This is a genomic window from Marinobacterium ramblicola (assembly GCF_019084545.1).
GTDB lineage: Bacteria > Pseudomonadota > Gammaproteobacteria > Pseudomonadales > Balneatricaceae > Marinobacterium_D > Marinobacterium_D ramblicola.
The window spans coordinates 1-56,380 of sequence record NZ_JAHREP010000006.1 but is presented as its reverse complement, the minus strand read 5'-3'; the positions used below and the strand labels follow the sequence as shown (position 1 = coordinate 56,380).

The following is a 56,380-nucleotide window of genomic DNA, read 5'->3' as shown; positions in this document are numbered from 1 at the left end:
CTATCAGTGCCATACCGTTGTTTAAATGGGCATCTTCCTACAACAACTTCCTACAACAAGAACTAGCGGAGATTCCCGATGTTGGACTTTCTCAACGACATACTCTGGGGCAAAGTGCTGATCGCACTGCTGATTACCGTGGGTGTCGGCTTTACCCTGACCTCCCGATTCGTGCAGTTCCGGTATTTCGGCCGGATGTTTCGGATTCTCAGCGCCAGTCAGGCGTTCAAGAAAGACAAACACGGGCATCTGAGCTCGTTTCAAGCGCTGCTGCTCTCGGTTGCCGGTCGTGTCGGTGGCGGTAACATCGCCGGTGTCGCGGTGGCAATTACCTTGGGTGGCCCGGGGGCGGTGTTCTGGATGTGGGTGGTCGGCCTGATGGGGATGGCGACCAGCTTCCTGGAGTGCACCCTGGCGCAGGCGTACAAGCAGGCGGAGCCCGACGGCACCTACCGCGGTGGCCCGGCGCACTACATCGCCCGTGGTATGGGCAGCAAGTGGAAGTGGCTGGCCGGTGTCTATTCGGTGTTGCTGCTGGTCACTTTCGGTTTCGGTTTTACGGCGCTGCAGTCCTACGCGGTGGCAACCTCTTTCGGTGATGCCTTCGGTGTGCCGGTTTTCTACACCGGTATCGGTCTGGCGATGATCGTCGGCCTGATCATCTTCGGTGGCGTCAAGCGTATCGCCAAGGTTGCCGAGGTGTTGGTGCCGGTGATGGCGCTGGGCTATATCCTGGTCGCGGCAGGTGTACTGGCGTTGAACATCGAGCGTATCCCCGATGTGGTGATGCTGATCGTCAACAGCGCTTTCGGTCTTGAGCCTGTCGTCGGTGGCGGTATCGGCGCGGCGATCCTGATGGGTGTGAAGCGCGGCCTGTTCTCCAACGAAGCGGGTCTGGGCAGTGCGCCGAACGTGGCGGCGGTGGCCTATGTACCGCACCCGGCCAATCAGGGCGTGGTGCAGTCCTTCTCGGTGTTCATCGATACCCTGATCATCTGTTCCGCTACCGCATTCATCATCCTGCTCAGCGGCGTGTATGACCCGGCCGGTGCCAACGATATCGGCGGTGTGGCGCTGACCCAGGCTGCCCTGGCCGAGCATGTGGGCGAGTGGGGACGCAGCTTCGTCAGCATCGCGCTGCTGCTGTTCGGTTTCAGCACCGTGCTCTACAACTACTATCTGGGCGAGAACAGCATCAACTTCTTCAGCACCGAAAACCAGAACCTGTTCAATGGCTTCCGTGTCGCCATTATCGGTCTGGTGTGCTGGGGCGCGACCACCGATCTGGGTACCGTGTTCGCCTTCGCCGACGTGACCATGGGCTTCCTGGCGCTGGTCAACCTGATCGCGCTGATCGCACTGGTCAAGCCGGGCCTGCGCATCATGCGCGACTTCGACGAGCAGATCGCCGACGGCATTGAGCAGCCGGTGTTCGATGTCTCCCGCTTTGCGGACATGAACATCGACGCCGCGGCCTGGGAGATCGAGCCGGAGGATCTGGAGCGGATCAACCAGCGTCGCAGCGCGCCGGTTCCGGCCAGCGACGAAGCCTCTATCCGATCCACTGACTGAACCAAACCCGGCCCGACGTCCGTCGGGCCTCTCATCGACAACGCTCTCTCTTGTTATTCAGCAAGGTGAAACTCACTATGAACACCCGCATCGAGCATGATCTTCTTGGCGACCTCGCTGTTCCGGCCGAGGCCTGGTATGGCGTGCAGACTCAGCGTGCACTGGACAACTTCTCCATCACCGGGGTGCCGATCAGCCACTTCCCGGCGTTCATCAAGGCGCTGGCGATGGTCAAATCGGCGGCGGCCAGGGCCAACCGTGATCTGGGTGCTCTGGATGCGCGCAAGGCGGAGGCGATCATCGCCGCCTGCGACGATATCATCGGCGGGGAGCTGCACGATCAGTTCGTGGTCGACCTGATCCAGGGCGGGGCCGGTACCTCCACCAACATGAACGCCAACGAGGTGATCGCCAACCTGGCGCTGGCCAAGCTCGGCCACGCCAAGGGCGAGTACCAGTACCTGCATCCGAATGACGATGTGAACCGCTCCCAGTCCACCAACGATGCCTATCCCACCGCGGTCTGCCTGGCGATCCAGTTCGCCGCCGAGCCGCTGGAGCAGGCGATCATCAGTCTCAAGGAGAGTCTTGAAGCCAAGGGGCGGGAGTTCGCCGATATCGTCAAGATGGGCCGTACCCAGATGCAGGATGCGGTGCCGATGACGCTGGGCCAGGAGTTCGAGGCGTTCGCGGTCAACCTGGGCGAGGATATCGATCGCCTGCACGAGGCCAGCAAGCTGTTGTGTGAAGTGAACCTGGGCGGTACTGCGATCGGTACCGGCATCAACACCCACTCCCGCTACCGGGCGCTGGCGGTGAACTACCTGGCGGAGATCTCCGGCAAGCCGATCGTGTCGGCCAGCAACCTGGTGGAGGCGACCTCGGACATGGGCGCCTTCGTGCTCTTCTCCGGCATTCTCAAGCGCTTCGCGATCAAGCTGGGCAAGATGTGCAACGACCTGCGCCTGCTCTCCAGCGGCCCGCGCACCGGCTTTGCCGAGATCATGCTGCCGCCGATGCAGCCGGGTTCGTCGATCATGCCGGGCAAGGTCAACCCGGTGATTCCGGAGGTGGTCAACCAGACCGCCTACCAGGTGATCGCCGGCGACCTGGCGGTAACGCTGGCCGCCGAAGCGGGGCAGTTGCAGCTCAACGCCATGGAGCCGCTGATCGTCTACAACCTGCTCAACTCGATGAAGATGCTGGGCTCTGCCTGCCGCACGCTGGACACGCGCTGCATCCAGGGGATCCGCGCCAACGAGGAGCAGTGTGCCCGCCATGTCGACAACAGCATCGGTATCATCACCGCGCTGGTGCCGCATATCGGTTACTCCAACTCCACCCGCATCGCCGCGCAGGCGCTGAACTCCGGCTCCACCGTACGTGAGCTGGTGCTGGCCGAGGGACTGCTCACCGAGGAGCAGCTGGACCGCCTGCTCAGCCCGCGCTCGATGCTGGCCCCGTTTACGGAAGGGTAAAGGCATGAAGATTCTGGTTGTCTACACCGGCGGCACCATCGGTATGCTGCCCTCCGAGCATGGCTATGTGCCGGTAGCGGGCTTCGCCGAACGCCTGCAGGCGCAGCTTGGCGAGTCTGCCGGGCAGCTGCCGCAGTTCGACCTGGTCGAGCTGGAGCGGCTGATCGACAGCTCCAACGTGCTGCCGGAGGATTGGCGCCAGATCGCGCTGTTGCTTGAGCGGCAGTGGTCGAAATACGATGGTTTTGTCGTGCTACACGGCACCGACACCATGGCCTATACAGCCTCGGCGCTGTCGTTCATGCTGCAGGGCTGCGACAAGCCGGTGATCCTGACCGGCTCGCAGATCCCGCTGGCGGAGTTGCGTAATGACGCACTGGACAATCTGATCACCTCGCTGCTGCTGGCCGCCAGCGGCGAGGTACATGAGGTGTGCGTCTACTTCAACGGCCGCCTGCTACGCGGCAATCGCACACGCAAGGTACGCAGCACCGGCTTCGACGCTTTCGACTCACCCAACTGCCCCTGGTTGGGGCAGGTGGGGATCGATATCGATCTGCGCCGCGATCTGCTGCTGGCGGCCGGAACTCCGTGCTTTCAGATACCGCAGTTCGATCCGGCGGCGGTGGTGTCTCTGTTCGTCTATCCCGGCATGCCGGCGCGGTTGATCGAGGCCGCGCTCGACGATCCGCGCGTGCGCGGGCTGGTGTTGCACACCTACGGTGTCGGCAACCCGCCGGATGCCGACACCGCGCTGATCGACGCACTGGAGCGCGCCTGCGCACGGGGCGTCACGGTGCTCAATATCACCCAGTGTCATCAGGGCGCGGTCAGTCAGGGCGCCTATGCCACGGGCGCCACGCTCAACCGCATCGGGGTGATTCCCGGCAGCGATCTGACCCCGGAGGCGGCGTTTACCAAGCTGCATCTGTTGTTGGCGCTGGATCTGCGCGGCGATCGGTTGCAAAAGGCACTGATTGAGCCGATCTGTGGGGAGTGTACCGCCTAAGCGCTGCCTCAGATCGGCTGATGCGCCCGCACCCGCTCGCGGAACTCGGAGGGGGTCAGCCCCGTCTGCTTGCGGAAAAATCGCGAGAAGTAGGCGGCATCGTCGTAACCCAGCGAGTAGGCCACCTGCTGGATGCTCATGGTGGAGTAGGCGATGTCCCGCTGCGCGGCGTGGATGATTCGCGCGTTGATGATGTGCAGCGGCGACTGACCCAGCACCTCCTGACAGATGCGGCGCAGCTGCCCCGCGGTGATGCCCAGCTGTTCCGCGTACTCATCGACCGTTTTCAGCGATCCCAGGTTGTTGTTCACCATTGAGCGGAAGCGCTCCACCTGTTCCGCCTTGCGTGAGCCCTGCGCGGGATTGAGCGTATGCTGCGACTGGTCGATACGGCGGATCTGCAGCAGCAGCGAGACCAGTAGCATATTGGCAGCATTCAGCTCGGTTGCGCCGGTCAGCAGCGTTTCCTGTTCGACCAGCTTGAACAGCGTCGCCAGCGTTTTATGTAGCCTGGCCGTTTCCGGCAGCGCCAGCACCATCGGTTTGTCGAAGATATCGGCCAGTGCCGGCACCGCTGTCGCGATTACCGATTCCAGTGGCCGCTGGGCGGCAGTGACCACCGAGCCATCTATACCCGCCCCCATATCGAAGCCATGTACCGTTTGCGCGGGGATCAGGATAAAGCAGGGCGCCTTGAACTCGACGCTGCTGCCGTCGAGATGCACCACGCCGCGCTCCTTCTGCACATAGAGCATCTGCACCAGTCCTTCATGCTGGTGCGGATCGATCTTCCATTCGTAGTGTTTCGCGCGCCTTGAGATCGGTTCGTAATGGATCGATTCGAACCAGCGCTGTTCCGGTGTTTCGCCATAGAGGGCGTAGTTGGGGATGCTGCTCATAGCGCTGTCTTGCAAGAGGTCGATGCACGAAATGTCCTATCAGTCGCCTGTTTTGTCAATTCGGATCCGTGTCTGTTTTGATTATTGTGGATATCAAGGTCGGACAGGTTATTAAACCGGGTGCCGATTAAATTTAAGCCTAATATAAATCTATAATAAGTAAAGGTATTGAAATGAATAATAAAACCCGCCTGCTGTCTTTTGTAGCCGCCGCAGGTTTTTCCATTTCGACACTGGCAAATGCCGCTGAGGTCGATCTCCGTTTTGCTCATTTCTGGCCGGCCAATTCAGGTATTGCCAAAACCCTGGCGACCTGGGGCGAAACCGTTGAGGCCGAGTCCAACGGTCGTATCAATGTGGAGATCTACCCCTCGCAAACCCTGGCCAAGGCGACCCAGACCTACGACTCGGTTGTGCGTGGCATTGCCGATGTAGGGGCGATCATCCAGGGGTATACCGCCAACCGCTTCCCGTTGTCGCAGATCGTCGAGCTGCCCGGCATCGTGCACACCGGCGAACAGGGCTCCTGCGTGTTGCAGAAACTCTATGACGAGGGCGAGCTGGACAGCGAGTATCAGGATGCACATGTGCTGTTCATGTTTACCCACGGCCCCGGCCATATCCACACCAAGGGCAAGGCGGTGGCCAAGCCTGAAGACCTGGCCGGACTGATGATCCGCCGACCCACGGTGGTGGTGGGTGAGCTGCTCGAGGGCTTGGGCGGCGAGCCGGTCGGCCTGCCGGCGCCGGATATGTACAGTGCCATGCAGCGCGGCACCATCAACGGCGTGACCCTGCCCTGGGAGGCGATGGCGTCTTTCCGGCTCAATGAGTTGGCCGATCAGCACACCCAGGTCGGGCTGTACTCGCTGGCGTTCGTGGTGACGATGAACAAGGGCACCTACGCGCGGATGCCGGAAGAGCTGAAGAAGGTGATCGACGACAACACCGGCATGCGCTGGGCGGAGACGCTCGGCAAGGCGTATGACGAGCTGGATCTGGTCGGCGTCAAACAGGCGAAGGAGATGGGTCACACCATCACCGTCATCGAAAACGGTGCCGACAATACGGCCTGGAAGCCGACGTTGGACCGTGTCACCGAACAGTATGTCAGTGGGCTGTCGGCACAGGGGCTGCCCGCCGGTCAGGTGTACGAGCGTGCGCAGGCGTTGTCCAAGGCCTGTGGTGCCTGATCGGGTTCTGATCCAGTTTCAGGTTCGGGTTTGTCTTTCGGCTCTGTGGGGCTGAGCTATCACCTTTGCCGGTAATCGATCTATCGCAGAAATCTTGGATTACCGGCTTTTTTAATTCTGTTTTTATTTCGGCTTTCTATATAAGTCCGGGAAACTTTTGTCTCTAAAAAAACAAATGGGCTTTTAAATATATAAGCGTTTTTTTGAGACGCTATTTAAAGAGGTAAATAGGTATGTCGGTGGAAAATAGGGGCAATGACTGGCTCGGAATGTCGGGCCGCAAATATGTAGTCACCGGCGCCGGTAGTGGAATTGGCTACGCAATCGCCGAAACGTTGATCGATCTGGGGGCCCGGGTGGCGATGCTGGATCGCAACACCGCCGGTTGTGAGGCGCTGGCGGCCCGGCACAGCGGCGGCGTGGCTCAGCACCTGGTGCTGGCGTGCGATATCGGCAACGAAGCCAGCGTCGAACAGGCCGCGACGACGGTGCGCGAGAGCTTCGGTCCCATCGATGGCCTGGTCAACTGCGCCGGCATGTTGCGTGCGGCACCGATCAAAACGGTGACGCTGGAGGATTGGGACGCGGTGCTGCGTACCAATCTGACCGGTTACATGCTGTGCAGCCGCCATTTTGCCCGCCATATGGAGGGGGAAGGCGCCATGGTGCATATCGCCTCGGTGGCGGCACACCATCCGCAAACCTACAGCGGCGCCTACAGCGCCAGTAAGGCGGGGATTACGCTGCTGTCCCGGCAGATCGCCGCAGAGTACGGCACAGAGGGCATACGTAGCAATGTGATCTGCCCGGGCATGATTCGCACTGCACTTTCGGAACCCTTCTATCAGCAGCCCGGCATCAAGGAGCGTCGCGAGGCGATGACCGCCAGCCGTCGTATCGGTGCACCCCAGGATATCGCCAATGCCGCGACCTTCCTGCTTAGCCCGCGCGCCTCCTACATCAACGGTGCCGAGTTCAGTGTCGATGGCGGTATGGAATCGATGCTGATGGATCTGATTCCGCGGCCGGGCTTCACCGCCGCCAACAGTACCGAACCGCAAAGTGCCTGATCTGAATCGGGCAGGGGAGTTATCTATGTCTACAGAAACGTCTACTGAAACGCTGAGCTGCGATCTGCTGGTCGTCGGCTCCGGCGCCGGTGGTTTGTCCACTGCGGTGACCGCGAAAAAGAACGGTCTCGATGTGATCGTGATCGAAAAGGATCAGGTGTTTGGCGGCACCACCGCCTTCTCCGGTGGCGTGCTCTGGATCCCGGGCAACCATCACGGCCGAAAGCAGAATCCTCAGGATACGCGTGATGCGGCCATCGAGTATATCCGTAACGAGACCGGCGATTTCTTCGACGAGGAGGGCGCCAACGCCTTCCTCGACAAGGGGCCGGAGATGGTCGATTTCTTCGAACGGGAAACGACGGTCAAGTTCATACCCACCCTGTATCCCGATTACCATCCGACCCTGGGCGGTGGTGTCGATATCGGCCGCTCGATCCTGGCAGCACCCTTCGACATCCGCCAGTTGGGCAGGGATATCAAACGGATGCGCCCGCCGCTGAAGACGATCACCTTCATCGGCATGATGTTCAACTCATCCAACGCCGACCTGAAGCACTTCTTTAACGCCACCAAGTCGCTGACCTCGTTTCTGTACGTGTGCAAGCGGCTGGCGGTCCATATGAAGGAGCTGGCGCTGTATCGCCGCGGCGTCAATGTCACCAGCGGTAATGCCCTGGCCGCCCGCCTGGCCAAGAGCGCGCTGGACCTGAATATCCCGATCCATACCTCGGCACCGGCCAAGGAACTGGTGCAGAAGAATGGCCGCGTCACCGGTGTACGCACGGTAATCGATGGCTGTGAAGTGGTGATCGAAGCGCGCAAGGGGGTGGTGTTGGCCTGTGGCGGCTTTGCCCAGGACGTGAAACGGATCGCCGAGGCCTATCCGCATGTGCGGCGCGGCGGCGAGCACCACTCGCCGGTACCGCAGAGCAATACCGGCGATGGCCTGGCGATGGTGGAGCGGATCGGCGTGCCGGTGACCTGCGAGTTCGCGGATACCTCGGCCTGGATGCCCACCTCGCTGGTGCCGAACAAGGATGGCAGCTTCGGCAAGTTTCCCCATCTGCTGGACCGCTACAAACCCGGCGTGATCGGCATCAACCCGATGGGCAAGCGGTTCTGTAACGAGTCGGAGTCTTACCACGATGTGGGCGCGGCGATGATTCGCACCTGCGAGACCAGCAAGAAGACCTACATGTGGTTGATCTGCGACCAGACCTGCCTGAGCAAGTATGGCCTGGGTTACGTGAAGCCCTCGCCGATGCCGATCGGTGGCTTCCTGCGCAACGGCTACCTCAAGCGTGGCAAGACGCTGGAGGAGTTGGCCACGGTCATCGGTGTCGATGCCTACCAGCTCAAGAGGACGGTGGCCGAGTATAACGAGGGTGCCGTGCATGGAGAGGACCGTCAGTTCGGCCGCGGCAGCACCGCCTTCAACCGCTACCTGGCCGATCCGGAGAACAAGCCCAACCCCTGCGTGGCGCCACTGCAGAAAGGGCCGTTCTACGCGGTCAAGGTGTTCATGGGGGATCTGGGCACCTTCGATGGCATCAAGACCGACGTCTACGGCCAGGTGCTGGATGCCGAGGGTGTCGGCGTGGACGGTCTCTATGCCGTGGGCAATGACCGTCGCAGCATCATGGGCGGCAACTACCCCGGCGCCGGTATCACCCTGGGGCCGATCATGACCTTCGGCTATATCACTGCACGCCGCATCGCCGGTGTCGACGATGCGCTGGAGCTGAAACGACAGCCGCGAGCGCAACTGAAGGAGGTGAGCGGTGGCCGTCAAGCAGCTGGTTGATTACCGGGTCTACACCATCACCCCGCGCAGGATGGGCGAGTTCATCGAGGTGTTCAATCGCCTGGCGATGCCGATTCTGAAGGAGACCCTGGGTACGCCGCTGGGTTTCTACACCACCCTGGTGGGCAGGCAGAACCAGTTCGTTCATCTCTGGGGTTACGACTCGCTGGAGGATTACGAACGGCGCAGTGCTGCACGGGATGCTCATCCGGAGTTTCCCAAGTATCTGGCCGCTTCCGCCCATCTGATCGTGGCGCAGGAGACCAGCCTGGTACGCGGCATCGATCTGCTCAACGAGTGGGTGGACGCATGATCGCGCTGGTAACCGGCGGTGCCCGAGGCATAGGGCTCGCCGTCTGCCAGGCGTTTGCCGCCGAGGGCTATCGGGTGGTGATCGCCGATATGGATGGCACAACCGCGCGGGTGGAGGCCGAGGCGCTCGGCGAGGGGCACTGGGGTTTGCCGCTGGATGTGAGCTGCGAGCCGGCGGTTGCAGAGTTGGTCTCGTTGGTCGAGGAGGCGGTCGGCCCGATCTCGGTGTTGGTCAATAACGCCGGCATTGGCGATCAGTCAGTGGCCACGCTGGAGCAGTCGGCGGATCAGTTCAGCCGACTTCTGGATGTGCATCTGCGCGGCACCTTCCTGCTCAGCCAGGCCTGTGCCGAACCCATGATCGCCAGGGGGCGGGGGGCCATCTTGAACCTGAGTTCGATCGCCGCCTTTGCCGGTATACCGGGACGCAACGCCTATGGCGCGGCCAAGGCCGGGATCAGCGCGATGACCCGCTCCATGGCCTGTGAATGGGCGCGCTTGGGTGTTCGGGTCAATGCAGTGGCGCCGGGCTATGTGGAAACCGCGCTGATTAAATCGCTCGCCGACAAGGGCACGCTGGATACCTGCGCACTGCGCGATCGCACCCCTATGGGACGGCTGGCGCGAGCGGATGAGATCGCCCAGGCGGTGCTGTTTCTGGCCTCGGACAGGGCCAGTTACATCACCGGCATCACGCTGCAGGTGGATGGCGGCTGGCTGGCGCTCGGCGCGCCGGAACAGGTGTTGAGCGGCACTCGGTAATACCGGCTCAAATTCAAAAACAACCTCTGGATAACAATAAGTAAGAGGACACTCTATGCTTGGAATAAGTATCTTCAACGGTCTCGTCTACGGCTCGCTGCTGATTATCTGCGCGTCTGGTCTGGCGATGATCTACGGTTTGCGTCGGGTGGTGAACTTCGCCCATGGCGCGCTCTATATGCTGGGCGCCTATATCGGCTACAGCCTCAGCCTCCACCTCAACTTCTGGTTCGCACTGCTGCTGGCGCCGCTGGTGATGCTGCTGCTCGGCATGCTGCTGGACAAGCTGGTGTTCCACCCGCTGCAGGAGCGCGATCCGCTGTCGGTGCTGCTGGTAACCTTCGGTTTGCTGCTGGTGCTCGAGGATCTGGTGCGCGCCACCTGGGGCCGCGCCAGCCTGTCGATCGAGGTGCCCGAACTGCTGGCCGGCAGTGTCGATCTGTTCGGCAATCCGACCCCGCTCTACCGCCTGGCGGTGATCGGCCTGGGGGTCGGCTCCATGGTCGCGCTCTGGGCCTGGCTGCGCTTCGCCCGCACCGGACTCTACGTGCGTGCCGCCAGCACCGATCCGCTGACCACGGCGATGATGGGGGTCAATACCGAACGGGTGAATGCACTGGTGGTCGGCATCGGCACCGCACTGGCGGGCTTGGCCGGGGTCGCGGCGGCGCCGTTGCTGTCGCTGGCGCCGAGCATGGGCGCGGATGTGCTGGTGGACTCCTTCGTGGTGGTGGTGATCGGCGGCCTCGGCAGCCTGGGTGGCGCATTGATCTCCGCGTTCCTGCTCGGCCAGGTGCAGTCGTTCGGCACCATCTATCTGCCGTCGCTGTCGGCGGTGCTGCCCTTCCTGATGATGATCGCCATCCTGATCTGGCGCCCCTCCGGGCTGGCCGGTAACCGGGTTTGAGCTGAGGAGTCGACGATGGTCCATTTCAAATATCTGCTTTGGCTGGCGGCGGGTGTTCTGCTGCCACAATTACTGGGCTCGGCAACGCTGATGTCGCTGCTGACTCAGGCGGTGATCTACGCCCTGTTTGCCCTCGGCGTCGGTATCCTGCTGCGCCAGTGCGGGCTGGTCAGCTTCGGCCATGCCGCGTTTTTCGGCGGTGCCGGGTATCTGGTGGCGTTGCTGATGCGCGATCTGGAGCTGGCGGCCGGTGGTGCGATCCTGCTCACGCTGCTGGCGCTGGCGCTGGTCGGCTTCCTGCTCGGGCTGGTGGTGTCGCGCATCCCCGGTATCGCCTTCGGCATGCTGACGCTGGCGATCGGCCAGACCGTCTACCTGTCGGCGCTCAAGTCGCGGGGGCTGCTCGGGGGGGCCGATGGCCTCAATATCCACTGGCCTGCCGGTATCTTCGGCCTGGACGTGAAGCTGTTCTACGACCCGGCGAGCATGTTCGTGATCAGCTGGGTGGTGATGCTGGTGGTGATCTACCTGCTCGATCGGCTTTTCCGCACCCGCTTCGGCAGCATCACCTGCGCGATCCGCGACAACGAGGAGCGTGCCCGCTTCATCGGTCTGCACGTGACGCTGCCCAAGGCCACGGTCTACGCGATCTCGGCGGTGGTATCCGGCCTCGCCGGGATACTGTCGGCGATCTATACCGGCTTTATCTCGCCGGAAACCCTGCACTGGAGTGTCTCCGGCATGGCGCTGATCATGACCATACTCGGCGGTGTGCGCGCGCTCTGGGGGCCGATCCTCGGCGCCATCTTCTACTTCTTCGTCAAGGAGTATGTCGGCGAACTGACCGACTACTGGATGGCGATGCTCGGTGCCGTGGTGATCGTCATCGTGGTGTTCGCACCCAACGGCATCTCCGGCCTGATCGAGCCCCTGTTAAGCAGAAAACAAGAGTTAAGCCGAAAACAAGAGCTAAGCAGAAAAAAAGAGCTAAGCAGAAAACAGAAGCCGAGACAGAGCGTTATCGTCAACCGCGTGGAGGTGCGTTCATGAGCCAACCATTCTTTACGGTCAAGGATCTGGTGGTCGACTACGGCGGTGTCCGCGCCATCGGCGGGGTGCAGCTCGAACTGCAAAAAGGCGAGATCCGCGGCCTGATCGGCCCCAACGGCGCCGGTAAATCCACCTTCATCGACGCGGTGACCGGTCGGCGCATCCCCACTGCCGGTCAGGTCACACTCGGCGGCGAGGATATCACCCGCCTGCCGGTGGTGGCGCGACGAATGCGCGGGCTCTCGCGCTCCTTCCAGCGCACCAGCATCTTTGCCGAGATGCCGGTGCTGGAGCAGGTGTTTCTTGCCTCGCATCAGGCACAGGCCAGGGATCCGGAGGCGGATGCCCTGGCCATTCTCGACGAGTTGGATCTGGCGCAGTACGTCGATTGGCGCGCCGGTGAGCTGGGCTATGGCCAGCAGCGTCGTCTCGATCTGGCGCTGGCGCTGGTCGGTTCCCCGTCGGTGTTGCTGCTCGACGAGCCGATGGCGGGGCTGACGGTCACCGAATCCCGCGAACTGGCCGACCACCTGACCCGGCTGGCCCGCGAACGGGCTGTCACGGTGCTGCTGGTCGAGCACGACATGGAGATCGTGTTCGGCATCAGCGATGCCGTCACCGTGCTGGAACTGGGCCGTCTGCTGGCAGAGGGCACGCCCGATCAGGTGCGCGCCAATCCGAAGGTCCGCGAAGCCTACCTGGGGAGTGCCGCATGAACGCACAAGTCAATTCAGTTCTGAGTTTTGACCAGGTCAACGCCTATTACGGCAACGCCCACATCCTGCACAACTTCTCGCTGTCGATCAGCGAAGGGGAGAGCCTGGCGCTGATCGGCCGCAACGGTGTCGGCAAGACCACCTTCGTCAACGCTCTGTTGGGGCAGGCCAGGGTGCGTAGTGGCCAAATCACGGTGGCGGGTAAAACCCGCTCCCTCTGGCGCCCCTACCAGCCGGCCAAGGAGGGGGTGATGGTGGTGCCCCAGGGGCGGCGGATCATCGCCAACCTGACGGTGGAGGAGAACCTGCTGCTGGGTAATGCCGTGCACCGCAAGGGGCCGTGGAACGTGGAGCGGATCTACCAACTGTTCCCGATTCTGCGAGAGCGCGCCCACACCCCCGGTGCCGCGCTGTCGGGCGGTCAGCAGCAGATGCTGGCGATCGGCCGGGCGCTGATGGGCAACCCGCGGCTGATGATCCTGGATGAGCCCACCGAGGGGCTGGCGCCGGTGATCGTCGACCAGCTCGGCGACATCATCCGCCAGGTCAACGAGCAGGGTACCACGATCCTGCTGATCGAGCAGAACCTGCACCTGGTGGCCCGCGTATCGCGCCGCTACCTGGCGGTGGAGAAGGGCAGTGTGATCGCCGAGGGCGAGGTCGACCCCGGGCGGATCGAGCAGTTGCAACAGTTTGTCGTGGTCTGAGAGCGCCGGACTTAATCCCCGATTTAGTTAAGGCGCAGCGGCAGGCGCATGTTCCTGACTGCCGCAGACAATAAATCTAACAAGTGAGGTTGGAATGAAAAAACGTGAACTACTCAAGGCGATCGCAGCGACAGCCGCCATCGGCCTGTTGTCACCGCTGGTTCAGGCGAGCGAAAAAGAGCCGGTTCGCATCGGTGCCGTCTCATCCCTCTCCGGGGTGTTCGAGCAGCAGGGTCAGGAGGTGCTGCGGGCGATCGAGTTCGCGGTGGAGGAGGCGAATGCCAACGGCGGTGTCGACGGACGCAAGGTCGAGCTTGAGATCGCCGATGATGAGAGTACCCCGGACGGTGCCCGCCGCTCCGCGGAGAAGCTGGCGCGCGAGGGCCACAACCTGCTGATCGGGCCGATCTCCTCCTCGATCTCGATGACGCTGTCGCAGAACCTGGATCGCTGGGATGCGATGTATGTGGTGGTGGCCAGCAAGATGGATGCGCTGACCGGCAAATCCTGCCACGCCCGGATGTTCCGCACCAACCACAACGACGTGATGGATCTGGCGATGATGAAGGAGTGGTTGAAGACGGTGAAGGAGAAGAGGTTCGGTATCATCGCTGCGGACTACACCTGGGGCCACAGCTCGGCGGAGTTCTTCGAGAAGACGGCGGCCGAGTTGGGCAAAGAGGTTAAGGTTTCGCTGTTCGCCCCGCTGGGCACCAAGGACTTTGCGCCCTATGTGGCCCAGCTGCGTGATGCGGATATCGATGCTGTTTGGGTCGCCATGGTCGGCCGTGATGCGATCTCGTTCGTCAAGCAGGCCGACAGCTTCGGTTTGAATGACAGCAAGCGACTCATTGGTCACGCGCTGATATTCCAGTACCTGATCGACGCCACCGGCGATGCCACCCGGAATGTGTGGGGCAATATCGGCTACGGCGCCGATATCGATAATGCAAGGAACCGCCGATTCGTTGCCGGCTGGATGGATAAGTTCGGACGCGTGCCGACCGAAAACGAGGGCCAGGCCTATAACGGTATTCAGGCGATCTTCCAGGGGGTTCGGCTGGCCGGCAGCACCGAGCCGGGTGCGGTCTCCAAGGCGTTGGAAAATGCCGAGTATGAAACCATCTACGGTCCGGCGCTGATGCGCGGTGCCGATCACCAACTGCAGATACCGGACTACATCGGCCAGGTGACCAAGGTGGATGGCAAGCTGCGCCCGGTTATCGAGCGCGCGTACCCGGTTGAGCTGTACGCCAACCCCTCACAGGAGTGCGCGCTGTAAGCTGCCCTGCCATGTAATGCGGAGCTGATCCGCTAATCGGTCAAGTTAGTTTGGCGACCTGGGCCTTGCGGTTCAGGTCGTTTTCTATCCGATTTACCGTTATAACGGCTCTCATTGATAACCTGAACCGTACAGGTCAGCTTGGGTTATCGCTTCAACCGCTATTTCCGCTATTATCAGTACCTGGTTGCATACAGTTTTATAGGCGCGCTTGACCGTCATACGTGCCGAAAGCGCTCCAAGTCTGCCGTCAATGGTGGCAGTCTCCTGAGCCACAGATCAGGTAATCGGCCCAGAATGAAAAACAAGACAGCTGAACAACAGCTCTCGCGGCCGCCTGCCGATTCGGTTGGCTGGTCCGGAGCGGCACTCAGGATCTCGTTGATCTACGGCTTCTTTTCCCTGCTCTGGATCTTCCTGTCCGACGCTCTGCTCGAGATGCTGGTCACGGATGTAAAGCTTCTAAGTTTCCTGCAAACGATCAAGGGCTTTGGCTTCGTTGCTATCTCCACGCTGCTGATTTTCGGTTTGGTCAGCTACTACGCGAAACGGATGCTGGCGGCGCAGCACCATCTACGCGCTTTGATCGATACCCTGCCCGATCTGGTCTGGCTCAAGGATGAAAGGGGGATTTACCTCAGTTGTAACCGCAAGTTCGAACGCCTTTTCGGTGCCAGGGAAAGCGAGATCATCGGCAAGAGCGACTATGATTTTGTGGATGCCGAGCTGGCCGACTTTTTCCGCAAGCATGACCTGATCGCCATGCACGCCGACCGTTCGAGTATCAACGAGGAGCAGCTTACTTTTGCCGATGACGGCCATACCGAGATACTGGAAACGATCAAAACGCCTATGAAAGATGAGGCCGGCAAGTTGATCGGCATTCTCGGGGTCGGGCGTGACATAACAAAGCGCAAGCAGCGGGAAACCGAGATCAAGGTGCTGACCCAGGCGGTGGAGCAGAGTCCGGTGGCGGTGATTCTGGCCGATCCGTCGCGACAGGTCACCTTCGTCAATCGGGCGTTTGAGCGGATCTGTGGTTACGGCTCCGCTGAGGTGGTGGGACAGAGGTTCGAACCGGTCGACAGCGAGCTGAACTCTGGGGAGCTGGTGGCTGAGATCTGGCGCAGTATCAGTATTGGCGAACCCTGGCAGGGCGAGTTGAGGAGTCGGCGCAAAGGCGGGGAGCAGTATTGGGAGTATGCCTATCTGTCCCCGGTGCTCGGCAACTCAGGTGAGGTCAGTCACTATTTGGCACTGAAAGAGGATATCAGCCTGCGCAAGCAGCATGAGGAGCGGTTGCACTATCAGGCATATTACGATTCCTTGACGGCTCTGCCGAACAGGGTGTTGATCATGGACCGGCTGCAGCAGTTGATCCGTGAGGCCAGGCGTAACGACGAGTACGTCGCGGTGATGTTTCTCGATCTGGATGACTTCAAGAAGGTCAACGACAGCCTGGGGCATGATGTGGGAGATCAGGCGCTGGTACAGGCGGCATCGCGTCTGGTTGGCTCCGTGCGTGAAGGCGACAGTGTCGGTCGCCTGGGTGGTGATGAGTTTATCGTTCTGGCCGGTCATTTCAGTCGGAAAGAGTCGGTTCAGGTCGTGGCGGAAAATATTCTCGAAAGCTTTTGGGATACCTTCGACCTGGGGTCGAGACAGATCATGCTCACTGTCAGTATCGGTATCGCGATCTACCCGTTTGATGGCGAAAGCCTGAGCGAACTGTTGAAAAACGCCGATACCGCGATGTATCTGTCCAAGGCCCAGGGGCGCAATCGCTACTCCTTCTTTACGGAAGAGCTGAATCTGTGTATCAGCCGGCGACTGCAGATCGAGGAGCATCTGCGTGCAGCTATCGACAACGGCGAGCTGTCGCTTGACTACCAGCCCCAGTATGACGTGAAGAGCCGGCGGATCAGCGGTGTCGAGGCGCTGCTGCGCTGGAACAGTACCGCCCTTGGTCAGGTCGGGCCGGACGAGTTTATTCCCATCGCCGAGCAGACCGGGTTGATTGTGCCGATTGGGCGTTTCGTCCTGCGGCAGGCGTTGTCGCAAGCCGTGCGCTGGGTAGCGCAGGAGCCGTTATTTAAACTGGCGGTGAACATCTCGCCGGCGCAGTTCCGTGATGAGGGGTTGGCCGAGTTTGTGCGTCTGGAGTTGGATAGCAGCGGTTTCCCGGCATCCAGGCTTGAGCTGGAGATCACCGAGGGTATTTTGATGCGCGGGGGCCCTCTTGTGGAGGGGACGTTGGCCAAGCTGCATGAGATGGGCGTGTGCCTGTCGATGGATGATTTCGGTACCGGGTACTCGTCACTCAGTTATCTGCGCCGCTATCCGGTCGACGAACTGAAGATCGATCGCAGCTTTGTACAGGAGATGACCGTTGACCAGGCCGATATGGAGCTGGTCAGTGCCGCCATCTCCCTAGCCCGCGGGCTTGGACTTCGCGTGGTGGCCGAAGGGGTAGAAACCCAGGAGCAGCTGGATGCCCTGAACGAGATGGAGTGCGGTGTGGTGCAGGGGTTCCTGCTGAGCAAGCCGGTCAGCGCCGATGATATCGATGCCCTGTTAATGCGGCAGGAGAGTACGACTGCCTAACCCCTCTGTTCTAAAAGTACAAGTCAAGCGGACTATACTCCATTCATAAAGCAACCTCAGTGTTAGACGATTACCAGCGTTAAGTAACAGTCTGAAATTAGAGAGACGTTTTATGAAAACTATAAAAACCCAAGTAGCCATTATCGGTGCCGGTCCCTCCGGCCTCCTGCTCGGACAACTGCTGCACAAGCAGGGTATCGATAACATCATCGTCGAGCGTGTCACCGGTGATTATGTGCTGGGCCGCATCCGTGCCGGCATTCTGGAACAGGGCTTTGTCGATCTGGTGCGTGAGGCGGGTGTTGCCGAGCGTATGGATGCCGAGGGCCATGTCCACGAAGGTGTGGTGATCTCCGTGAACGGGCAGGATCATCGCATCAACCTGAAAGAGCTGACCGGTGGCGACGTAGTCGTGTGCTACGGCCAGGTCGAGATCACCCATGACCTGATGGATGCACGTGCTGCGGCAGGGCTGGAAACCCTGTACGAAGCCAGCGATGTACAGCCGCATGACGTCAAGTCCGACAGCCCCTACCTGACCTTCAGTCATGGTGGTGAACAGTATCGTCTGGAGTGCGACTATATCGCCGGTTGCGACGGCTTCCACGGTGTGTCCCGCCAGACCATCCCGGCCGAGGTGCGTACAGAGCATGAGCGTGTCTACCCCTTTGGCTGGCTCGGCCTGCTGGCCGATACCCCGCCATGCCATGAAGAGCTGATCTATGCCAAGAGCGAGCGCGGCTTCGCCCTGGCCAGCCAGCGCTCGGCAACCCGCTCCCGTTACTACATCCAGGTGCCGTTGACCGACAAGGTGGAAGATTGGTCGGACGAGGCGTTCTGGGATGAGCTTAAGGCCCGCCTGCCGGCTAAGGTGGCGGCAAATATGGTCACCGGGCCGAGCCTGGAGAAGAGCATCGCACCGCTGCGCTCCTTCGTCTGCGAACCGATGCAGTACGGCAACCTGTTCCTGGTCGGCGATGCCGCGCATATCGTACCGCCTACCGGTGCCAAGGGACTCAACCTGGCAGCATCCGATGTGGCGACGCTGTACAAGATTCTGACCCGTGTCTACAAGGACGGCGACAAGGATTGCATCAGCCAGTACTCCGAGATCGCCCTGCGTCGCGTATGGCACGGTGAGCGCTTCTCCTGGTGGATGACCAATATGCTGCACGATTTCGGCGACGAGATCGGTGGCAACGGCCTGGGTGGGCCGACCTTCCACCGTTTCATGGAGTCCGAACTGGATTACTTCCTCAACCATGAAAACGGTCGTCGCGTCATCGCTGAGCAGTATGTAGGCCTTCCCTACGAAGATCCGAAGTAAGCCCGCAGTAGCGGAATAGCGTAAGAGAGCACCCCAAAATACCCGCCGCCGTGCGGGTATTTTCGTCTCTGCCGGCATCCCTTGGCCATCGACAGCAGACTTTCACCGACAGTCAGGCTAAGCTGGACGCGTTTCCACTGAATGCGATGGACCGATGCTTGAACTCCAGACTTTCCTGACCCAAAACTGGCTTAACCTTGTTGCACTGATCTGGTTCTTGATCTGCTTCAAGGGCTACATGCTGTATGCCGAGCGCAAGGCACGCACCACCGCCTGTCTGTCGAGCATCATGCACCTGTATCGGACCGAGTGGATGCGACGGATGCTGGATCGGGATATGCGCATGGCCGATACCGCGGCCATCGCCAACCTGGAGCGCAGCGTCTCCTTCTTCGCGTCGACCACGATCCTGGTGCTGGCCGGCCTGATGACCCTGCTTAGCTACACCGAGAGGGCGATCACCCTGGTGGAGCACCTGCCGCTGGTGCGCCCGGCCACACCGCTGGAGTGGGAGCTTAAGCTGCTGGTGCTGCTGACGCTGTTCATCTACGCCTTTTTCAAGTTCACCTGGAGCCTGCGTCAGTATGGCTTTGTGTCGGTGATGGTCGGCTCCTCGCCGGGGCCTGCCGATGGTCTGGATGAAAAACACCTGCAGGCGCATGCCGCCCGCATCGCCAGGATGAGCTCCATCGCCGCGAACAACTCCAACCTGGGGCTGCGTACCTACTACTTCAGCCTGGCGGTGCTGGCCTGGTTGATCAACCCCTGGTTGTTCATGGCGATGTCGGCGGGAATCGTCTACGTGCTCTATCAGCGCGAGTTTACTTCACCGACGCTGAAGACGCTGCTGATGAGCACCGAGATATAAAACCTGCTCGCCAGCCTTGAAATGGATCTCGTTGACCCCATCTTTGCTTGGGACAATAAACCTAAGCGGAGTTGGGTAAACGAGCTATGAGCACCGAAACACAGAAAGAGACCCTTGGCTTTCAGACGGAAGTGAAACAGCTGCTGAAGCTGATGATTCACTCTCTCTACTCCAACAAGGAGATCTTCCTGCGCGAGCTGATCTCGAACGCATCCGATGCGTCGGAGAAGCTGCGCTTCGAGGCGCTGTCCAATGCGGACCTGTACGAGAACGACGGCGATCTGAAGATTCGCGTCGAATTCGACGAAGAGGCCAAGACCGTTTCTATCATCGATAACGGTATCGGCATGAGCCGCCAGGATGTGATCGACCACCTGGGCACCATCGCCAAATCCGGCACTGCCAGCTTCCTCTCCAGCCTGACCGGCGACCAGGCGAAGGACAGCCAACTGATCGGTCAGTTCGGCGTCGGCTTCTATTCCGCCTTTATCGTTGCCGACCAGGTGGATGTCTTTACCCGCCGTGCCGGTCTCTCCTCCGAGGAGGGCGTGCACTGGTCCTCGAAGGGCGAGGGCGAGTTCAGCATCGAAAATGTCGAACTGCCAAAGCGTGGTACTCGTATCGTGCTGAAGCTGAAAGAGGGTGAAGAGGAGTTCGCCAACGCCTACCGTCTGCGTACGCTGGTGCGCAAGTACTCCGATCATATCGCCATCCCCGTGCTGATGGCGAAGCAGGAGATCCCCTCAGACGAGGAGGAGGGCGAGGAGAAAAAGGCGGACAAGGCACCCGAGTTCGAAACCGTCAACGCCGCCACCGCACTCTGGTCGCGCAGCAAGAGCGAGATCACCGACGAGGAGTACAAGGAGTTCTACAAGCACGTCTCCCACGACTTCGCCGAGCCGCTGGCCTGGGCGCACAACCAGGTTGAGGGCAATCTGGAGTACACCAGCCTGCTTTACCTGCCGGAGCGCGCACCCTTCGATCTGTGGAACCGCGAGGCGCCGAAGGGGCTGAAACTGTACATCCAGCGCGTATTTATCATGGACCAGGCGGATGAGTTCCTGCCGCTCTACCTGCGCTTCATCAAGGGGGTGGTCGATTCCAAGAACCTGTCGCTGAACGTCTCCCGCGAGATCCTGCAGAAGGATCCCAACGTGGACAAGCTGCGCACCGCGCTGACCAAGCGCGCGCTGGATATGCTGGCGAAACTGGCCAAGAACGAGCCGGAGAAGTACAACAGCTTCTGGAAAGAGTTCGGCCAGGTGCTGAAAGAGGGCCCGGCGGAGGATTACGCCAACCGCGAGAAGGTGCTCAAGCTGCTGCGCTTCGCCTCTACCCATAACGACAATGCCGAGCAGACAGTGGGTCTGGATGACTACGTCAGCCGCATGAAAGAGGGGCAGGAGAAGATCTACTACGTGGTGGCCGACTCCTACAATGCGGCCAAGAGCAGTCCGCACCTGGAGATCTTCCGCAAGAAGGGCATCGAGGTGCTGCTGCTGTCCGATCGTATCGACGAGTGGATGATGAGCCAGCTGTTCGACTTCGACGGCAAGTCGTTCCAGGATGTCAGCAAGGGTGAGCTGAACCTGGGCGATGTCGAGTCCGAAGAGGAGAAGAAGCAGCAGGAGGAGGTCGCCAAGCAGATGGAGGGCCTCACCGAGCGTCTGAGCAGCGCGCTGGGCGAGCGGATCAAGGAGGCGCGGGTTACCCACCGCCTGACCGAGTCTCCGGCCTGCCTGGTGGTCGGCGATTACGACATGGGTGCGCAGATGCGCAAGATCATGGAAGCGGCCGGTCAGGCCGTGCCCGAGGTGAAGCCGATCTTCGAGTACAACCCGGAGCATCCGCTGATCGCCAAGCTGGACAAGGAGCCGGATGAAGACCGCTTCAAGGATCTGGCGCTGGTCCTGTTCGATCAGGCGGAACTGGCCGCCGGCGGGCAGCTCGACGATCCCGCTGCCTACATCGGCCGCCTCAACAAGCTGCTGCTTGAACTGAGCGCCTGATAGCCCTCGGTAACGACACCACCAACAACACCCCGGCCCCGGCCGGGGTGTTGCGTTTATGTACAGGAGGTACGGTATGCCGCGGGCGCAGGGATGCGCAGGAGCGGCTGACTGGTAAAACCCCGAACGCCCTCTATGCTGAGAGTAAAACGGCAGGGAGGTTCGGGTGCGGTCGGTCTGGCGCAATCTATTTGGTGCACAACGCGGCCTGGCGTTGCGGTTGCCACCCCATTTGCTTTCGCCGCTGGAAAGGGCGCTTGAACGCCTGGGGCCTGATACCAGCCTGGCCGAGGCCAAGGCCTGGCAACCGCAGCTGGTCGAAGCGCTGCAGCAGCTCGAGCTGCCCGCCTGGCTGATCTCGGAGTTGATCAGCGACCATAACGATCTGCTCTATCGCGTCGCCATCGAACGCTCCATAGAGCAGATGCGTGCTACCGGATGGGGCTCGCCGCCAGTGGATTTCTGTGTGCTGGCGATGGGCTCCAGTGGGCGCCATGAGAGCCTGTTGCACCCGGACCAGGACAATGCGCTGATCCTCGAAAACTATCCCGATGAGCGCCACAATGAGGTCGACGGTTGGTTCAGGACCCTGGCCAGCCAGTTCACTGCACTGCTGGACGAAGCGGGGATACCCTACTGCAAGGGGCATGTCATGGCGTCGATGCCGCTCTGGCGTAAACCGATAGATGCCTGGCGTGAGCAGATGCGGTTGTGGATGGCGACGCGACGGGTCAAGGTCGTGCAGCAGTGCAATATTCTGTTCGATTTCGCACCGGTGTATGGAGACGAGACGCTGGCCGACCAACTGCGTGATGCTATTCTGGAGCAGGTGCCCACGGCCGGTCTGTTTCTGCATGAGATGGCGGCGCTGATCGATGAATCCCCGGTCGCTCTGGATCGCTTTGATCGGCTGCATGGCGATGGACGCGAGGCTCCGCACCCCGATGCGGTCAATCTGAAGCGGCAGGGCCTGTTGCCGTTGACCGGCGCGCTGCGCCTGCTGGCGCTGCGCCACGGTTGCCGGGAGGTTGGCACCCGCGCGCGCGCCATCTGGCTGGAGCAGGCGGAGATCCTGTCGCCGGGTCAGGGGCGGAGTGTCTGTCAGGCGGCGGAGCATCTGGTGCGCCTGCTGCTGGATGCGCAGATGAGTAACTGGCGCCAGGGCGGCCAGCCGGATAACTGGATCGATCTGCGTCGGCTAGCCGACCCGCAACTGCGAGAGTTGCAGCAGGATCTGAAGCAGATTCGTCAGCTACAGCGCCTGGCTCAGCAGAGTCTTTGATGGCCGTTGCTATTCGACCCGGCTTTTGAGGCTTTCGCTCTGGACCAGCTCGGGGGCCTGCGGCAGCTCCACGACGAAACAGGCCCCTCCCCACTGTTCGCCATGATCGGCCCATAGCCTGCCACCCAGTTGATTGATGATGCCGCGGCTGATCGGCAGGCCCAGGCCGGTACCACGAGGGCGGCTGGCCGGCGTGCGGTGCAGCTGCTGCTCTTGCGCCTGCTCGATCTGGTGGAACTTTTCGAACACCTTCTCCCGCTCCGCCTCGGCAATACCGGGGCCGTTATCTTCGACGGTCAGTCGATAGGAGCGCTTGAAGGGGGTCAGTGTCAGCACTACGCGCGGATTATGCTCGTCGGCGAACTTGTTGGCGTTGCCGAGCAGATTGATCAGCACCTGTTGCAAGCGGTCGGCGTCGGCCACGATCCAGCTGGGGTTTTTGGGTAGCTTGAGTTCCAGCTCCACACCGCGCTCCTCGTTGAGGCGGGTAACAGTGTCCACCGAGCGGTGTACCAGTTCGTTGAAGTCGCAGCGTGTGGGCTTGAGCGTCATCCGTCCCGACTCGAGCCGGGCCATATCCAGGACCTCTTCGATCAGTCGCGACAGGCGCTCGCTCTCACGTACGATGATGTCGATGAAATGGGCACGCTTTTCGTCTGGAATCTGGCCGGAGTCGCGCAGTATTTCGGCAAAGGCGCGGATCGAGGTCAGCGGCGTGCGCAGTTCATGACTGACCATGGCGACAAACTCATCCTTGAGCCGGTCCAGCTCGCGCAGTCGCTCGTTGGCGCTGCGCAGCTCCTCGCCGATGCGCGCCAGTTCGGACGACTTCTGTTCCAACCGGCGGTTGTATTCCAGCGCCTGGGAGGTGGTGTCGAGAATGCTCAGAATGGAGGAGATCTCCAGCGCCTCGCCGCGCACCACCGAGTTGATCAGGATGCGTGCGGTGGCACTGCCCAGGGCGCCGGTCAGTCCATGTTCGGCCGCCGCGATCATCTCCGGTGTGGCTGGTGTCTCATCGTCCGGTTGCGGCCGGGTATGGCCCAGCAGGCGGCGGCTGGCGCTATCGCCCAGATAGCGGCTCAGCAGCATGAACAGTTCATATCGGCTGGCATGACCTTGCCAGATGGCGGCCTGGGCCGCTTCCGGCCTCAGCGCGTTGGTGAACAGCGCCGCCTGGGTTTGTTCCAGGCCATTTTGCCGGCTGAACAGGGACAGGCCGACCAGCAATCCCAGGTTCACCAGCAGGCTCCAGAACAGGGCGTGGGTGTAGATATCCCAACCCTCCAGTCCGAACAGGGCATAGGGGCGTAGCCAACTGAGGCCGAAGGGGCCGTTGTCGATAAAGCCGGTATCCAGCCAGCCGGACTGCGCAAAACCGGGGATCAACAGCGTCCAGCCCCAGGCCAGAATGCCCGCGATCATGCCGGCGGCGGCGCCCGTGCGGCAGGCTCCCTTCCAATACAGACCAAGCAGCAGTGAAGGTGCGAATTGAGCGGCGGCGGCAAAGGAGACCAGGCCGATGGTGACCAGGCTGTAGGCTTCGCCAATTAGCGCGTGATAGAGGTAGCCGAGGATCAGGATCAGGATGATCGCGATACGGCGGATGCCGAGCAGCCAGCCCGACAGATCGTGGCGTCTATCCAGGTGCAGGCTGGGCAGGCGGATCAGCAGCGGCATCACCAGCTGGTTGCTGACCATGGTCGACAAGGCAATGGTCTCGACGATCATCATGCTGGTGGCGGCCGACAGGCCGCCGATGAACACCAGTAGGGGCAACCAGTGGAGCCCCGAGGCAAGCGGCAGTGTCAGTACGAAGTTGTCCGGCTCACCGGTGGCGGCGCCCCCCATCAATCCGGCCAGGGCGATTGGGATCACAAACAGGTTGATCAGCAGCAGGTAGAGCGGGAATAGCCAGGTGGCGCGGCGCAGATGCTGTTCGTTGACGTTCTCTACCACCAATACCTGGAACTGCCGGGGTAGGGTGATGAACGCCAACATTGCCAGTATCAGTGTGCCAAACCAGCCCAGAGCGCCGCCCGGTACCTGATCCAGGCCAAAGCGATGACTGATGTCGGGTATGAGCAGGGATGCCTGGGTGATCAGATCCGTAGGGCCGTCGTAGAGGATGAACGTGGCGAAACCGCCTACCGTCAGAAAGGCGCAGAGTTTGATGATCGATTCGAAGGCGATCGCCGTCACCATCCCCTCATGGCGCTCACTGGCGTCCAGGTGCCGGGTGCCGAACAGGATGATGAACACCGACAGCACCAGCGCGACCCAAAACGCCTTGTCCTCCATAAAGCCGCTGAGCGAGAGCTGGGGTTGGCTCTGGTCGGGGTATTGAGTCAGGATCGCATAACTGACCGTAATCGCCTTAAGCTGCAGGGCGATATAGGGCATGATCGCAATGATGGCGATCAGCGCCACCAGCGCGCCGATCGCGCCGCTCTTGCCGTAGCGGGCGCTGATGAAGTCGGCGATCGAGGTGATGCGCTGCGCCCGGGCAATGCGGATCATCTTCCGAATCAGCATCCAGCCGCACAGCATCGCCAGGGTCGGGCCCAGATAGATCAGCAGGAAACTGGGACCGGTGGTGGCGGCGCGGCCGACACTGCCGTAGAAGGTCCAGGCGGTGCAGTAGACAGCGATCGACAATGAATAGATGGTCGGCGAGTTGACCAGCGACCGGCGCTGCTCCGCGCGCCGGTCGCCCCAGGCGGCGATGACGAACAGCAGCGCCAGGTAGCTGAACGCAACGAACAGGACGGTGGCGCTACTCCTCATGGTGGCGCTCCAGGATCAGCGCGGCGCCGAGGATCAACAGTGCCCAGATCAGGAATATGATGCCCGACAGGGTAGAGAAGTCGGCGATGCCGGGTTGGTCGAACAGTAGCAGTAGCGGCGGTGAAAACAGCACCAGTCCGAGTATCGTCAGGGCTAACAGGCGGCTCTGTTCCGGTGATCTCATCTCTTGCTCTCCAGTTCTACCCTCATCTGCAGTGCCAGAGCGTCTTCCAGGGTATGGACTCCACGTGCGTTCAGTCTTGGTAACAGGGCTAGCAGCAGCTCGGCGGTGACCCGCGCGTCGCCAAGTGCCGTATGTCGGGTGCCGGGCGGGAATATAAGTTGAAATCGCTCAGCCAGTACATCCAATCCGTGGCCTTCAAGCGTTGGGTCCAGCGCGCGTGAGAGCAGCAGGGTATCCAGCACCGGCATATCGAAACTGACGCCGCACTCGTCACCGGCCAGACGCACCGCGAGTAGATCGAAAGCGGCATTGTGTGCGACCAGCACGCCGGAGCCGACATAGTGGCGGAATCTTGGCAGGATAATGTCGATCGGCGGTGCACTCGCCACATCGTCGTTGCACAGGCCGTGGATAAGGGTGCTGGCGGCGGGAATGTCACGTTGAGGATTGACCAGCTGATCGAAGCTGTCCTGGGCCAGCAGGCGGCCATTGATGATCCGGCATGCGGCGATACTGATGATGCGGTCTCCGCCGCGCAGGTTCAGGCCGGTGGTTTCGGTATCGAATACGATCATCTCCAACCGGGTGAGCGGTGTATGGGACTGTACGCTGTCCGGGGGAGGCAGTTCGGCGATACTGAAGTCATGGAACTCCGGTCGCTCCTGGCTGGTGTCTGCCGCTCTGGGTAGTGCGCCGCGCAACGAAGACGGCACCGGCAGTCGCAGGCAGGCACGCGCCTCCGATTTGCGTATCAGCGACCAGAGATCGGCGTCGTGCTGGTTGAGTACATCCGAAATTTTGGGCGAGAGTTCGTCATCGAACAGGGGGAGGTCACGCCACCGGCTCAATAACTGCTCGCTCAGCGGCGATCCGCTCCAGATCAGGTCCAGGTAGACGCGATGGTTGCCCAGCAACACCTCCACGTCCAGGCTGGGTGTTTTAAGCGTCGCACACAGGTGTGTAATCATCACCTCCAGCATGGCCAGCAGCGCCGGACCATCGACACGAATCCACACAGGAATTCCGATAGCGGTAAGCGTAATCGACTGTGCCGTCAGGCGTTCCTGCAGGGCGCGGAACAGGTCGTTGGACCAGGTGTCCTCCAGCGAGGACTGACTCAGCTGCTGAGACTCGACCAGCCGGGTCAGCTCGCTGACCCGCTCGGTGAGCATCTGGCTCTCCTGGTTGATCGCCTGAACCAGTCGGCGTTTGAGCTCGAGCTTGTCTTCCGCCTGCAGAAGCGCCTCCACTGCACTGCGCATCGAGCCGGTATGGCCGCGCAGCCTGGGCAGGAGCTCAGCCAGTGCACGCCGCCAGCGCTGACCGGCCTCGAGTTCATGGGTTGTGTCGTGTAAGACGATCAAGGCGCCGCCATGCTGCGCATCAAGTTTTCGTAATTCGCATCTGAGCCAGCGCGCCTCGCCCGGCAGCAGCAGTTGGCGCGGGCTGCCATCGGCCGGCAGTTGACGTAGCGCATCGCCCAGACTGGCGTGCGGCAGGAGTTGGCTTACCTGACGGCCAAGTCCAAGTGCCGGTTGATCGTGGAACAGGGTGCGGGCGGCCGGGTTAAACAGCAGCAGACGTTGATGTTCATCACAGATCAGTATCGGAAGATCCAATACCTGAAGCAGGATCTCCAGCTCCTGCTGAATATAAGCGGCGTGTGCAGCGCCTTCGTTGCGGGCTACGAGGACGCGTTCGCGATCGCCTCGCCACCCTTCGCGTATCTGGTCCAGATCGGGTTGCAGGGGGGCAAGCCAGCCATCGAGAGGGAAATCCGACTGGGCGTCAGGGGCAGCAACTAGCCGGGCCAGCAGCACCTGGAACTGCCGCAATGGGCGAAACAGACGCTTCTCAAGCAGTGCCCCTAGCACCAGCACCAATACACCGGGCAGCAGGCAGAGTAACCAGACAGCGGCGCGCTCTGTGGTGTCGAGCGTGAGTGTGGAATCCAGCCAGAGTAGCAGTCCGATACCGGAAAACAGCAAAATACCGGTCAGCAACAGCCAAAGCCCAAGCAGGCGCTGACGAGGCGGCATACGATTACTCCATCCGGCTACTGTTACCCAGCAGGGCTTGAATGCGTGCAACCAACTCCTGGGTTGAGAAGGGCTTGGTGATATAGTCGTCGGCGCCCAGTGCGATCCCTTTCTCCTTCTCCACCTCGCGGCCATGGGCGGTGAGCATCACCACAGGCAGCGCCCGTGTGGCGGGCTGCTCACGCAGTCGCTCCAATACATCGAATCCACTGATGCCGGGCAGGCTGATATCGAGCAGCAACAGGTCGGGAGGGCTGGCAGCGACCTTGGCTAGCGCGCTCTCTCCGGTGTCGGCGGTGTCCACTTCCAGCCCCGCCTGCTGCATCAGAAACTCAAGCGACAACAGGATATTCGGCTCATCGTCCACGATCAGTACCCGGGCCATAGGCTCTCCTGGGACAGTTCATCCAGCAAGTGGATGAATTCCTTTATTAAAGTCTCTGATTTGAGTCTAGTGCGCGTTAGGGAAAAGGGAAGCACGGGGCTATCTATCTGTATCTACAGGGAACGATCGCGGATAAAAATTGTCTCCGTGCCTTTTTATAGCAGGTGTAACAAGGGTAGAATGCGCAGAATTCGATTTTTGGAAAAAAGGAATTGTAATGCTGGTCAAAACACTGCGTCAGGGAACCGTATGCACTGTGATGGCTCTACTGCTGGCGGCACCGGTAAACGCTGAAACAACTGAGCAGAACGACCCATTGGAGGGTCTTAATCGCGCTGTGTTCAGCTTCAACGAGCAGGTGGACCGCTTCGCCCTGAAGCCGCTCGCGCAGGGATATCGTTATGTGATGCCGGACATCGCCGAGCGTGGCGTAAGTAACTTTTTTAGTAACCTTGGCGATATCCGTTCAGCTGTGAATAATCTTCTTCAGGGCAAGATTAACGACGCATTGACCAGCGTATCGCGTGTCGTGTTCAACTCAACCTTTGGTTTGGCCGGGTTTATCGACGTTGCCACCCCGATGGGGCTTGAGGAGCAGCATGAGGATTTCGGCCAGACGCTGGGAAGTTGGGGCGTTGGATCCGGTCCCTATCTGGTACTGCCGCTGTTTGGGCCGAGTTCGGTGCGTGATGGCATCGGTCTGGTGCCTGATTTTGCCCTGGATCCGGTGGGCGACGTGGACCATGTACCGACGCGTAATTCGCTGTACGGTCTGAGGATGATCAATGTTCGTGCCAATCTGCTTCGAGCGGAGCAGATCATCTCCGGCGATAAGTACATATTCATACGGGATGCCTATCTGCAGCGTCGGGAGTATCTGGTCAATGATGGTGAAGTTCAGGTCAAATACGACAACGACTTCTGATATCAGGTTGCAAGGCGCGGGCTGAGCCGATACCTTGAAATCCACTATGTCAGCTAAATCGAGCGACTGATTAATGGGTCATCGAGAGCAGGCGATACTGATGGTATCGGCTTCAACTGCCGTGATCGATCTGGTATTCGATCTCTGTGAGCAGTGCCAGAATACGCATTTGCGCATCATCGTTGCCCACGGCGCCGATGATGTTGATCAACTGCTGGAGCATCGTGCCATTTCACTGGTGATAGTGGACCGCAGCTCTATCGGCGATATCGCCTACTTGAATCAGATTGCCGCCAGCATCAGTCCCATGCCCACCGTTGTGCTGTTGCCGGAGGGAACGGCCGAAGAGATGGTGGTGGCACTGCGCAACGGTGCCGATGACGTGTTCTCCCTGGGCGAATTGCACCAGCACCCGCAGCTGTTCGTCAGCTCCATCGAGCGGCAGCTTAGCCGCGTCAGAATGATTGAGGAAGCGCGTTATCTGCGTGAAAGCCTGGAGCGCAGTCTGGATGAGCTCAAGGCCGACCAGCATGCCGCGCAGCAGTTACAGCTAAAGCTGCTGCCGCCGCCGGTGCGTGAGCTTAATCAGATACTCTTCGAGTACGTGTTGCAGCCGAGCTTGCTGCTCAGTGGTGACTTCGTCGATTCCATCGCCATCAACGAACACCAAACGATATTCTACCTTGCAGACGTTTCCGGGCACGGGGCTTCGTCCGCACTGGTGACGGTGCTGCTGAAAAACATGACCTACCGACTGGTACGCAACTATAACCGCGGTTCCAGCTTCGATATCCAGTCCCCCATGGCGACTCTGCATCGAGTCAACCGGGAGCTGTTGCTGACCGGTCTGGGCAAGCATCTGACGATGTTTATCGGCCTGATCGATGCGCGGGATTCAACGTTGACCTATGCTGTTGGTGGGCATCACCCAATGCCGATTCTGCAGCAGGGGGGTGATGTTGCGTTTCTGGAGGGGCGAGGCATGCCGATAGGCCTTTTTGAACAGCCCGTATTCGATGAAAGGCGTATTGCGTTGCACCCCGAGTTTTCGCTTACTCTGTTCTCCGATGGCATTCTGGAAGTGGCTGAGGGGGGAACGTTGGAAGAGAAAGAAAGTACACTTCTGCGTGCGTGTATGAGTAAAAATCTATCGCCTCAGTCAATTTCTGACAGTATTATTCCGGCCGGACGCATGAATCCGGATGATGTAGCGATCATGACAGTATCTCGAGTTAAACCATGAGCGAAGGCGCCATTTTTTACGCGTGTCGCGATGGGCATTACGTATTGAAGTTTGTTGGTGAGGTGCGTCTGACGCTCTGTTCGACCATCGATCTGCATCTGGAGGCTGTGCTTGGACGAAGCGAGATCCGCGATACGTTGATCGACCTGACCGAGACCAGCACGATCGACAGTACTTCGCTGGGCCTGATTGCCAAGCTTGCGATCAAGGCCGAAGAGAAAGGGTTGCCCCGCCCTGCGCTGGTTTCAACCAATCCCGATATCACCCGCATCCTGTATTCCATGGGCTTCGATCAGGTTTTTTTGCTGCTTGATACCATGCCGACCAGTGCATCCGATCTGGAGCAGGTTCCATTTGTGTTGGAGTCGGAGGATCAGGTGCGTGCTCGCATTATTGGTGCTCATCGCGTGCTGATCGATCTGAACGAATCAAATCGCAATGCGTTCAAGGATCTGGTCGCGACACTCGAGAGTTGCGGCTGAATCTGAAAAAAATCGTAACAATAAAGAAGGGCGCTCTGTGGCGCCCTTCTTTATTGCTCTGGCGTATCGATTAGAAATCGAACTTACGCTCGGTGTAGATGCGGAATGCGGCTTCCCAGACGGGGCCGACCTCGCCGTTTCCGACCGGATTACCGTCCAGTTTAATCACCGGAGCGATCTCCTTGGAGGAGCTGGTGATCCAGATCTCGTCGGCGTTACGCACTTCATCCATGGTGACGGTGCGCTCTTCCACCTTGATGGAGCCGTCGGCCTTCAGACTGTCGATGATGATGCGGCGGGTAATACCCGGCAGTATCTGGTTGTCTTCGATCGGTGTGATCACGACGCCGTCTTTGACGATAAAGGCGTTGCAGGAGCTGCCTTCGGTCAGTTCGTTCTTGTCGTTGTACAGCAGAATCTCGTTATTGCCTGAGGCATAACCCTGCTGGAAATGCATGACGTTGCCCAGTAGCGCAGTGGACTTGATGTTGCAGCGCTTCCAGCGCAGATCCTGAGTGCTGGACACGGTGTAGGGGTGTACCTGGGCACGATCGACCGGCTCTGGCTCTTTGATGCTGAAGGCAAAGGCAAAGATGGTCGGTTCGACATTTTCCGGATAGGCGTGAAAACGTTTGGTGTCGGCGCCGCGCGATACGTGCACGTATACACCGAAGTTATCGCCTTCGTTCTGGGCGATCAGTGTGCCCAGCAGCTCGCGCCATTCATCGACCGACTTGTTGCACTTGATCTCGAGTGCGGCCAGACCGTTGATCATGCGCTGCATGTGAGGCCCGAAACCGACCGGCTGACGGTTGTAGTAGGGGATGACTTCGTAGATACCGTCGCCAAACAGGAAGCCGCGGTCCAGCGGCGAAATGCGGGCTTCTTCCAGCGGAAGGTAGGTGCCGTTCAAATACGCGATACTCATCGATCTGACCTCTAATCTCTCGAACACAGTCGACACCGTTATGATAGGTGCCAAGGTTTCTGACCCAGGGAATACCAAGAGTTTTATAAAAGTGATTATCTATTTCAATACGTTATAAAAGAAAAAGATATTTTTACATAAATGACCAAATGCTCATTAATTCATCTGTTTTTTGCTGAAAAAATGAGAAAATATCCTTCTCATTTGGTCGGAGTGATCATGTTTCTCGCCGTTTCAGCCAATAGCCTCGGCAATATACGATCATCGTCAAGGCGCCACGCACAACAGAAGTTTAGCGCAGGAGCCCTGGGTAAGCTCTCGATGGAGAAGAGTTGTTCCGCTGCTAACTCCTCCGCGACCAGCGGCTCGGGCAGGAAGGCGATACCCACCCCCTGCTTGACCAGGGTCAGCAGGCTGGCAACCGAGCTGCAGGTGTGAATCACCGGAGCTGCGTCACCCAGGGGGGCGAACAGGTTGGTCAGGTAGCGCCAGGGGCGGCTTCCGCGAGGGAAGGAGAGTATCGCCTGTTCGGCAAGATCATGAATGCTGCGGATATTCGATGCCCCCGGAAGGGTGGGGCTTGCTACCCAGCACTGCGCATAGCTGCACAGGGGTTCGCTGACAAACGCCGGCATGGGTTGTTCATCCGCTACCATCAGCACCAGGTCGAGATCGGCGGCTTTGAGTTGTGCGATCAGTGACGAGGTCACATCGCTGATCAGCTCGAAGGCGATGAGTGGATGCTCCGTATGCCAGCTGGTCAGGAGTCGGGAGAGCCATAGGTGGGTCAGCGTATCGACGATGCCGATGCGCACTGTGCCGCGTTCAGGAGCGTCGTCCGTAAGCTGCGTCTTCATCTCGCGGCTGATCGCGATCAGTTTTTCGGCATAGGGTAGCAGCTGTATGCCTCTGGGGGTGAGCTGGGTCCCGCGCTTGTCGCGAGCGAACAGCTGGACGTTGAGTTCATCCTCCAGCGCGCTGATGCGGGCGGATATGGCCGGCTGGGAGGCGTGCAGCTGCGACGCTGCCGCATGGAAGCTGCCCAGGCGTGCAACAGTCAAAAAGGTATGCAGGTTGCGTAGACGCACGGTAAGCCTTATCTCCAGCCGGCCATCGGTTCAGTCGATGAATCCTGTCAGTCGTCTCAGTTCGGTGATGACCGCTTCCCCCTCGCTCGACGGCAGGCCGTCTTCGGTCAGTTCGTTGAGACGGGTGACGCCATCGACACTGCCGCGCTCCGACAGGTAGCGCAGGATGGATTGGGGATCGATGCGTGCCAGCAGGTCTTCACCCTTCCAGTAGCCGAGCAGGGCGATGATACCGTATGCACCCCAGTTGGACACATCGGCAATCAGCAATTCATCGACGCGGGTGGCGCTGGGGACGATATTCAGCTTGCTGATCGCATCGACGATATTGCCCATGCCGATCTCGTTGCCGCCGTCGCCTATGCCGATGGTGGGGCAGTTGGCGGCTTTGACGAAGGTATCGAAACAGGCGGTGCGGGCGCTGATGCTTTCACCACGCATGTTGTAGTAGCCACCATCCGCGGCTTGGCCGGGGCGCTCGATGGAGAGCACCACCTCGGGACGGTAGCGGGCCAGTGCTTCCAGCGCCTCCAGCTCACGCAGGTCGTGCTCGCCGACCTGAATCTCGTGTACCTTGTAGTCCGGGGCCAGCATGCTGGAGATCGGCTTGCCGCAGACGATGATCGGTTCGGCACCCAGGTATTTCAGGGTCTGGTAGAGCGCAATGGCGCCCACCGGGCCGTCGGTTTCAAAGGTGTCGACGACCGGGAAGCCGGTGCCGATCAGTACCGTGCCCTTGCAGCCCTGCAGGTGGCGCGCCGCGCGAGCGTAATAGCCGCTGGCCAGCGCAGGCTGCACGTCTTTCATTCCACGCAGGTTTTTCTGGACCAGTAGATCCTCGATCTGTTTATTCAGCTGAGCATTGTTCTCTGTCATAGCCTTAGGTGTCCTGATATCAAGGCGTTACGGCGATCGGTTCGATCATGCTGTAGTAGCGCTGATTAAGTAGCAGTTGATTGTGGGCTTCGTCCTGAGTGAACGGCGTGAAGCTGATCTCGGTACCGGGAAGCATCTGGGCCAGACGGGCCAGATCCTGGGAGAACAGGCTGCCGATCTTGGGGTATCCACCAATGGTCTGGCGATCGTTAAGCAACACGATCGGCTGGCCGTCGGACGGCACCTGGATCGCGCCCAGGCAGATCCCTTCGGACAAAATGCCATTGATCGATGGTGGGATGGCAGGCCCCTCGAGGCGGTAACCCATACGGTCGGCACGATCGCTGATACGGTAGCTGCTGGTGAAGAACAGCTGCTTTTGTACCGCGCTGAAGGCATCCTGCTGGTAGCCGAGAATCACGCGCAAGGGCGCAGTGTTGCGATAGTTCGGCTGATAGGGAGCGGGCAGGCGGAAGCCACCGGCATCGGGGGCGCTGGCGCAGGGTAACCGGTCACCGCTCTGCAGTTTCTGGCCGTTTAGCCCGCCGAGCTTTTCACGCTGTACGGTCGCGGTGCTGCCGAACGTCGGTGGGATATCGAAGCCGCCGCTGACCGCAAGGTAGCCTCGCGCACCCGCCTGGCTGAAGCCCGCCTCTATGCGGTCGCCGACGTTGACCCGGTGCGCTTGCCAGCGCTCCATCTCTTTGCCATTGATCTTCAGCGGCAGTTCGCCACCGGTCAGTACCAGCCAGGTATCGACCTGCGCTTCGAGCACCAGGCTGCCGATGCTGATCTCCAGGGCGGTGGCATTGGGTTCATTGCCCAGCAGGCGGTTGGCCCAGGCGAAGGCCATAGGGTCCAGCGGGCCGCCGGTGGTCAGGCCGATGCGGTGATGGCCGATTCGGCCGCTATCGGTAATCAGTGTCATCAGGCCGGGTTGGCGTACGTTGAATCCGCTCATAGCTCGCCTCCCAGCTCCAGATAGCGCGCTTTGTCGATCGGTTCGAAACTGACTCGATCGCCGACCTGTACCGGCATGCAGGGATCGCTATCCGGATCGAACATGCGGGTGGGACAGCGTCCGATCAGGTTCCAGCCGCCGGGGGAGGCGGAGGGGTAGATGGCGGTCTGGCGATCGGCAATGGCGACCGAACCGCGAGGTACGACCTGGCGCGGTGTGGCCAGGCGCGGTGCGGCGATGCGCTCATCCACCTGACCCAGGTAGGCGAAGCCGGGGGCAAAACCTATAGCGTAGACGCGGTATTCGGTGGTGGCGTGCAGGGCGATCACCTCATCTACGCTCAGCCCCGCTTTCTGCGCCAGCGCCTCCAGGTCGGGTCCCGATTCGGTTGAGTACCAGACCGGTAGTTTAATCAGGGTGCCTTCGGTTACCTCACCCTCGGCGCTGTTGTTGGCCAGTTCCTGCAGGCGCCTGCGCACCTCCAGATGGTCGATCAGAAAGGGGTTGTAGATCACCAGCAGCGATGCATAGGAGGGCACCAGATCGATCAGCGCCTCACCCAGCAGACGTTCGGTTTCGCCGACGGCATGTTGTACCTGTGCCGAGATGCGCGGATCCGTGGTATCACCAAAGTAGAGTATCAGCGAGTTTTCACCGGCCACTGCGATTCTCATGGCGCCAGCATCTCCCGGATCTCGCGAATCGCTTCGATTCCTTCGGCGTTATCGCCATGCACGCAGATGGTATCCACCTCCAGCTTGAGTATGTGGCCGCTGATCGTGGTCACGCTGCTCTCTTCGGACAGTTGGCGTACCTGATCGAGCATCTTCTCGCGGCTGTGCACGGCACCGGGCTTGGTGCGCGACAGCAGTTTGCCGTCGTCGTCATAGCAGCGGTCGGCAAAGGCTTCGAACAGCAGCTCGATGCCGTAGTGTTCAGCCTCAATACGGTGGCTCTCCGCTTCCGGGGTCGCTTGCAGCATCAGTTTGATCGGGCGGTAGTAATCGGCCACCGCTTTCATGATCGCCTGGCGCACGGAGGGCTTGGCCATCATATCGTTATACAGCGCACCGTGCGGCTTAACATAGGCGAGTTCGAGACCTGCGCAGGCGGCCATACCGTCGAGTGCGGAAACCTGGTAATGGATCAGCGCGTGGATCTCGTTGGCGCTGGCGTGTATGGAGCGTCTGCCAAACCCCATCAGGTCGGGGTAGGCCGGGTGAGCGCCGACGGAGACGCCGTTCTCGCGCGCCATGCGTAGGGTGTTCTGGATCACCAGCGGGTCGCCGGCATGAAAGCCGCAGGCGACGTTGGCCTGGTCGATATGGGGCATGACCATCTCGTCCATGCCCATGGACCAGGCACCGAAGCTCTCGCCGAGATCGCAATTGAGTAGTACTGACATCTCTCCTCCTGGCAATGTTCGGTGATCAGAGGATCGCGAGCCGACTGTTGGGCAGGTCGGTCACCAGCATATGGCCCGGACTGTGGGTAATGCAGATCGGCGGGCGCGCCGATTCGATTGCCACCTGGGGGGTTACGCCGCAGGCCCAGAACACGGGTACTTCGCCTTCGTTGATGGTTACCGCATCGCCGAAGTCGGGGGTGCCGATGTCGCGGATACCGATCGCAGCCGGGTCGCCGAAATGCAGCGGTGCGCCATGTACGGAAGGGAAACGCGAGCAGATCTGGATGGCGCGGATGGCATCGGCGGGTTTCATGGGGCGCATGCTGACCACTGTGGTGCCGCTGAAGCGCCCTGCGCTTTTGCAGGGGATGCTGGTGCGGTACATCGGTACATTGACCTTCTCGGTGATATTGCGGATCTCAAGCCCGTCGGCGAGAAGTGCTTCTTCGAAGGAGAAGGAGCAGCCGAGCAGAAAAGCGACCATGTCGTCCTGCCAGTAATCGACGATATCGGTGACTTCGGATCTGAGTTCGCCATTCTCATAGATGCGGTAGCGCGGAATGTCACGGCGGATATCGAGGTCCTTGCCGAGATCCGGCAGCATGTACTCACCCGGATTCGCCGATATGCCGATGATCGGGCAGGGCTTGGGGTTGAGCTGACAGAACATCAGAAACTCGTCGGCGTAGGCTTTGGGGAGAATGGCCAGGTTGCCCTGTACGAAGCCCGCACAATAACCGGAGGTGTTGCTGCTGAAGCTGCCGCTGCGTATCTGCTGGCGCAGTTCGTAGGGTGAGAGTGACGTCGGCATCGATACAAGGCCCTCTTTATCAAGAACATTGGAATTCAACTGATAAACAGAGTGTATAACGTGGAAATGCTTTGTCTAATCGATATTGGTTTGCGATGGTGATAAATAAAAATTATCAGAAGGAGCAAAAGAAAGGCGACCGGCAGGGCCGCTCGCCTGGTTGTGGATCAGCCTGCGAGCAGGCGTTCCAGTGTTTCCTGATCCTTGGCGAAGTTACGGATCCCCTCCGCCAGCTTTTCCGTTGCCATGGCGTCGCCATTGAGCGCCCAGCGGAAGGATGATTCTGCCAGGGCTTCTTTACTGTCGGTCGAGCCGCTGTTCTCGGGGCTTAGTTTGCGCTCCAGCGGTTGTTTCAGGCTGGCCAGCTCCTGCAGCAGGGCAGGGGCAATGGTCAGGCGGTCGCAGCCGGCCAGTGCCTGGATCTCGCCAATGTTGCGGAAGCTGGCACCCATCACGATGGTGTCGTAACCGTGGGTCTTGTAATAGCGGTAGATACGGCTCACCGACTGTACGCCGGGATCATTGTCGCCGCTGAAGTTGGCGTCGGGCTGGCGTGCTTTGTGCCAGTCGAGGATGCGGCCAACGAAAGGTGAAATCAGGAATGCGCCGGCGTCGGCACAGGCCTGGGCCTGACTGAAGCCGAACAGCAGGGTCAGGTTGCACTGTATGCCCGCCTTTTCCAGCTGGCGTGCCGCCTCGATCCCCTCCCAGGTGGAGGCGATCTTGATCAGGACGCGGGATGGGTCAACCCCCTGTTGCTGGTACAGCTCGATCAGGCGCTGGGCTTTGTCGATGGTGGCCTGGGTATCGAACGAAAGTCGCGCATCCACCTCGGTGGAGATGCGGCCGGGGATGATCTCCAGGATCTCGCGCCCGATCAGTGTCGCCAGGTAGTCGCTCATATTGGCCAGCTGATCGCGATCGCTTCCGCCCTGAGTCAGGGCGTATTGCCGCGCCTTATCGAGCAGCGGTGCGTACTTCTCGTCCTGGCTGGCCTTCAGCAGCAGCGAGGGGTTGGTGGTGGCATCCACCGGCTGGAAGGCGCGGATCGCGTCGATGTCGCCGGTATCCGCGACGACGGTGGTGATCTTTTTAAGCTGTTCAAGCTGATCCATCTGATCTTCAGTCCTCATCGGGCATTGAATTCGGTGTGACGAAGCGCAGTGCTTCGCGGAATGTGGCGACGCCGGCTTCACGTTGGTGTCCGTTTTCGCTCAGGTGGCGCCGGAACTGGCGTCCGCCACGCTGGCCATGAAACAGTCCCAGCAGATGCTTGACCACCGCGTACAGCGGGGCGCCCTCTGCAATGCGCCGTTCCAGATAGGGGATGAACTGTTCGGCGATCGCCAAACGGTCGGCGATGGCGTGGTTGTCGCCAAAGATGTCGGCGTCCGCTCGGCTGAGGATCGGATAGGGGTTCTGATAGGCTTCCCGGCCAATCATCACGCCATCGACATGCTCAAGGTGCGCTTGCGCTTCTTCCAGTGATTTGATGCCGCCGTTGATGATGATCTCCAGCTCGGGAAAAAGCTGCTTGATCCGATAAACGTGCTCATAGATCAGCGGCGGGATCTCCCGATTCTCCTTCGGGCTCAAGCCGTCGAGAATCGCTTTTCGGGCATGGATGGTAAAGCTGCGACAGCCACTCTGTTTGACGATTTCGACGAACCGGTGGAGGTGTTCGAAACTATCCAGATCGTCGATGCCCAGGCGATGTTTGATCGTCACCGGCAGTCGGGTTGCCGCCTGCATCTCGCTCAGGCATTCCGCCACCAGCTGGGGGTGCGCCATCAGGCAGGCGCCGATCATATTGTTTTGCACCCGGTCCGAGGGGCAGCCGACGTTGAGGTTGACCTCATCGTAGCCCCAGTCCTCCGCCATGCGGGCGCACTCGGCGAGCTCCTTTGGATTACTGCCGCCAAGCTGCAAGGCCAGAGGATGTTCGCTTTTGTCGTAGCGCAGGAAACGCTCGCGATCACCGTGGATCAGCGCGCCGGTGGTGACCATCTCGGTATAGAGCAGGGTATGGCGCGACATCAATCGATGGAAGACACGCGCGTCGGAAGTCGTCCAGTCCATCATCGGGGCAACGGACAGTCTGCGGTTGACCTTATCGTCGGGCGTTGCGGCACTTTTCGTAAGTGGTGTGTCGTCGGGCAGGGGCGCGTGAATCGTCATCAAATACTTCAGTTGTCGAGCGGTTGTCGAGCCGGCTACGGCTCTGAGTTGGATGGATTTCGGGATTCTATCACAGCGTTCTTGACAACCCTATTAGCGTCAGGGATTACGCGCCGCAATCCGAGCTGCCCGCCCCTGGCGTAGCAACTGTAGCTCAAGTATCTCGAACCCGCACAGGGATAGCAGGCTGCTGATATCCTCGGCGCTGTAGCGATTGTGTTCAAAGTAGTCACGAAAACAGTCATTCATCTCCGGCGCCTCCAGCTCGGCCCTGGCGAAGTCGGTGTCGGGGAATTTATGCTGCAGGAAGGTATCCAGTGGCTGGCGGATCATGTCGGTCAATATCAATATGCCGCCCGGCTTGAGCCAGTGTCGCAGTGCGCGGAACAGCATGACCGGCTGAAACAGTTCGTGGATCAGCATGTTGGCCAGGCAGGCATCCAGCGATTGGTGTGGGAAGATGTTGTTGCCGGGTGCATTGAGGTCGGCAACCCGAATCTCTAGATTTTCAGGTTTCTCTTCAATACTGGCCAGCATGTAGGGCGCGATTTCAATGCCGGTGAGTCGATAGTTCGGGTGTTGATGCGCCAGCTGTTTCAGAAAAAGCGCCGGTCCGCAGCCCAGGTCGGCAATGTGGAGGTTTTCGGAGTTGGGCACGTGAGTACGCCAAAATGCCCAGAAATCAGTATCATGGTTGCGCTCGTGGGTGCTGACTGTCTTGGCTGCAGCCTTGGAGCCGTCGCCGCCATGGTGCTGCTCCAGATAGCGTTGGGTATCGTTCAGCTTGTCAGTCACCGGGCGTCTCCCTTGGTCTGTCTCGTGATTCCCTCAAAGCACTGCCGTACCTCGGCTCAGGTCGGGTGTGCTCAGTTGCGTATGCCTATGAGTATAATGCGTGAAATGGCTGGAGCGTGAATGGCTGTAGCCGCTTTGATTACCGCGGTGCTCATTTGGGTAACGGGGTGTTGCTGTTGGGTGAGTTGAGTGAGCTTAGTTAACTGAGTGGATCGCCGTCTGATGAATGAGGTGAAAGAGTGATCGTAACGAAATCCACGGGGCTGGCGCGTTTTTACCACGCTACGCGTTATTCCATTAAGGGTATCCGTGCCGCCTATGCCAGTGAGCCCGCCTTCCGCTACGAGGTATGGATCGCGGCTCCGATGACACCGCTTGCATTTCTGCTCGCTGAAACCGGTCTGCAGCTGGGACTGCTGATTGCCGCGCTGCTGCTGGTGCTGATGATGGAGCTGCTGAACACCGCGATAGAGGCAATCGTGGATCGTGCCGGTACGGAGTTTCACCAGTTGGCAGGCCTGGCCAAGGATCTTGGGTCCGCAACGGTGTTTCTATCGTTATTGATAACGGCCGCGATCTGGGGCGGCGTGATCTGGGATAATTTTTTTAGCTGATGTAGATGGGGCGCTTATCGCAGGCAAAAAAAACGCCGCAATCCTTGCGGATGCGGCGGGTTCGCAGTGCCCCTCGTGTGCGAAAAAGTTGGTTCGGCGGCCGTTGCTTAGCGTCTGGCTCACCAACCTGATCTGTATAAAGCATTCTCCGTGCCAACTAATTAGAAACACTGGTTTTCGGCTCTTTGTAGGCGTTTCCTGCTGTGCCCAGGGTGAAAAGAAGAGTAATAGTGCACCATCTCGGTGCCGGCGTGCTCTCGGGGAGTGCTTTCTGTTGAATTGGGCCAGGGGAGGCTGCTGCGCCGTCGTGCTGATGGCGAACCGGTGTCCGCAGGGGCTATAATCCCGTTTTTTCACGATATTTTTCACTACAGGATCAAAACAGGACATCATGACTGTTCGTACCCGCATTGCACCCTCTCCAACCGGTGATCCTCATGTAGGGACCGCTTATATTGCGCTGTTTAACCTCGCTTTTGCTCGTCAGCATGGCGGGCAGTTTATTCTGCGCATTGAAGATACCGATCAGACCCGCAGCACCCCCGAGTCGGAGCAGGCGATTCTCGATTCCCTGCGCTGGTTGGGGCTGGAGTGGGACGAGGGTCCCGATGTAGGCGGTGAACATGGTCCTTACCGGCAGAGTGAGCGCAAGGCGATGTACAAGGACTTCGCCATGCGTCTGGTGGAGGAGGACAAGGCTTTCCTCTGCTTCCGTACCGCGGATGAGCTGAACGAACTGCGTGAGCAGTTGAAAGCCTCGGGTGCGCAGCGGGCGCTCAAACAGCAGGATCTGGAGCTGCCGGCGGATGAGGTCGAGCGTCGCATGGCGGCGGGCGAACCCTATGTGGTACGCATGAAAGTGCCGACCGAGGGCGTCTGCGAGATCGACGACATGCTGCGCGGCACCATGGAGCTCGACTGGGCTCAGGTGGATGCACAGATTCTGCTCAAGTCCGATGGCATGCCGACCTATCATCTGGCCAACATCGTCGATGATCATCTGATGAAGATCACCCACGTCATCCGTGGCGAGGAGTGGATCAACTCGGCACCCAAGCACAAGCTGCTGTACGAGTACTTCGGTTGGGAGATGCCGAAGCTGTGTCATATGCCGCTGCTGCGTAACCCGGACAAGTCCAAACTGTCCAAGCGCAAGAACCCGACCAGTATTCTGTACTACCAGCGCATGGGGTATATGCCGGAGGCGTTGCTGAACTACCTGGGTCGCATGGGCTGGTCGATGCCCGATGAGCGCGAGAAGTTCAGTCGCGAGGAGATGTTCGCGGCGTTCGATATTCAGCGCGTATCGCTGGGCGGACCTGTTTTCGACCAGGAAAAGTTGAGCTGGTTGAACGGTCTGTGGATCCGCGAGAATCTGTCGCCGGAGCAGTTTGCTGCCCGGGTACAGGAGTGGGCGCTGAACTCCGCCTATCTGTCGCAGATCATCCCATTGATCCAGCCCAGGGTTGAGAAGTTCTCCGATGTTGCGCCGCTGGCCGGGTTCTTCCTGTCCGGCATGATGCCGGTGAGCGAGGCCAGCTTCGAGCACAAGAAGCTGAGCATCGATGATGTGCGCCGGATTCTCCAGTTTGCCTCCTGGTACCTGGACGAGCTGCGCCACTGGGATCGCGATCAGCTGTTCGAGGGGCTGAAGGCGGTAGGCGAGGCGATCGACTTCAAGATCCGCGACTTTCTGTTCCCGCTGTTTGTTGCGATATCCGGTACCGCGCAGAGCGTATCGGTGGTCGATGCAATGGCAATCCTGGGGCCGGATATCAGCCGTGCTCGTGTGCGTCATGCGCTCGAGACTATTGGCGGTCCGTCCAAGAAGCAGGCGAAGAGCTGGGAAAAAGAGTATCGGGCGTTGAATCTCGCTTGATCCTGTCCTGAGTCGCGACGGCCATCACGCCAGCACCGGCGTTGATGGCCGTTTTTGTATAAAAACTAACCTGTTGATCGTAAAAGAAAAAATCATTTTGCGAGTTGATGAAAAGGCTTGACACGCCAGTAGGGTGTCAGTAGTATACGCCCGGTCTTTACGACGGGGCCTTAGCTCAGCTGGGAGAGCGCAACACTGGCAGTGTTGAGGTCAGCGGTTCGATCCCGCTAGGCTCCACCAAACTCGTAAATGTCACTTGCGTCCCATTCGTCTAGTGGCCTAGGACACCGCCCTTTCACGGCGGTAACAGGGGTTCGAACCCCCTATGGGACGCCATCTTGAAGCAGGTATTACCTGTGTGTGGGGCCTTAGCTCAGCTGGGAGAGCGCAACACTGGCAGTGTTGAGGTCAGCGGTTCGATCCCGCTAGGCTCCACCAATCTCTAAGTTCAAACTCTATCCCCCTGACGTGTATTTATCAGCTTGGCGGCAGATCTGCGCTTATTGCGTCAGTGATGGATTCCCGTTGTATGCTCAAGGGGTTTGGTGTTGGATCGGGCGCTTTCAGTGCCGTGTGGTCAAGAGATGAAAGAGCGGGATTACTATCGCAATGGGCCGGACCATCGGGCGGGGCGGGAGATCGACTTTGCGCTGATCCGCCGGCATTTCGATTTCAAAACGATCCGTATCGGACGTTGGGTTACGCCTGAGGAGCAGCGGCGTGCCGCCATCCATTTTTACGATGCCCTGTGCGACCTGATGGCGATCTTGCGTGTTCCGGAAACGGTCATATCACTGCGCGGTACGTTGGGGTTGCACTACGGTACCGGAGGGCGACCAGGTGTGGCGGCGCACTACGACGCTGCACAGCGGGTGTTCGCGTTGGCGAAAAATGCGGGGCCCGGGAGTATCGCGCACGAGTGGTTTCATGCCTTCGATCACTATATTGCCCGCCAGGCATTTACTGGTCAGGCATCGAGTGTGTTCGGATCTCGCGCCTGGCTGCATGATTGCGAGCAGGTTCCGCATCCACTCAACCAGCGTCTCTATGCCTGTTACCACGCGATTATGCTCAGTGCGGACGGTGGTGCGCCGAGTGAGCTGGTGCAGCGCTCTCTGGAGATCGATAACCAGAGGGGCGTTCTTTACTACAGTTTGCCCGAAGAGGTGTGCGCCAGGGCGTTCGAGGCCTGGGTGCAGGATGCTGCGCTCAGTAACCAGTTTCTGGTCAAGGGTACACACCGGTCGCCGGAGGCGCTATCGGGCCTATATCCCCAGGGCATTGTCAGGCAGCGGATCAATGAGGTGTTTGGTGACTACTTTTATACCCTGGGCCGCGCGCTCGGTCGCTGATCAGCGGCTACACTTGGTTTTATAATGATGTTTATCTGTTTTCAATTGATGACAAATGCACGTAAAAAGTGTGTGTTTTCCCGCCTTGGATTAAGGGGGCTTGGATGTCGGAGCTGATCTATCTTTGCGCGAGCGAAGAGATGCTCGAATCACTCTCTGGATGTTTGCGCGAAGACTACTCGCTTGCTGTTGTCCATACGCCCGCAGAACTGATCGATCGTCTTCAGGCGGAGGATGGAGTCCGGTATGCCGACTATCTGTTTCTGCTGGATGCTCAAGCTTTGGAGCGGTTCGGGTATGAGCGGTGCGCGAGTGCGATCGCCGCGGCTCAGGCGAAGTCGGTACCGGCGCTTCTGTTGTGTGAGTCTACCGAGCAGAAGGAGAGATCGGTTGCGCTGGGCTGCGCGGATTACCTGTGTCGGCCGCTGTCGGTACCGGTAACCAGAAGCAAGCTGGGCACACACCTACGTATGAATGCATTGAGACAAAAGGTCGACGCGCAGCACGATGCCATGGAGCACATGCTGTCCGAGCTCGCCGTGGTACAGGATGCGGCGATTCTGTGTCTCGCTGCAATTGCCCGCGTACGCGATCACTCCACAGGCAACCATATTTTGCGCACCCAGCACTATGTCAAAGCGCTGGCCGAGCATCTGCGTCATCATCCGCGCTTCGCCGAGGAGTTGGATGGCGACACCATCGAATTGCTGTATAAAACGGCAGCGCTGCACGATATCGGCAAGGTCGCGATACCGGATAGCATTTTGCAGAAACCTTCGAAGCTGACTGACGACGAGTTTGAGCTGATGAAGCGCCATACCATCTTCGGTTATCAGGCGATGCATACGGCAGAGCAGTTGATGGAGCGTAATGTCGGTGTCCAGGCGGCCAAGTTCCTGCGGATCGGCCAGCAGGTAACGCTGAGTCATCATGAGCGCTGGGATGGCGGTGGCTACCCCCAGGGTCTCAAAGGCGAGGAGATACCCCTGGTGGCGCGGCTGATGGCAGTGGCAGATGTTTACGATGCGGTCTGTTCGCGGCGGCCGTACAAGGATGCCTTGAGCCACGATACGGCTTCGAAGACGATCCTGGAGGGGCGGGGAACCCATTTCGATCCGGATGTGGTCGATGCCTTTGACGACCTGAAGGACACCTTCGAATATGTTGCCGGTATTTTGGAGGATCGTTTCCCATCGCTTGGCGATCTGACGCTGCATTCGCTTGAAGGTTTTGAGACCGGCGGTCTTCCTTCTCGCTAACATTCTATAGTCTACCCTTGCCCGTTGGGCCTCTGGTTGCTGTTCGCGGCGTTGGCGTTTGATCCTCGGTCGCGATGTTTTTCCTGAATTTAGGAGTGTGAATGACGGGCACGAGCCGCGAGCTGTTTCGTGAGTACGATCAATATGGTGTGGTCAGGGTGCTGGAGGAGGGCAACCGGCGGATCCTGAGCTTTGGCGACGGTGACGAGCAGAGCAGTGTGTTAAAAAGCGACTCAACCGCACTTCAGCATGAGTATACGCGCGCGATGCTGCTGGTTTTGGCGTTTACCGAACCGAAACAGGTGCTGAGTCTGGGGTTGGGGGCCGGCGGGCTTAACACCTGTCTGCATGAGCGTTTCCCTGGCATCAAGCAGCAGGTGGTCGAGCTGCGACCGGCGGTCATTACCGCTGCGCAGAGGTTTTTTCGTCTACCCCGCGGTCGCAGGCTTGAGCTGCACCAGATGGATGCGGGCGCCTTTCTGAGTGGGCCGTCGCAGGCAGGCTTCGATCTGATCTTCAGCGACATCTATGGCCCGGAGGGGATGGATGAGCAGCAGATCGATCCATTGTTTCTGCAGCGCTGCGCCGAACGGCTCAAGGCAAAGGGCTGGCTGGTGCTGAACTGTTGGCGTGAGCATGAGGGGAGTGAGCTGATCAATCTGCTGTCGGGATTGTTCAGCGATATACGCGGTGTTACGACCAGTGAGGGCAATTGGGTGGTATATGCCGGCATGGAGGGTTGTGCGCATAGCAGCAGTCATATGAAGCGCAATCTTAAAGTGTTGGAAAAGCAGCTGGGGTTTTCGCTTAGCCCGAGTTTCAAACGATTGCGTACCTATCTGTAAGACTTCCGAACTGAACTGCGCTACGCCCTGGCCTGATCTATGCTTGTTCAACAATGCGGCAGCCGGACGTTAACGTGGTAAACCGGGGCTTGGAGCCCTGGACTGGATGGAGCAATGGAAAGGACCCTTGCGAGTTTTGGTCAACAGTCGGTGCAGACTTGGCGTGGTTCCAGTACGCGCCTGGCACTGCTTGCTGTGATCCTCTTTCTGGTTTTCGACTTTGCGGCGTTGGCGCTGAACTTCTGGTTGTCGCTCAGAATCGAGGAGCAGGCGGTCCATATCAATCTCGCGGGACGTCAGCGGATGCTCACTCAGCGCATGGTCAAAACGCTGTTGCAGCTCGAGCAGCTTGAGCCGGGCCGGCAGGCTCTTGGGCCGATTGTCGATGAGCTTGCCGATACCTTCGATCTGTTCGACAAGACGATGACCGGTTTCATTGACGGTGGGGTCACGCACGACGGTTTGGGGCGCGAGATCAAGCTGTCTCCGTTGCAGAGCAACAGAGCCCGGGCGCTGGCTCTTGGCGCGCAATCGCTGTGGCAGCCTTATCGGGGAAAGGTGCTGGATGTGATTGAGGGGAGCGGCGGTTCCAGAGAGCTGGAGGAGGCGGTCCGGTTGGCAGAGCGCGATAATCTGCATCTTCTGGAGTTGATGAACTCGCTGACGGCGGAGCTGGAGGCGGAGACGCGGCGAGAGGCGCGTTATATTCGCAGTTTTCAGGGCTTGGCGTTCCTGCTGGCGCTTTTTAATTTCGCAGTGACGATCGCGATCTATCTGAAGCGGCTGCATATCGTTCACCAGGAGCGGGATCTGATCGACAAAATCATCAACCGCATCGCCTCCGGTGTCCTCGTTGTGGGGCCGCAAAACCGCATCGTGCGTGCCAATGAGGCGATGGAGTTGCTGCGCCGTGCCGATGAGGCGATGTACTGGGCAAAACGAAATGCGGAGCATATAGCGTTTTGGTCCGATGTTGAGCCGGCGCATTCGGCTGCTCGATGACCCGCTGTTGACGTCATAGTGAGGCTTGGTATGAATCAACCCCTGTGGGTGCAGCGTAGCATCCGCCTGAAACCGCGAGGTCGCGGATTCCATCTGATTACCGATGAGATAGAGCACGCCCTGCCGGAGCTTGAGCAGTTGGAGTGCGGTTTGTTGCACCTTTTTTTACAGCATACCTCGGCTGCGTTGACCTTAACTGAAAATGCGGACCCTACAGTGCGCCAGGATCTGGAGAGCCATTTCAATCGCAGCGTGCCAGAGCGTGAGGGGATGTATCGGCATGATTACGAGGGGTTGGACGATATGCCGGCGCATATCAAAAGCAGCCTGTTGGGTGTCGATCTGATGTTGCCGGTTACGAATGGTGCTCTGAACCTGGGGATCTGGCAGGGGATCTGTTTTTGCGAGCACCGGGATGGTGCGGGTGGGCGACAGATTGTTGCTACACTTCAGGGGTGCAAGAGATCTGCGGTGTAACTGCGCGAGGTTTACGCATTTTCCCGCTATCGCCTAATGACTTGTAACGGTGCAGCCGAGGCGTTGTTGGCCTGGGCTTTGCTTACCGATCAGGCGTTGTCTAAGAGGTGAGTATGTCTGATCAGCTGTTTCCCTGGTTTCAACCTGTCGTTGATGTTGCAAGTGGCCGCATAGTCGGATACGAGGCGCTGGCGCGGATGAGGGGGCGGGATGGAGAGGTGGTTTCGGCGGCCTCGCTGCTGAATACCTCCCAGACTGATCCTGCCGTTCGTCGTCTGCATGATCGCGCGCTGCGCCGCGAAGCGTTGCGTCACTTCGCCGAGATGGCCGAACCGGGCCAGACGCTGTCGTTGAATATGTCGCCGGAGTGGATCGATTCGCTGGACTCCTTCGACCTGTTACCGACGTTGGAGATGATTCGAGAGGCGGGGGTCAGGCCGGAGCAGGTGATTATCGAGATCACCGAGGTCAATGGTGATGTTGGACGGATCTGTGAGCTGGCACGGCGCTATCGTGAGGCGGGGGTGAAAATCGCCTTCGACGACTTCGGCTCCGGCTTTCAGCAGCTTGACCGTCTGTTCGCCTTTACCCCGGACTTTATCAAGATCGATATGCGCATGTTCAGCATCGATCAGGCGTTGCACCAAAAAAGAGCGCTCCTGCAGATGATGGGAGATCTTGGTGCGAGACTCGGTAGCAAGGTGGTGTTCGAGGGGGTTGAAACGGAGGATGAGTTGTTTCTGGCGCTGCACTGCAATGCCAGTCATATTCAGGGCTTCATCTTCTCCCCGGCCCAACCCGAGTTTCTGCCGTCGGACAGTTTCAGGGCGCAGATGCAGGATCTGCTCTCCCTGCATCTGGATCTGGCCATCGAGGAGACGGCGCGCAGGCAGTGGCATGCGGAGGGTATTCACTCGGAGCTGCTGGCGTTGCGTGAGCTCTTGCTTTCCGGCGGTGTCGAGATAGGCAGTAATCTTGACAGTTTTACTCCCGATCCCGACATCCTGCGTTTCTTTATCTGTAACCGGCAGGGGCGACAGATCTCGGCCAACTGGAGCTTTAGCGATGGCCGCTGGCAGTCGGATGCCAGTGTGATCGGCTCAAACTGGAGCTGGCGGCCATACTTCTATCAGCTGGTGGGCTCCAGTGACTATCAACGCCGGGTGTTGCGATCATCCGTCTATATCGATATCGCAACGGGTAGCCAGTGCCATACGCTGACCCTGGCGCTGGATGAGCATCGAGTGTTGCTGGTCGATGTGCTGGAGCGTGCTCAGAGTCCGCGGCCGATGTCGGCACTGATCTCATGCCAGAGTGATCTGATACCCAGCTTGTCCTGATCGCTTAGCCTGTCGACGGCAAAGGCCTCGTCCAGTGCCTGTTCCAGGCGCTTTGACAGTGCTTCACCATCCTCTCCAGTCTCCGTGCTGATCAGGCTTAGGTGGCCCAGCAGATAGCTGGCGTAGAAACGGCGGTCGGCATCGTCGAGCGCTTGAGCTTCCAGATCCAGGAGCGATTGATGGGCCTGGTCTGCGGCCTGAGTCGTGCAGGTCATTTTTGTTCCAAGTGGTTGAGGAGGAGGCCGTACTCCCGGCCGTCGGATTCGGTCTGGTAGAGTTTGACGATCAGGTACTCCAGTGCCGGAGCAAACCAGATGTGGGTGGTGCGACCGGAGCTTTCGTCACGGACCCGCTCCACCTTGATCGCATCGTATTCGCCATCCGGTGTGGCGATGCGCTCTGTGCCCAGCACCTTGAACCGGTACTCGGAGAGCAGGCCGCCGTCGGCTACGCTGTAGCTGAACTCGGTCCTGCCTGCGGCCAGGTCCTTGCGTAGCTGCAACTGGTAGCTGAGCTTGTCCTGGGTGTTCCCCGGTATCCGCATATGCCAGGGTTTGTCTTCAACCGTGGTCTTGACTCTTTGCTTCGACCAGTCGAACTCCAGCTCCACGCGCCGCTCCTTGCCGAGCACTTCGCGTCGATACAGGTAGCTAAGCGGGCGGATCTGTTCGTCGTTATAGGTGAAGTGCGACTCCTCCTGCTGTGTTGCCAGTACAGCGTCGGCGGAAGAGTTGAAAATCCAGCTGCCGTCCTCGAGCTGCTTCAGTTCGCGGACCGCGTCGGCGGAGATCGCCACACCGCCCTCCAGGGTGGCGGAATAGGTGGCGCGGAAGGATTGCAGGGTGCTGGCTTGCGCGAGTCCGGACTGAGACAGCGCCAGTGAAATCAGCAGTGTACTCAGTCCTTTTCTCATCTTAACTACTCGTCGGTATAGCGAAAGCCGCTGGCTGGCAGAGGCGCACCATCGAGCAGAACGCCGTTGGCGGTCAGCTCAAGTCGTCTAGCGCAGAACCAGGCTACGGCCAGCGGATAGATCTTGTGCTCCAGTGCGTGTACCCGCTGCTGCAAACTCTCCGCGTTATCCTCGGGCAGCACCGGAATGGGTGCCTGTACGACCAGCGGGCCGCCATCAAGTTCCTCAGTGACGAAATGAACGGTGCAGCCGTGTTCACGGTCTCCCGCTTCAAGTGCGCGCTGATGGGTATGCAAGCCCTTGTGGCGTGGCAGCAGCGAGGGGTGGATGTTGAACAGGCGTCCGGCATAGTGGCGTACAAAGTCCGGCGTCAGGATGCGCATGAAGCCGGCCAGCACGACCAGATCTGGCTGGTAGGCGTCGATCGCTTCCTGCAGGGCCCGGTCAAACGCCTCGCGATCCGCGTACAGTTTGTGATTCAGCACCCGGGTTTCGATGCCGGCGTTGCTGGCGCGGGTCAGACCGTAGGCGTCGGCGCGATTGGATATGACAGCGGCGATACGACCGGCGATGCCGCCGGCCGCGATGCTGTCGATGATCGCCTGCAGGTTTGAGCCGCTGCCAGAGATCAGCACGACAATCCGTTTTTCACTCATCTCAAGCGTCCAGACCGCGCAGCTCGACCTGTTCCTCGCCCGCTGCTGCGGCTTCGATGCTGCCGATCATCCAGGCGTTCTCGCCTTCGCTGGCCAGCAGGCTGAGTGCTTCATCTGCCTTGTCGGCGGGAACGCAGATCACCATGCCGACACCGCAGTTCAGGGTGCGATACATTTCGCGTCGATCGACGTTGCCCTGTTCCTGCAGCCACTGGAATACCGGCGGAATGGTCCAGGAGCTGGTGTCGATCACCGCCTTGGCGCTCTCCGGCAGTACGCGTGGGATATTTTCCAGCAGACCGCCGCCGGTGATGTGCGACAGTGCGTTGACCTGGGACTCACGAATCAGCTTGAGCAGCGGTTTGACGTAGATGCGGGTCGGCTCCAGCAGCGCCTTCGCCAGGGTGGTATCGCCCATCGGCATCTCCAGGTCGGCATTGCTGATCTCGAGGATCTTGCGGATCAGGGAGTAGCCGTTGGAGTGCGGGCCGGAGGAGGCGAGGGCGATCAGTGTGTCGCCGGTCTGCACCTTGCTGCCGTCGATGATCTCATCTTTTTCCACCACGCCGACGCAAAAACCGGCCAGGTCGTAGTCATCGCCTTCGTACATACCCGGCATCTCGGCGGTTTCACCACCGACCAGTGCTGCACCCGCCAGTTCACAGCCTGCGCCGATACCGGTCACCACATCCGCTGCCATATCCACGTTCAGGTGGCCGGTGGCGTAGTAGTCGAGGAAAAACAGGGGTTCCGCGCCGGCGACTACCAGATCGTTGACGCACATGGCGACCAGATCGATGCCGATGGTGTCGTGTTTGCCCAGGTCCATGGCCAGGCGCAGTTTGGTGCCAACACCGTCAGTACCTGAAACCAGAACCGGCTGGCGATATCCGGCCGGTAATTCGCAGAGTGCGCCGAAACCGCCCAGACCACCCATCACTTCAGGACGCGAAGTGCGTTTGGCGACGCCTTTGATGCGTTCAACCAAGGCGTTACCGGCATCGATATCAACACCTGCATCCTTGTAGCTCAGGGATGTTTTTTCAGAACCTGTAGACATGGGATGAATTAACCTTTCAACAGCGGGAAGAGTAGCGTTAAAGAAGGCGCCTAGTTTACAGCGCGCAGTAGGGTTAAGGCCAGTTTTAGAGGCCCGCTTTGTCGATCTCGAAATCGCTCAGGCTGACGGCATAGCGCTTTTTGTATGGTAGAGTTGTGCCGCAGCGGACGGTTCAGGGCGAGGGTCGGGGCTATCTGCGCGAATTAATGAGTGTACGAAGACGGTCGTCAGGTGTCAGGGGAAGAGATGTATTCCGCACAGCTAGTCCGCATGGTCAGATTCGGGATCCTGTTTCTGTTGTTGGTAGGGGGCGTCGCGTCCGCCGCAGAGGTAGCGGGGCTTTACAGTGCGCGCGTAGGCGCCGATACACCGGTTGAGCGGCGTGTGGAGAGTGCATTGGCTCAGGTTCTGGTCAAGGTCAGTGGGCGGCGCGACATCATGCAGCGCCCGGAAACCCAGACCCTGCTCGATAACGCCAGTCTGCTGCAGCAGGCGCAGAGCGATGATCAGCACCTGGGGTTTGATCCGGTTGGACTGAAAAACCTCATGAGCAGCCTGGGCTTGCCGGTACTGTCCGATGACAGGCCGGAGCTGCTGGTATGGCTTGCCCGGGGGGTTGGGGCCGCGGCAGAGCTTGTCGAGCCGGGCGGCGAGATCTACGGGCAGCTCAGCCTCGCCATGCAGCAGCGCGGATTGCCTTTGCATCAGCCGCTGCTCGACCTGACCGATCAGCTGGCGCTGAACGCCCAGGATCTGTTCAGTGACGATCCGGGTGTCGTGCAGCGGGCGTCGGCGCGCTATCAGCCAGATGCGATCCTTGTCGGATTGCGCTCAGGAGAGCAGCTGAACTGGGTCCTGTGGTGGGATGGCCAGATGCTGCGGGAGCAAAGCTCAACCGACCCCTTGGCGTTACATCAATTTGCCGACAGATTGGCCGACCACATTCTGGGCGTTCGCGAGATTGGGTCGGAGTCAGCGGTCCAGGGGCAGTTGGTGTTGGAGCCCGTCGGTGCGTATCAGCCGGACGGTATAGCGCTTGAGATAGACGGGATCGCAACGCCGGCCGCCTACCTGGATATCACCGGTTGGATACGTCAGCAGCCCGGTGTGCAGCAACTCTATACCGTCGGACAGAACGGTCAGCGCCTGACGTTGATCGTGCGGGTCGAAGGCGGTAGTGCCGGATTGCAGCAGGTGCTGGCACAGAACCCGCAGCTGACGCGCGAGGGTGAGCAGCTGTATCGATGGACAGATCTCTGAAGCTTTGAACGGGAGAGCAAGGATGAACGAGTCCCAGCGCTGGTTTTTGCTGATTACGTTGGTCGTGGCCTGCGGATTCGTCTATCTGCTCGCTCCGATTCTATCGCCGTTCCTGATCGGGGCGTTGCTTGCCTACCTGACCGATCCTATCGCCGACCGTCTTGAGGCGCGCAAGCTCAGTCGTACCCAGGCCGTCGTGCTGGTGTTCGTAATCCTGACGCTGATCATGGTATTGGCGGTGCTGCTGTTGATTCCGCAGTTGGCTGAGCAGATTCAGACCATGGTGCGGCAGATCCCGGTGGTGATCGAGGTGCTGCATGGCCGTTTGATACCCTGGATCGAGCAGAACACCGGGCTCAGTATAGAGCGGCCCGATCTGGAGAGTGTCCGCCAGCTATTCACCCAGTATTGGCAGCAGACCGGCAGTGTCGCGGCCAAATTGATGGGCGGGATTACCCGCTCCGGGTTGGCCCTTGCCGGCTGGATTGCGAATCTGGTGTTGATCCCCGTGGTCACCTTCTATCTGCTGCGCGACTGGGACGTGATGATGGCGAACATTCAGCATCTGCTGCCGCGCAACCTCGAGCCAAAAGTGACGCTCTGGGCGCGTGAATGTGACGAGGTGCTGGGGGCGTTCGTCAAGGGGCAGTTGCTGGTCATGCTGGCGCTTGGCGTTGTCTATGCCACCGGTTTATGGATCGTCGGGCTTGATCTCGCGCTGTTGATTGGTATGCTTGCCGGCCTCGCCAGTATCGTGCCGTACATGGGCTTCATCATCGGCATTGTGGTTGCCGGCGTGGCGGCCTACGTACAGTTCCAGGAACCAACCATCCTGGCCTGGGTCGGACTGGTGTTCGCCATCGGCCAGATGCTGGAGGGGATGGTGTTGACGCCGCTGCTGGTCGGCGATCGTATCGGGTTGCATCCGGTGGCGGTTATCTTTGCGATCATGGCCGGCGGGCAACTGTTTGGCTTTGTCGGTATATTACTGGCGCTGCCGGTCGCGGCTGTCATCATGGTGCTGTTGCGGCATCTGCACGATGGGTACAAGAAAAGTCGGTTGTATAGCACCGATGAGCCGGAAGAAGCCGGTGAAGTAGAGTGAAATGACGACGAAAAAGGCTCCAATTCAGCTTCCTCTTGGGATTAGCCTGCGGGACGATGCTCGCTTCGAGAACTATGTCAGCGGAGAGAATGGGCTTGCCTGTGCTCAGCTTGAACAGGCCGCTCGTGGCGAGGGGGAGCAATATATCTATCTATGGGGTCATCAGGGCGTCGGTTGCTCCCATCTGCTGCAATCCTGTTGCCATGCCGCCGATCCGGTGCGGCGTACGGCCGTTTACCTGCCCTTGGCTGAGTTGACTCATGCCGGTCCTGAACTGCTCGATGATCTGGATCAGCTGCAGATGGTGTGCATCGACAACCTGGAACAGGTTGCAGGTCTGCCGCAATGGGAGGAGGCGCTGTTCCATCTATTCAACCGGATGCGCGCAGCCGGCCATGTGCTTGTACTAGCGGCCGATCGCTCGCCGCGTTCGCTGGGCATAAAGCTTCCGGATCTGGAATCGCGCTTGAACTGGGGTCTGGTGTTTCAGGTCAAGCCGCTTGATGATGCCACCAAGGAGGTGGCGCTGAAGTCGCGTGCCCGGGCAAGAGGGCTGCAGCTCTCGGATGAGGTGGTACGTTACCTGATGCATCATGGCAGCCGTGATATGGCAAACCTGCTGGTTACGCTGGATCGGCTCGATCGCGAATCGCTCAGTGCACAGCGGCGTATCACCGTTCCCTTCGTCAAACAGGTAATGGACTGGTAGGGAGTCGGCTGGAGCGAGTTCCTGGCTCCGCTTGAACTGGTTCAGGCTTTCCTCGACAATCGCTCCCCTCAAGCCGACAGATGTTCCTTGCACGCCATGTACCAGCTTATCGCTCAGACCGAGCAATTCATCGTTATCAGTAAAGATCCCGGTATTAGCGTGCATCGTGACAAGTCCGAGGTCGGGTTGGTGATGCAGCTGGAGCGGGATCTGGCGCAAAAGCTATGGCTTGTGCACCGTCTGGACCGGATCACCTCGGGTTTGATGCTGCTGGCGACCTCGGCAGAGGCCTGTAACCAGCTGGCAGAGCTTTTTCGTCAGCGGCGGGTCGAGAAATATTACATCGCGTTAAGTGATCGTAAGCCGAACAAAAAGCAGGGGCGGGTGATCGGCGATATGGTCAAGGGTCGGCGGGGTGGTTGGCGCCTGGCGCGTACCCGGGAGAACCCGGCGGTTACCGAGTTCTACAGCCGTTCGGCGGGTGAGGGGCTGCGGTTGTTGCTGTGTCGCCCGAGTACCGGGCAGACCCATCAGATCCGGGTGGCATTGAAGAGTGTCGGTGCGCCGATTATCGGTGACCCGCTCTATCATGAGCGAGTGGATCCGGCGCCCGATCGCGGCTATCTGCATGCCTGGCAGCTCAGCTTTGAGTTGGCTGGGCATGCCTATCGCTTCGTTGCCGAGCCGGACCGGGGGTGGCTGTTTCAGCTCGACTCGGTACGGGAGGCTCTGGCGGCTTGGGAGCCATCGACTCTGCGCTGGCATGAGGCTGGATCCCGCGATACCCCGGCGGTATGATGCGGCAGATTTACGGTAGGCAGTTTGTGTGATGAGTGAGACCCCTATACCCCGCGATTTCTTTGCTCGCGAAGCCGACGAGCAAACCCTGTTCCTACACGAAACCTGGTGCGATCACTGTCAGCAGCTCAATCTTGGTATGCGTGACCCCGTCGAATATGAACTGCATGGCATTGTCTTCATCGAAGGACGCTGCTGCCAGTGCGGTGAGGTCGTGTTGACCGAGCTCACTGATGACGACTTTTAATCCCAAGAGGTAGCCCGTGGACGATCAGCGACAGCGATTTGGTGGAACCGTCCGCCTCTATGGACATGAAGCCGTCGATCTCTACCGCAACAGCCATATCGCGGTCGTCGGCGTGGGCGGTGTGGGTTCGTGGGTGGCGGAGGCGCTGGCACGCTCGGCGGTCGGTGAAGTGACGCTGATCGATCTGGACGATATCTGTGTGACCAATACCAATCGTCAGATTCATGCGCTGAGTTCAACCGTTGGGCAGTCGAAAGTGGCAGTGATGGCGGAGCGTATGCGCGATATCAACCCTGACTGCCTGGTGCACGAAGAGGAGGCGTTCGTTAGCCGGGATAACCTGGATGAGCTGATCCATGAGGGGTTTGACTATGTTATCGACGCCATCGATGCGGTCGGCGTCAAGGCGGCGATGATTGCGCACTGCAAACGCCGGAAGATACCGATCATCACCGTTGGCGGTGCGGGCGGGCAGATCGACCCGACGCGTATAGGTATCATCGACCTGAGTCGCACCGAACACGATCCGCTGGCCGCCAAGCTGCGCAATCTTCTTCGTCGTCACTACGGCTTCAGCAAGAGTGGTCGTCGATTTGCCGTCGACTGCGTCTACTCCACTGAGCAGCTGCGCTACCCTCAGCCGGACGGCTCCGTCTGTCAACAGAAAACCCTGCATGAAGGGCAGACCAGGCTCGATTGCTCCGGCGGTTTCGGCGCTTCCACCTGTGTCACGGCGACCTTTGGCTTTGTCGCGGTGTCTCGGGTGTTGCAGAAGCTTTATGAGCGGCATCAGCGGCTTACGGGTGAATAAACGGCGTTATGCTTGTCCGCTATGGCGTGAGGCAGGGCAATCGCACTACGTAGCCACGATGCGTGCCGGTCCGGGCCGGTGGCACCGCTTCCGTGCGACACGCGATGAA

General features: G+C 59.7%; 54 protein-coding genes and 3 tRNA genes. 38 read left to right on the top strand and 19 right to left on the bottom strand.

Annotation, left to right across the window (positions count from 1 at the left end; genetic code table 11):
• Positions 1-78 precede the first annotated feature (78 nt).
• From KQ940_RS05985 to KQ940_RS05975, 3 genes are all read left to right on the top strand, one after another.
• Positions 79-1,572: an alanine/glycine:cation symporter family protein gene (locus tag KQ940_RS05985; RefSeq protein WP_217412527.1), complete on the top strand. Its 1,494-nt coding sequence runs from the start codon at positions 79-81 to the stop codon at positions 1,570-1,572.
• Positions 1,573-1,649: 77 nt separating this feature from the next.
• On the top strand, positions 1,650-3,050 hold the full coding sequence (locus KQ940_RS05980; protein ID WP_217412526.1) for an aspartate ammonia-lyase: 1,401 nt from the start codon (positions 1,650-1,652) through the stop codon (positions 3,048-3,050).
• 4 nt (positions 3,051-3,054) lie between these two features.
• Positions 3,055-4,059 carry a type I asparaginase gene (locus KQ940_RS05975; protein WP_217412525.1) on the top strand — a complete coding sequence of 335 codons (1,005 nt, stop codon included), beginning with the start codon at positions 3,055-3,057 and terminating at the stop codon, positions 4,057-4,059.
• Positions 4,060-4,067: 8 nt separating this feature from the next.
• Here the strand turns inward: KQ940_RS05975 and KQ940_RS05970 are convergent, their stop codons facing one another.
• Complete coding sequence (locus KQ940_RS05970) at positions 4,068-4,958, bottom strand: helix-turn-helix domain-containing protein (RefSeq protein ID WP_217412524.1); 891 nt, start codon at positions 4,956-4,958, stop codon at positions 4,068-4,070.
• A gap of 173 nt (positions 4,959-5,131) precedes the next feature.
• Here KQ940_RS05970 and KQ940_RS05965 point away from each other — a divergent pair, with 173 nt between their 5' ends.
• The 15 genes from KQ940_RS05965 (at position 5,132) to KQ940_RS05895 (ending at position 22,854) form a co-directional block, all read left to right on the top strand.
• The gene (locus tag KQ940_RS05965) at positions 5,132-6,151 is read left to right on the top strand and encodes a TRAP transporter substrate-binding protein (RefSeq protein WP_217412523.1); all 1,020 of its coding nucleotides are present in this window, start codon (positions 5,132-5,134) and stop codon (positions 6,149-6,151) included.
• A gap of 233 nt (positions 6,152-6,384) precedes the next feature.
• Entirely contained in the window at positions 6,385-7,221 is an 837-nt protein-coding gene (locus tag KQ940_RS05960) for an SDR family NAD(P)-dependent oxidoreductase (RefSeq protein ID WP_217412522.1), read from the top strand.
• Between the two features lie 25 nt (positions 7,222-7,246).
• Positions 7,247-9,028, top strand: a complete 1,782-nt coding sequence (locus KQ940_RS05955) for an FAD-dependent oxidoreductase (RefSeq protein ID WP_217412521.1) — start codon at positions 7,247-7,249, stop codon at positions 9,026-9,028.
• The gene (locus KQ940_RS05950; protein ID WP_217412520.1) at positions 9,006-9,341 is read left to right on the top strand and encodes an NIPSNAP family protein; all 336 of its coding nucleotides are present in this window, start codon (positions 9,006-9,008) and stop codon (positions 9,339-9,341) included. Before KQ940_RS05955 ends, KQ940_RS05950 begins: the two co-directional genes overlap by 23 nt.
• Positions 9,338-10,102: an SDR family NAD(P)-dependent oxidoreductase gene (locus KQ940_RS05945; protein ID WP_217412519.1), complete on the top strand. Its 765-nt coding sequence runs from the start codon at positions 9,338-9,340 to the stop codon at positions 10,100-10,102. Before KQ940_RS05950 ends, KQ940_RS05945 begins: the two co-directional genes overlap by 4 nt.
• Before the next feature lie 55 nt (positions 10,103-10,157).
• Positions 10,158-11,009 (top strand): branched-chain amino acid ABC transporter permease, encoded by an 852-nt coding sequence (locus tag KQ940_RS05940; protein ID WP_217412518.1) that lies wholly within the window; start codon positions 10,158-10,160, stop codon positions 11,007-11,009.
• Positions 11,010-11,024: 15 nt separating this feature from the next.
• A complete protein-coding gene (locus tag KQ940_RS05935; RefSeq protein WP_217412517.1) occupies positions 11,025-12,059 on the top strand; it encodes a branched-chain amino acid ABC transporter permease in 1,035 nt (344 codons plus the stop codon).
• Complete coding sequence (locus tag KQ940_RS05930; RefSeq protein ID WP_217412516.1) at positions 12,056-12,775, top strand: ABC transporter ATP-binding protein; 720 nt, start codon at positions 12,056-12,058, stop codon at positions 12,773-12,775. Before KQ940_RS05935 ends, KQ940_RS05930 begins: the two co-directional genes overlap by 4 nt.
• Positions 12,772-13,482 (top strand): ABC transporter ATP-binding protein, encoded by a 711-nt coding sequence (locus tag KQ940_RS05925; protein WP_217412515.1) that lies wholly within the window; start codon positions 12,772-12,774, stop codon positions 13,480-13,482. The genes KQ940_RS05930 and KQ940_RS05925 overlap by 4 nt, the downstream gene beginning before the upstream one ends.
• A gap of 94 nt (positions 13,483-13,576) precedes the next feature.
• Positions 13,577-14,764: an ABC transporter substrate-binding protein gene (locus KQ940_RS05920; RefSeq protein WP_217412514.1), complete on the top strand. Its 1,188-nt coding sequence runs from the start codon at positions 13,577-13,579 to the stop codon at positions 14,762-14,764.
• A 297-nt stretch (positions 14,765-15,061) separates the two neighbouring features.
• Positions 15,062-17,368 carry a putative bifunctional diguanylate cyclase/phosphodiesterase gene (locus KQ940_RS05915; RefSeq protein WP_217412513.1) on the top strand — a complete coding sequence of 769 codons (2,307 nt, stop codon included), beginning with the start codon at positions 15,062-15,064 and terminating at the stop codon, positions 17,366-17,368.
• 121 nt (positions 17,369-17,489) lie between these two features.
• Complete coding sequence (pobA, locus tag KQ940_RS05910; RefSeq protein WP_217412660.1) at positions 17,490-18,695, top strand: 4-hydroxybenzoate 3-monooxygenase; 1,206 nt, start codon at positions 17,490-17,492, stop codon at positions 18,693-18,695.
• Between the two features lie 154 nt (positions 18,696-18,849).
• Entirely contained in the window at positions 18,850-19,563 is a 714-nt protein-coding gene (locus KQ940_RS05905; protein ID WP_217412512.1) for a DUF599 domain-containing protein, read from the top strand.
• An 86-nt stretch (positions 19,564-19,649) separates the two neighbouring features.
• Entirely contained in the window at positions 19,650-21,572 is a 1,923-nt protein-coding gene (htpG, locus tag KQ940_RS05900) for a molecular chaperone HtpG (RefSeq protein ID WP_217412511.1), read from the top strand.
• 166 nt (positions 21,573-21,738) lie between these two features.
• Positions 21,739-22,854, top strand: coding sequence for a DUF294 nucleotidyltransferase-like domain-containing protein (locus tag KQ940_RS05895; protein WP_217412510.1), 1,116 nt, complete (start codon positions 21,739-21,741; stop codon positions 22,852-22,854).
• A gap of 9 nt (positions 22,855-22,863) precedes the next feature.
• Here the strand turns inward: KQ940_RS05895 and KQ940_RS05890 are convergent, their stop codons facing one another.
• Genes KQ940_RS05890 through KQ940_RS05875 form a run of 4 tightly spaced genes read right to left on the bottom strand, consistent with a single transcriptional unit; the run spans position 22,864 to position 28,249 of the window.
• Positions 22,864-25,641 carry a sensor histidine kinase gene (locus tag KQ940_RS05890; RefSeq protein WP_217412509.1) on the bottom strand — a complete coding sequence of 926 codons (2,778 nt, stop codon included), beginning with the start codon at positions 25,639-25,641 and terminating at the stop codon, positions 22,864-22,866.
• A complete protein-coding gene (locus KQ940_RS05885) occupies positions 25,631-25,825 on the bottom strand; it encodes a hypothetical protein (RefSeq protein WP_217412508.1) in 195 nt (64 codons plus the stop codon). Before KQ940_RS05885 ends, KQ940_RS05890 begins: the two co-directional genes overlap by 11 nt.
• Entirely contained in the window at positions 25,822-27,864 is a 2,043-nt protein-coding gene (locus KQ940_RS05880; protein WP_217412507.1) for a 3'-5' exonuclease, read from the bottom strand. Before KQ940_RS05880 ends, KQ940_RS05885 begins: the two co-directional genes overlap by 4 nt.
• A gap of 4 nt (positions 27,865-27,868) precedes the next feature.
• On the bottom strand, positions 27,869-28,249 hold the full coding sequence (locus KQ940_RS05875) for a response regulator transcription factor (protein WP_217412506.1): 381 nt from the start codon (positions 28,247-28,249) through the stop codon (positions 27,869-27,871).
• 217 nt (positions 28,250-28,466) lie between these two features.
• Between KQ940_RS05875 and KQ940_RS05870 the strand changes: the two genes are divergently transcribed.
• From KQ940_RS05870 to KQ940_RS05860, 3 genes are all read left to right on the top strand, one after another.
• Positions 28,467-29,174, top strand: a complete 708-nt coding sequence (locus KQ940_RS05870; protein WP_217412505.1) for an MlaA family lipoprotein — start codon at positions 28,467-28,469, stop codon at positions 29,172-29,174.
• Between the two features lie 73 nt (positions 29,175-29,247).
• Positions 29,248-30,417, top strand: a complete 1,170-nt coding sequence (locus KQ940_RS05865; protein ID WP_217412504.1) for a PP2C family protein-serine/threonine phosphatase — start codon at positions 29,248-29,250, stop codon at positions 30,415-30,417.
• Positions 30,414-30,899 carry an STAS domain-containing protein gene (locus KQ940_RS05860; RefSeq protein WP_217412503.1) on the top strand — a complete coding sequence of 162 codons (486 nt, stop codon included), beginning with the start codon at positions 30,414-30,416 and terminating at the stop codon, positions 30,897-30,899. The genes KQ940_RS05865 and KQ940_RS05860 overlap by 4 nt, the downstream gene beginning before the upstream one ends.
• Positions 30,900-30,969: 70 nt before the next feature.
• Here KQ940_RS05860 and KQ940_RS05855 read toward each other — a convergent pair whose 3' ends face one another.
• The 10 genes from KQ940_RS05855 to KQ940_RS05810 form a co-directional block, all read right to left on the bottom strand.
• A complete protein-coding gene (locus KQ940_RS05855) occupies positions 30,970-31,827 on the bottom strand; it encodes an aminotransferase class IV (protein WP_217412502.1) in 858 nt (285 codons plus the stop codon).
• A 200-nt stretch (positions 31,828-32,027) separates the two neighbouring features.
• Positions 32,028-32,915 (bottom strand): LysR family transcriptional regulator, encoded by an 888-nt coding sequence (locus tag KQ940_RS05850; protein ID WP_217412501.1) that lies wholly within the window; start codon positions 32,913-32,915, stop codon positions 32,028-32,030.
• 30 nt (positions 32,916-32,945) lie between these two features.
• Positions 32,946-33,791 carry a DUF4392 domain-containing protein gene (locus tag KQ940_RS05845; RefSeq protein ID WP_217412500.1) on the bottom strand — a complete coding sequence of 282 codons (846 nt, stop codon included), beginning with the start codon at positions 33,789-33,791 and terminating at the stop codon, positions 32,946-32,948.
• 19 nt (positions 33,792-33,810) lie between these two features.
• Complete coding sequence (locus KQ940_RS05840) at positions 33,811-34,752, bottom strand: 5-oxoprolinase subunit C family protein (RefSeq protein WP_217412499.1); 942 nt, start codon at positions 34,750-34,752, stop codon at positions 33,811-33,813.
• Positions 34,749-35,426, bottom strand: coding sequence for a 5-oxoprolinase subunit PxpB (gene pxpB, locus KQ940_RS05835; protein ID WP_217412498.1), 678 nt, complete (start codon positions 35,424-35,426; stop codon positions 34,749-34,751). Before pxpB ends, KQ940_RS05840 begins: the two co-directional genes overlap by 4 nt.
• Positions 35,423-36,157 (bottom strand): 5-oxoprolinase subunit PxpA, encoded by a 735-nt coding sequence (locus tag KQ940_RS05830; RefSeq protein ID WP_217412497.1) that lies wholly within the window; start codon positions 36,155-36,157, stop codon positions 35,423-35,425. Before KQ940_RS05830 ends, pxpB begins: the two co-directional genes overlap by 4 nt.
• A 25-nt stretch (positions 36,158-36,182) precedes the next feature.
• Positions 36,183-36,971 carry a putative hydro-lyase gene (locus tag KQ940_RS05825; protein WP_217412496.1) on the bottom strand — a complete coding sequence of 263 codons (789 nt, stop codon included), beginning with the start codon at positions 36,969-36,971 and terminating at the stop codon, positions 36,183-36,185.
• A gap of 167 nt (positions 36,972-37,138) precedes the next feature.
• Entirely contained in the window at positions 37,139-38,104 is a 966-nt protein-coding gene (gene tal, locus KQ940_RS05820) for a transaldolase (RefSeq protein ID WP_281419210.1), read from the bottom strand.
• On the bottom strand, positions 38,094-39,149 hold the full coding sequence (gene dusA, locus KQ940_RS05815; RefSeq protein ID WP_217412495.1) for a tRNA dihydrouridine(20/20a) synthase DusA: 1,056 nt from the start codon (positions 39,147-39,149) through the stop codon (positions 38,094-38,096). The genes tal and dusA overlap by 11 nt, the downstream gene beginning before the upstream one ends.
• A 99-nt stretch (positions 39,150-39,248) precedes the next feature.
• Positions 39,249-39,944: a class I SAM-dependent methyltransferase gene (locus KQ940_RS05810; RefSeq protein WP_217412494.1), complete on the bottom strand. Its 696-nt coding sequence runs from the start codon at positions 39,942-39,944 to the stop codon at positions 39,249-39,251.
• 239 nt (positions 39,945-40,183) lie between these two features.
• Between KQ940_RS05810 and KQ940_RS05805 the strand changes: the two genes are divergently transcribed.
• From KQ940_RS05805 to KQ940_RS05755, 11 genes are all read left to right on the top strand, one after another.
• Entirely contained in the window at positions 40,184-40,558 is a 375-nt protein-coding gene (locus KQ940_RS05805) for a diacylglycerol kinase (protein WP_217412493.1), read from the top strand.
• Positions 40,559-40,949: 391 nt separating this feature from the next.
• Positions 40,950-42,437: a glutamate--tRNA ligase gene (gene gltX, locus KQ940_RS05800; RefSeq protein WP_217412492.1), complete on the top strand. Its 1,488-nt coding sequence runs from the start codon at positions 40,950-40,952 to the stop codon at positions 42,435-42,437.
• Positions 42,438-42,601: 164 nt separating this feature from the next.
• A tRNA-Ala gene (locus KQ940_RS05795) sits at positions 42,602-42,677 on the top strand.
• A 20-nt stretch (positions 42,678-42,697) separates the two neighbouring features.
• Positions 42,698-42,773: transfer RNA gene (locus KQ940_RS05790), tRNA-Glu, on the top strand.
• Positions 42,774-42,799: 26 nt separating this feature from the next.
• Positions 42,800-42,875, top strand: a tRNA-Ala gene (locus tag KQ940_RS05785).
• A gap of 146 nt (positions 42,876-43,021) precedes the next feature.
• Positions 43,022-43,789: a CLCA_X family protein gene (locus tag KQ940_RS05780; RefSeq protein ID WP_217412491.1), complete on the top strand. Its 768-nt coding sequence runs from the start codon at positions 43,022-43,024 to the stop codon at positions 43,787-43,789.
• A 104-nt stretch (positions 43,790-43,893) separates the two neighbouring features.
• Complete coding sequence (locus KQ940_RS05775) at positions 43,894-45,048, top strand: HD-GYP domain-containing protein (RefSeq protein ID WP_217412490.1); 1,155 nt, start codon at positions 43,894-43,896, stop codon at positions 45,046-45,048.
• A 101-nt stretch (positions 45,049-45,149) separates the two neighbouring features.
• Complete coding sequence (locus KQ940_RS05770; RefSeq protein WP_217412489.1) at positions 45,150-45,893, top strand: spermidine synthase; 744 nt, start codon at positions 45,150-45,152, stop codon at positions 45,891-45,893.
• A 114-nt stretch (positions 45,894-46,007) separates the two neighbouring features.
• On the top strand, positions 46,008-46,895 hold the full coding sequence (locus tag KQ940_RS05765) for a type IV pili methyl-accepting chemotaxis transducer N-terminal domain-containing protein (RefSeq protein WP_217412488.1): 888 nt from the start codon (positions 46,008-46,010) through the stop codon (positions 46,893-46,895).
• A gap of 30 nt (positions 46,896-46,925) precedes the next feature.
• Entirely contained in the window at positions 46,926-47,372 is a 447-nt protein-coding gene (locus tag KQ940_RS05760) for a secondary thiamine-phosphate synthase enzyme YjbQ (protein ID WP_425515625.1), read from the top strand.
• A gap of 113 nt (positions 47,373-47,485) precedes the next feature.
• Positions 47,486-48,712, top strand: a complete 1,227-nt coding sequence (locus KQ940_RS05755; RefSeq protein WP_217412487.1) for an EAL domain-containing protein — start codon at positions 47,486-47,488, stop codon at positions 48,710-48,712.
• Here KQ940_RS05755 and KQ940_RS05750 read toward each other — a convergent pair.
• From KQ940_RS05750 to purM, 4 genes are read right to left on the bottom strand one after another with little or no spacing between them, the layout of a single operon-like run.
• Positions 48,646-48,927 (bottom strand): YfcL family protein, encoded by a 282-nt coding sequence (locus tag KQ940_RS05750; protein ID WP_217412486.1) that lies wholly within the window; start codon positions 48,925-48,927, stop codon positions 48,646-48,648. The genes KQ940_RS05755 and KQ940_RS05750 overlap by 67 nt on opposite strands.
• On the bottom strand, positions 48,924-49,625 hold the full coding sequence (locus KQ940_RS05745; RefSeq protein ID WP_217412485.1) for a DUF3108 domain-containing protein: 702 nt from the start codon (positions 49,623-49,625) through the stop codon (positions 48,924-48,926). The genes KQ940_RS05750 and KQ940_RS05745 overlap by 4 nt, the downstream gene beginning before the upstream one ends.
• Positions 49,626-49,630: 5 nt before the next feature.
• Positions 49,631-50,281 (bottom strand): phosphoribosylglycinamide formyltransferase, encoded by a 651-nt coding sequence (purN, locus tag KQ940_RS05740; RefSeq protein ID WP_217412484.1) that lies wholly within the window; start codon positions 50,279-50,281, stop codon positions 49,631-49,633.
• Position 50,282: 1 nt separating this feature from the next.
• A complete protein-coding gene (purM, locus tag KQ940_RS05735) occupies positions 50,283-51,341 on the bottom strand; it encodes a phosphoribosylformylglycinamidine cyclo-ligase (RefSeq protein ID WP_217412483.1) in 1,059 nt (352 codons plus the stop codon).
• 270 nt (positions 51,342-51,611) lie between these two features.
• On the opposite strand from purM, the gene KQ940_RS05730 reads away from it, so the two are divergent.
• From KQ940_RS05730 to tcdA, 6 genes are all read left to right on the top strand, one after another.
• Entirely contained in the window at positions 51,612-52,601 is a 990-nt protein-coding gene (locus KQ940_RS05730; RefSeq protein WP_217412482.1) for a DUF2066 domain-containing protein, read from the top strand.
• Positions 52,602-52,623: 22 nt separating this feature from the next.
• Positions 52,624-53,706, top strand: a complete 1,083-nt coding sequence (locus KQ940_RS05725) for an AI-2E family transporter (RefSeq protein WP_217412481.1) — start codon at positions 52,624-52,626, stop codon at positions 53,704-53,706.
• Position 53,707: 1 nt separating this feature from the next.
• Positions 53,708-54,415 (top strand): DnaA regulatory inactivator Hda, encoded by a 708-nt coding sequence (hda, locus tag KQ940_RS05720; protein ID WP_217412480.1) that lies wholly within the window; start codon positions 53,708-53,710, stop codon positions 54,413-54,415.
• Positions 54,416-54,511: 96 nt separating this feature from the next.
• Complete coding sequence (locus KQ940_RS05715; protein ID WP_217412479.1) at positions 54,512-55,213, top strand: TIGR01621 family pseudouridine synthase; 702 nt, start codon at positions 54,512-54,514, stop codon at positions 55,211-55,213.
• A 31-nt stretch (positions 55,214-55,244) separates the two neighbouring features.
• Positions 55,245-55,460, top strand: a complete 216-nt coding sequence (locus KQ940_RS05710; protein ID WP_217412478.1) for a hypothetical protein — start codon at positions 55,245-55,247, stop codon at positions 55,458-55,460.
• A 16-nt stretch (positions 55,461-55,476) separates the two neighbouring features.
• Entirely contained in the window at positions 55,477-56,271 is a 795-nt protein-coding gene (gene tcdA, locus KQ940_RS05705) for a tRNA cyclic N6-threonylcarbamoyladenosine(37) synthase TcdA (RefSeq protein ID WP_217412477.1), read from the top strand.
• Positions 56,272-56,380: the final 109 nt, after the last annotated feature.

Bases quoted from the DNA above. Each gene is read 5' to 3' on its own strand.
- KQ940_RS05985 (WP_217412527.1), top strand. From the start codon at position 79: ATGTTGGACTTTCTCAACGACATACTCTGGGGCAAAGTGCTGATCGCA.
- KQ940_RS05980 (WP_217412526.1), top strand. From the start codon at position 1,650: ATGAACACCCGCATCGAGCATGATCTTCTTGGCGACCTCGCTGTTCCG.
- KQ940_RS05975 (WP_217412525.1), top strand. From the start codon at position 3,055: ATGAAGATTCTGGTTGTCTACACCGGCGGCACCATCGGTATGCTGCCC.
- KQ940_RS05970 (WP_217412524.1), bottom strand. From the start codon at position 4,958: ATGAGCAGCATCCCCAACTACGCCCTCTATGGCGAAACACCGGAACAG.
- KQ940_RS05965 (WP_217412523.1), top strand. From the start codon at position 5,132: ATGAATAATAAAACCCGCCTGCTGTCTTTTGTAGCCGCCGCAGGTTTT.
- KQ940_RS05960 (WP_217412522.1), top strand. From the start codon at position 6,385: ATGTCGGTGGAAAATAGGGGCAATGACTGGCTCGGAATGTCGGGCCGC.
- KQ940_RS05955 (WP_217412521.1), top strand. From the start codon at position 7,247: ATGTCTACAGAAACGTCTACTGAAACGCTGAGCTGCGATCTGCTGGTC.
- KQ940_RS05945 (WP_217412519.1), top strand. From the start codon at position 9,338: ATGATCGCGCTGGTAACCGGCGGTGCCCGAGGCATAGGGCTCGCCGTC.
- KQ940_RS05940 (WP_217412518.1), top strand. From the start codon at position 10,158: ATGCTTGGAATAAGTATCTTCAACGGTCTCGTCTACGGCTCGCTGCTG.
- KQ940_RS05935 (WP_217412517.1), top strand. From the start codon at position 11,025: ATGGTCCATTTCAAATATCTGCTTTGGCTGGCGGCGGGTGTTCTGCTG.
- KQ940_RS05930 (WP_217412516.1), top strand. From the start codon at position 12,056: ATGAGCCAACCATTCTTTACGGTCAAGGATCTGGTGGTCGACTACGGC.
- KQ940_RS05925 (WP_217412515.1), top strand. From the start codon at position 12,772: ATGAACGCACAAGTCAATTCAGTTCTGAGTTTTGACCAGGTCAACGCC.
- KQ940_RS05920 (WP_217412514.1), top strand. From the start codon at position 13,577: ATGAAAAAACGTGAACTACTCAAGGCGATCGCAGCGACAGCCGCCATC.
- KQ940_RS05915 (WP_217412513.1), top strand. From the start codon at position 15,062: ATGAAAAACAAGACAGCTGAACAACAGCTCTCGCGGCCGCCTGCCGAT.
- KQ940_RS05905 (WP_217412512.1), top strand. From the start codon at position 18,850: ATGCTTGAACTCCAGACTTTCCTGACCCAAAACTGGCTTAACCTTGTT.
- htpG (WP_217412511.1), top strand. From the start codon at position 19,650: ATGAGCACCGAAACACAGAAAGAGACCCTTGGCTTTCAGACGGAAGTG.
- KQ940_RS05890 (WP_217412509.1), bottom strand. From the start codon at position 25,641: ATGAGGAGTAGCGCCACCGTCCTGTTCGTTGCGTTCAGCTACCTGGCG.
- KQ940_RS05885 (WP_217412508.1), bottom strand. From the start codon at position 25,825: ATGAGATCACCGGAACAGAGCCGCCTGTTAGCCCTGACGATACTCGGA.
- KQ940_RS05880 (WP_217412507.1), bottom strand. From the start codon at position 27,864: ATGCCGCCTCGTCAGCGCCTGCTTGGGCTTTGGCTGTTGCTGACCGGT.
- KQ940_RS05875 (WP_217412506.1), bottom strand. From the start codon at position 28,249: ATGGCCCGGGTACTGATCGTGGACGATGAGCCGAATATCCTGTTGTCG.
- KQ940_RS05870 (WP_217412505.1), top strand. From the start codon at position 28,467: ATGCTGGTCAAAACACTGCGTCAGGGAACCGTATGCACTGTGATGGCT.
- KQ940_RS05865 (WP_217412504.1), top strand. From the start codon at position 29,248: ATGGGTCATCGAGAGCAGGCGATACTGATGGTATCGGCTTCAACTGCC.
- KQ940_RS05860 (WP_217412503.1), top strand. From the start codon at position 30,414: ATGAGCGAAGGCGCCATTTTTTACGCGTGTCGCGATGGGCATTACGTA.
- KQ940_RS05855 (WP_217412502.1), bottom strand. From the start codon at position 31,827: ATGAGTATCGCGTATTTGAACGGCACCTACCTTCCGCTGGAAGAAGCC.
- KQ940_RS05845 (WP_217412500.1), bottom strand. From the start codon at position 33,791: ATGACAGAGAACAATGCTCAGCTGAATAAACAGATCGAGGATCTACTG.
- KQ940_RS05840 (WP_217412499.1), bottom strand. From the start codon at position 34,752: ATGAGCGGATTCAACGTACGCCAACCCGGCCTGATGACACTGATTACC.
- pxpB (WP_217412498.1), bottom strand. From the start codon at position 35,426: ATGAGAATCGCAGTGGCCGGTGAAAACTCGCTGATACTCTACTTTGGT.
- KQ940_RS05830 (WP_217412497.1), bottom strand. From the start codon at position 36,157: ATGTCAGTACTACTCAATTGCGATCTCGGCGAGAGCTTCGGTGCCTGG.
- KQ940_RS05825 (WP_217412496.1), bottom strand. From the start codon at position 36,971: ATGCCGACGTCACTCTCACCCTACGAACTGCGCCAGCAGATACGCAGC.
- tal (WP_281419210.1), bottom strand. From the start codon at position 38,104: ATGAGGACTGAAGATCAGATGGATCAGCTTGAACAGCTTAAAAAGATC.
- dusA (WP_217412495.1), bottom strand. From the start codon at position 39,149: ATGACGATTCACGCGCCCCTGCCCGACGACACACCACTTACGAAAAGT.
- gltX (WP_217412492.1), top strand. From the start codon at position 40,950: ATGACTGTTCGTACCCGCATTGCACCCTCTCCAACCGGTGATCCTCAT.
- KQ940_RS05780 (WP_217412491.1), top strand. From the start codon at position 43,022: ATGAAAGAGCGGGATTACTATCGCAATGGGCCGGACCATCGGGCGGGG.
- KQ940_RS05775 (WP_217412490.1), top strand. From the start codon at position 43,894: ATGTCGGAGCTGATCTATCTTTGCGCGAGCGAAGAGATGCTCGAATCA.
- KQ940_RS05770 (WP_217412489.1), top strand. From the start codon at position 45,150: ATGACGGGCACGAGCCGCGAGCTGTTTCGTGAGTACGATCAATATGGT.
- KQ940_RS05765 (WP_217412488.1), top strand. From the start codon at position 46,008: ATGGAAAGGACCCTTGCGAGTTTTGGTCAACAGTCGGTGCAGACTTGG.
- KQ940_RS05760 (WP_425515625.1), top strand. From the start codon at position 46,926: ATGAATCAACCCCTGTGGGTGCAGCGTAGCATCCGCCTGAAACCGCGA.
- KQ940_RS05755 (WP_217412487.1), top strand. From the start codon at position 47,486: ATGTCTGATCAGCTGTTTCCCTGGTTTCAACCTGTCGTTGATGTTGCA.
- KQ940_RS05750 (WP_217412486.1), bottom strand. From the start codon at position 48,927: ATGACCTGCACGACTCAGGCCGCAGACCAGGCCCATCAATCGCTCCTG.
- KQ940_RS05745 (WP_217412485.1), bottom strand. From the start codon at position 49,625: ATGAGAAAAGGACTGAGTACACTGCTGATTTCACTGGCGCTGTCTCAG.
- purN (WP_217412484.1), bottom strand. From the start codon at position 50,281: ATGAGTGAAAAACGGATTGTCGTGCTGATCTCTGGCAGCGGCTCAAAC.
- purM (WP_217412483.1), bottom strand. From the start codon at position 51,341: ATGTCTACAGGTTCTGAAAAAACATCCCTGAGCTACAAGGATGCAGGT.
- KQ940_RS05730 (WP_217412482.1), top strand. From the start codon at position 51,612: ATGGTCAGATTCGGGATCCTGTTTCTGTTGTTGGTAGGGGGCGTCGCG.
- KQ940_RS05725 (WP_217412481.1), top strand. From the start codon at position 52,624: ATGAACGAGTCCCAGCGCTGGTTTTTGCTGATTACGTTGGTCGTGGCC.
- hda (WP_217412480.1), top strand. From the start codon at position 53,708: ATGACGACGAAAAAGGCTCCAATTCAGCTTCCTCTTGGGATTAGCCTG.
- KQ940_RS05715 (WP_217412479.1), top strand. From the start codon at position 54,512: ATGTACCAGCTTATCGCTCAGACCGAGCAATTCATCGTTATCAGTAAA.
- KQ940_RS05710 (WP_217412478.1), top strand. From the start codon at position 55,245: ATGAGTGAGACCCCTATACCCCGCGATTTCTTTGCTCGCGAAGCCGAC.